Annotated in this window: 50 protein-coding genes (2 of these 50 only partly in view); 21 read left to right on the top strand and 29 right to left on the bottom strand. The window is 75.2% G+C overall.

The window, feature by feature from the left end; genetic code table 11:
- Positions 1-512 carry the 5' end (the start) of a phosphoenolpyruvate carboxylase gene (ppc, locus tag ACI79D_RS04530; RefSeq protein ID WP_456917121.1) on the bottom strand. The gene continues 2,287 nt to the left of window position 1, outside the view, so only the first 512 of its 2,799 coding nucleotides appear in the window; its start codon is at positions 510-512; the stop codon falls past the left edge of the window.
- A gap of 55 nt (positions 513-567) precedes the next feature.
- Between ppc and ACI79D_RS04525 the strand changes: the two genes are divergently transcribed.
- The gene (locus ACI79D_RS04525) at positions 568-1,491 is read left to right on the top strand and encodes an SMP-30/gluconolactonase/LRE family protein (RefSeq protein ID WP_456917120.1); all 924 of its coding nucleotides are present in this window, start codon (positions 568-570) and stop codon (positions 1,489-1,491) included.
- 87 nt (positions 1,492-1,578) lie between these two features.
- Here ACI79D_RS04525 and ACI79D_RS04520 read toward each other — a convergent pair whose 3' ends face one another.
- The 7 genes from ACI79D_RS04520 to ACI79D_RS04490 all read right to left on the bottom strand — a co-directional run bounded on the left by ACI79D_RS04520 (position 1,579) and on the right by ACI79D_RS04490 (position 10,418).
- Positions 1,579-2,448 (bottom strand): tetratricopeptide repeat protein, encoded by an 870-nt coding sequence (locus ACI79D_RS04520; RefSeq protein ID WP_456917119.1) that lies wholly within the window; start codon positions 2,446-2,448, stop codon positions 1,579-1,581.
- 68 nt (positions 2,449-2,516) lie between these two features.
- Positions 2,517-3,494: an LLM class F420-dependent oxidoreductase gene (locus ACI79D_RS04515; RefSeq protein WP_456917118.1), complete on the bottom strand. Its 978-nt coding sequence runs from the start codon at positions 3,492-3,494 to the stop codon at positions 2,517-2,519.
- Between the two features lie 93 nt (positions 3,495-3,587).
- Entirely contained in the window at positions 3,588-4,772 is a 1,185-nt protein-coding gene (locus ACI79D_RS04510; RefSeq protein ID WP_456917117.1) for an ABC transporter permease, read from the bottom strand.
- Positions 4,769-5,689: an ABC transporter ATP-binding protein gene (locus ACI79D_RS04505; RefSeq protein WP_456917116.1), complete on the bottom strand. Its 921-nt coding sequence runs from the start codon at positions 5,687-5,689 to the stop codon at positions 4,769-4,771. The genes ACI79D_RS04510 and ACI79D_RS04505 overlap by 4 nt, the downstream gene beginning before the upstream one ends.
- A 73-nt stretch (positions 5,690-5,762) precedes the next feature.
- Complete coding sequence (locus ACI79D_RS04500) at positions 5,763-6,389, bottom strand: FMN-dependent NADH-azoreductase (protein WP_456917115.1); 627 nt, start codon at positions 6,387-6,389, stop codon at positions 5,763-5,765.
- Between the two features lie 103 nt (positions 6,390-6,492).
- Positions 6,493-9,480, bottom strand: a complete 2,988-nt coding sequence (locus ACI79D_RS04495) for a BTAD domain-containing putative transcriptional regulator (protein ID WP_456917114.1) — start codon at positions 9,478-9,480, stop codon at positions 6,493-6,495.
- Between the two features lie 254 nt (positions 9,481-9,734).
- A complete protein-coding gene (locus ACI79D_RS04490) occupies positions 9,735-10,418 on the bottom strand; it encodes a hypothetical protein (protein ID WP_456917113.1) in 684 nt (227 codons plus the stop codon).
- A gap of 167 nt (positions 10,419-10,585) precedes the next feature.
- Here ACI79D_RS04490 and ACI79D_RS04485 point away from each other — a divergent pair, with 167 nt between their 5' ends.
- Positions 10,586-11,263 carry a UdgX family uracil-DNA binding protein gene (locus ACI79D_RS04485; protein WP_456917112.1) on the top strand — a complete coding sequence of 226 codons (678 nt, stop codon included), beginning with the start codon at positions 10,586-10,588 and terminating at the stop codon, positions 11,261-11,263.
- Positions 11,264-11,296: 33 nt separating this feature from the next.
- On the opposite strand, the gene ACI79D_RS04480 is transcribed toward ACI79D_RS04485, so the two are convergent.
- Positions 11,297-12,718: an MFS transporter gene (locus tag ACI79D_RS04480; RefSeq protein WP_456917111.1), complete on the bottom strand. Its 1,422-nt coding sequence runs from the start codon at positions 12,716-12,718 to the stop codon at positions 11,297-11,299.
- Positions 12,719-12,761: 43 nt separating this feature from the next.
- Entirely contained in the window at positions 12,762-13,418 is a 657-nt protein-coding gene (gene pdxH, locus ACI79D_RS04475) for a pyridoxamine 5'-phosphate oxidase (RefSeq protein ID WP_456917110.1), read from the bottom strand.
- 158 nt (positions 13,419-13,576) lie between these two features.
- Here pdxH and ACI79D_RS04470 point away from each other — a divergent pair, with 158 nt between their 5' ends.
- The 4 genes from ACI79D_RS04470 to ACI79D_RS04455 all read left to right on the top strand — a co-directional run bounded on the left by ACI79D_RS04470 (position 13,577) and on the right by ACI79D_RS04455 (position 17,560).
- On the top strand, positions 13,577-14,707 hold the full coding sequence (locus ACI79D_RS04470; RefSeq protein WP_456917109.1) for a citrate synthase 2: 1,131 nt from the start codon (positions 13,577-13,579) through the stop codon (positions 14,705-14,707).
- A gap of 93 nt (positions 14,708-14,800) precedes the next feature.
- Positions 14,801-15,913 carry a phosphoserine transaminase gene (serC, locus tag ACI79D_RS04465; protein WP_456917108.1) on the top strand — a complete coding sequence of 371 codons (1,113 nt, stop codon included), beginning with the start codon at positions 14,801-14,803 and terminating at the stop codon, positions 15,911-15,913.
- Positions 15,914-16,099: 186 nt separating this feature from the next.
- On the top strand, positions 16,100-17,029 hold the full coding sequence (gene sepH / locus ACI79D_RS04460) for a septation protein SepH (protein WP_456917107.1): 930 nt from the start codon (positions 16,100-16,102) through the stop codon (positions 17,027-17,029).
- Between the two features lie 57 nt (positions 17,030-17,086).
- On the top strand, positions 17,087-17,560 hold the full coding sequence (locus ACI79D_RS04455; RefSeq protein ID WP_456917106.1) for a general stress protein: 474 nt from the start codon (positions 17,087-17,089) through the stop codon (positions 17,558-17,560).
- 61 nt (positions 17,561-17,621) lie between these two features.
- Here the strand turns inward: ACI79D_RS04455 and ACI79D_RS04450 are convergent, their stop codons facing one another.
- Both ACI79D_RS04450 and ACI79D_RS04445 read right to left on the bottom strand, forming a co-directional pair.
- Complete coding sequence (locus tag ACI79D_RS04450; RefSeq protein WP_456917105.1) at positions 17,622-18,431, bottom strand: TrmH family RNA methyltransferase; 810 nt, start codon at positions 18,429-18,431, stop codon at positions 17,622-17,624.
- Positions 18,432-18,462: 31 nt separating this feature from the next.
- Complete coding sequence (locus ACI79D_RS04445) at positions 18,463-19,287, bottom strand: thioesterase family protein (RefSeq protein WP_456917104.1); 825 nt, start codon at positions 19,285-19,287, stop codon at positions 18,463-18,465.
- 28 nt (positions 19,288-19,315) lie between these two features.
- Between ACI79D_RS04445 and ACI79D_RS04440 the strand changes: the two genes are divergently transcribed.
- Positions 19,316-20,278 carry an aldo/keto reductase gene (locus ACI79D_RS04440; protein WP_456917103.1) on the top strand — a complete coding sequence of 321 codons (963 nt, stop codon included), beginning with the start codon at positions 19,316-19,318 and terminating at the stop codon, positions 20,276-20,278.
- A gap of 46 nt (positions 20,279-20,324) precedes the next feature.
- On the opposite strand, the gene thpR is transcribed toward ACI79D_RS04440, so the two are convergent.
- From thpR to ACI79D_RS04415, 5 genes are all read right to left on the bottom strand, one after another.
- A complete protein-coding gene (gene thpR / locus ACI79D_RS04435) occupies positions 20,325-20,870 on the bottom strand; it encodes an RNA 2',3'-cyclic phosphodiesterase (protein ID WP_456917218.1) in 546 nt (181 codons plus the stop codon).
- 32 nt (positions 20,871-20,902) lie between these two features.
- Entirely contained in the window at positions 20,903-21,298 is a 396-nt protein-coding gene (locus tag ACI79D_RS04430) for a hypothetical protein (protein WP_456917102.1), read from the bottom strand.
- A gap of 62 nt (positions 21,299-21,360) precedes the next feature.
- Positions 21,361-22,734, bottom strand: a complete 1,374-nt coding sequence (locus ACI79D_RS04425; protein ID WP_456917101.1) for an MFS transporter — start codon at positions 22,732-22,734, stop codon at positions 21,361-21,363.
- Positions 22,731-23,171, bottom strand: a complete 441-nt coding sequence (locus ACI79D_RS04420; protein ID WP_456917100.1) for a MarR family winged helix-turn-helix transcriptional regulator — start codon at positions 23,169-23,171, stop codon at positions 22,731-22,733. Before ACI79D_RS04420 ends, ACI79D_RS04425 begins: the two co-directional genes overlap by 4 nt.
- 63 nt (positions 23,172-23,234) lie before the next feature.
- Complete coding sequence (locus ACI79D_RS04415; RefSeq protein ID WP_456917099.1) at positions 23,235-24,785, bottom strand: NCS2 family permease; 1,551 nt, start codon at positions 24,783-24,785, stop codon at positions 23,235-23,237.
- 152 nt (positions 24,786-24,937) lie between these two features.
- On the opposite strand from ACI79D_RS04415, the gene ACI79D_RS04410 reads away from it, so the two are divergent.
- Positions 24,938-25,159: a DUF2530 domain-containing protein gene (locus ACI79D_RS04410; RefSeq protein WP_456917098.1), complete on the top strand. Its 222-nt coding sequence runs from the start codon at positions 24,938-24,940 to the stop codon at positions 25,157-25,159.
- A gap of 212 nt (positions 25,160-25,371) precedes the next feature.
- Here the strand turns inward: ACI79D_RS04410 and ACI79D_RS04405 are convergent, their stop codons facing one another.
- Positions 25,372-26,166: a DUF3027 domain-containing protein gene (locus ACI79D_RS04405; RefSeq protein ID WP_456917097.1), complete on the bottom strand. Its 795-nt coding sequence runs from the start codon at positions 26,164-26,166 to the stop codon at positions 25,372-25,374.
- A 90-nt stretch (positions 26,167-26,256) separates the two neighbouring features.
- On the opposite strand from ACI79D_RS04405, the gene ACI79D_RS04400 reads away from it, so the two are divergent.
- Together ACI79D_RS04400 and ACI79D_RS04395 are read left to right on the top strand one after the other, a co-directional pair.
- On the top strand, positions 26,257-27,843 hold the full coding sequence (locus ACI79D_RS04400; RefSeq protein ID WP_456917096.1) for an MFS transporter: 1,587 nt from the start codon (positions 26,257-26,259) through the stop codon (positions 27,841-27,843).
- On the top strand, positions 27,840-28,325 hold the full coding sequence (locus ACI79D_RS04395; RefSeq protein ID WP_456917095.1) for a DUF2771 family protein: 486 nt from the start codon (positions 27,840-27,842) through the stop codon (positions 28,323-28,325). The genes ACI79D_RS04400 and ACI79D_RS04395 overlap by 4 nt, the downstream gene beginning before the upstream one ends.
- A 79-nt stretch (positions 28,326-28,404) precedes the next feature.
- Here ACI79D_RS04395 and ACI79D_RS04390 read toward each other — a convergent pair whose 3' ends face one another.
- Both ACI79D_RS04390 and ACI79D_RS04385 read right to left on the bottom strand, forming a co-directional pair.
- The gene (locus tag ACI79D_RS04390) at positions 28,405-28,800 is read right to left on the bottom strand and encodes a cold-shock protein (protein WP_456917094.1); all 396 of its coding nucleotides are present in this window, start codon (positions 28,798-28,800) and stop codon (positions 28,405-28,407) included.
- Between the two features lie 155 nt (positions 28,801-28,955).
- Entirely contained in the window at positions 28,956-29,525 is a 570-nt protein-coding gene (locus tag ACI79D_RS04385) for a nucleotidyltransferase family protein (RefSeq protein WP_456917093.1), read from the bottom strand.
- A gap of 75 nt (positions 29,526-29,600) precedes the next feature.
- On the opposite strand from ACI79D_RS04385, the gene ACI79D_RS04380 reads away from it, so the two are divergent.
- A complete protein-coding gene (locus ACI79D_RS04380; protein WP_456917092.1) occupies positions 29,601-30,371 on the top strand; it encodes an endonuclease/exonuclease/phosphatase family protein in 771 nt (256 codons plus the stop codon).
- 59 nt (positions 30,372-30,430) lie between these two features.
- Here the strand turns inward: ACI79D_RS04380 and ACI79D_RS04375 are convergent, their stop codons facing one another.
- The 3 genes from ACI79D_RS04375 to ACI79D_RS04365 are packed head-to-tail and all read right to left on the bottom strand — an operon-like array spanning position 30,431 to position 32,959.
- On the bottom strand, positions 30,431-32,086 hold the full coding sequence (locus ACI79D_RS04375; RefSeq protein WP_456917091.1) for an AMP-binding protein: 1,656 nt from the start codon (positions 32,084-32,086) through the stop codon (positions 30,431-30,433).
- On the bottom strand, positions 32,083-32,358 hold the full coding sequence (locus ACI79D_RS04370) for a hypothetical protein (RefSeq protein ID WP_456917090.1): 276 nt from the start codon (positions 32,356-32,358) through the stop codon (positions 32,083-32,085). Before ACI79D_RS04370 ends, ACI79D_RS04375 begins: the two co-directional genes overlap by 4 nt.
- A gap of 31 nt (positions 32,359-32,389) precedes the next feature.
- Positions 32,390-32,959: a hypothetical protein gene (locus ACI79D_RS04365; RefSeq protein ID WP_456917089.1), complete on the bottom strand. Its 570-nt coding sequence runs from the start codon at positions 32,957-32,959 to the stop codon at positions 32,390-32,392.
- Positions 32,960-33,062: 103 nt separating this feature from the next.
- Here ACI79D_RS04365 and ACI79D_RS04360 point away from each other — a divergent pair, with 103 nt between their 5' ends.
- From ACI79D_RS04360 to ACI79D_RS04345, 4 genes are all read left to right on the top strand, one after another.
- Positions 33,063-35,321, top strand: a complete 2,259-nt coding sequence (locus tag ACI79D_RS04360; protein WP_456917088.1) for a helicase-associated domain-containing protein — start codon at positions 33,063-33,065, stop codon at positions 35,319-35,321.
- Positions 35,322-35,374: 53 nt separating this feature from the next.
- Positions 35,375-36,658, top strand: coding sequence for a class I SAM-dependent methyltransferase (locus tag ACI79D_RS04355; RefSeq protein ID WP_456917087.1), 1,284 nt, complete (start codon positions 35,375-35,377; stop codon positions 36,656-36,658).
- A 183-nt stretch (positions 36,659-36,841) separates the two neighbouring features.
- Positions 36,842-38,527, top strand: coding sequence for a DNA repair helicase XPB (locus ACI79D_RS04350; RefSeq protein WP_456917086.1), 1,686 nt, complete (start codon positions 36,842-36,844; stop codon positions 38,525-38,527).
- A gap of 265 nt (positions 38,528-38,792) precedes the next feature.
- On the top strand, positions 38,793-40,592 hold the full coding sequence (locus ACI79D_RS04345) for a DEAD/DEAH box helicase (protein ID WP_456917085.1): 1,800 nt from the start codon (positions 38,793-38,795) through the stop codon (positions 40,590-40,592).
- 96 nt (positions 40,593-40,688) lie between these two features.
- On the opposite strand, the gene ACI79D_RS04340 is transcribed toward ACI79D_RS04345, so the two are convergent.
- A complete protein-coding gene (locus ACI79D_RS04340; RefSeq protein WP_456917084.1) occupies positions 40,689-41,696 on the bottom strand; it encodes an Lrp/AsnC family transcriptional regulator in 1,008 nt (335 codons plus the stop codon).
- Between the two features lie 29 nt (positions 41,697-41,725).
- A complete protein-coding gene (locus ACI79D_RS04335; RefSeq protein ID WP_456917083.1) occupies positions 41,726-43,384 on the bottom strand; it encodes an amidohydrolase in 1,659 nt (552 codons plus the stop codon).
- 330 nt (positions 43,385-43,714) lie between these two features.
- On the opposite strand from ACI79D_RS04335, the gene ACI79D_RS04330 reads away from it, so the two are divergent.
- From ACI79D_RS04330 to ACI79D_RS04310, 5 genes are all read left to right on the top strand, one after another.
- On the top strand, positions 43,715-44,854 hold the full coding sequence (locus tag ACI79D_RS04330) for an FAD-dependent oxidoreductase (RefSeq protein WP_456917082.1): 1,140 nt from the start codon (positions 43,715-43,717) through the stop codon (positions 44,852-44,854).
- Positions 44,855-44,938: 84 nt separating this feature from the next.
- On the top strand, positions 44,939-46,150 hold the full coding sequence (gene torT / locus ACI79D_RS04325; RefSeq protein ID WP_456917081.1) for a TMAO reductase system periplasmic protein TorT: 1,212 nt from the start codon (positions 44,939-44,941) through the stop codon (positions 46,148-46,150).
- Between the two features lie 25 nt (positions 46,151-46,175).
- Positions 46,176-47,738: a sugar ABC transporter ATP-binding protein gene (locus ACI79D_RS04320; RefSeq protein WP_456917080.1), complete on the top strand. Its 1,563-nt coding sequence runs from the start codon at positions 46,176-46,178 to the stop codon at positions 47,736-47,738.
- Positions 47,735-48,766 (top strand): ABC transporter permease, encoded by a 1,032-nt coding sequence (locus tag ACI79D_RS04315; RefSeq protein WP_456917079.1) that lies wholly within the window; start codon positions 47,735-47,737, stop codon positions 48,764-48,766. The genes ACI79D_RS04320 and ACI79D_RS04315 overlap by 4 nt, the downstream gene beginning before the upstream one ends.
- Complete coding sequence (locus ACI79D_RS04310; protein ID WP_456917078.1) at positions 48,763-50,241, top strand: NAD-dependent succinate-semialdehyde dehydrogenase; 1,479 nt, start codon at positions 48,763-48,765, stop codon at positions 50,239-50,241. Before ACI79D_RS04315 ends, ACI79D_RS04310 begins: the two co-directional genes overlap by 4 nt.
- Positions 50,242-50,347: 106 nt before the next feature.
- On the opposite strand, the gene ACI79D_RS04305 is transcribed toward ACI79D_RS04310, so the two are convergent.
- From ACI79D_RS04305 to ACI79D_RS04290, 4 genes are all read right to left on the bottom strand, one after another.
- Positions 50,348-53,344, bottom strand: a complete 2,997-nt coding sequence (locus ACI79D_RS04305) for a helix-turn-helix transcriptional regulator (RefSeq protein ID WP_456917077.1) — start codon at positions 53,342-53,344, stop codon at positions 50,348-50,350.
- A 104-nt stretch (positions 53,345-53,448) separates the two neighbouring features.
- Positions 53,449-53,574, bottom strand: a complete 126-nt coding sequence (locus ACI79D_RS04300; protein ID WP_456917076.1) for a hypothetical protein — start codon at positions 53,572-53,574, stop codon at positions 53,449-53,451.
- A gap of 123 nt (positions 53,575-53,697) precedes the next feature.
- Entirely contained in the window at positions 53,698-55,005 is a 1,308-nt protein-coding gene (locus ACI79D_RS04295; protein ID WP_456917075.1) for an MFS transporter, read from the bottom strand.
- A gap of 263 nt (positions 55,006-55,268) precedes the next feature.
- Positions 55,269-56,048, bottom strand: a complete 780-nt coding sequence (locus ACI79D_RS04290) for a phospholipid scramblase-related protein (protein ID WP_456917074.1) — start codon at positions 56,046-56,048, stop codon at positions 55,269-55,271.
- A 62-nt stretch (positions 56,049-56,110) separates the two neighbouring features.
- Here ACI79D_RS04290 and ACI79D_RS04285 point away from each other — a divergent pair, with 62 nt between their 5' ends.
- Positions 56,111-57,230 carry the 5' portion of an ArgE/DapE family deacylase gene (locus ACI79D_RS04285; RefSeq protein WP_456917073.1) on the top strand. It continues 152 nt past the right edge of the window, so 1,120 of the gene's 1,272 nt are visible here — the first part of the coding sequence; it begins with the start codon at positions 56,111-56,113; its stop codon lies beyond the right edge, outside the window.

The following is a 57,230-nucleotide window of genomic DNA, read 5'->3' as shown; positions in this document are numbered from 1 at the left end:
ACGCGGAAGACCGTGCGCCGCCGCACCTCGGTCGGGTGCGCGGTGACCACCGGGCAGACCAGCGCGCCGGCGAGCTCCCGGGCCACGACGTCGGGGTCGAGCCCGGCGGCGTCGAGCAGGTCGAAGGTCGCGGCCAGGCTGCCCTCCTGCGGCGGGGAGCCCTCCCGGCGGTGGAAGCGCCGGCGCCGCTCGTGGTGGAGGTCCTCGGCGAGGTTGGCCAGCAGGGAGAAGTGGCTGAACGCGCGGATCACGTGGTTGGCCGAGCGGATGTCGAGGTCGCCCAGCCGGTCGGCGAGCTCGGCGCGGTCGACCTCCGAGCGGCGCACCCGGAAGGCCTCCACCCGGGTGGCCTCGACCAGCTCCAGGACGTCGTCCCCGGACTGCTCGCCGATCACCTCGCCGAGGACCCGGCCCAGCAACCGGATGTCCTCACGCAGCGGGGCGTCGGCGTCGTCCCCCGACTCTCCCCCGTGGTGGCGCAGGTCGGCGACGTCGACGGTGGCTTCCGACACCGGTGCAGTATCGACCGCCCGTGTGACGGGCGCGTGTCCTGGGGACCTCCCCCCCGTGCAGCGCCTCACCGCCTCCCCCGCCGCCCCGCCCGCCGCCGAGCACGGGGAGGGCCCCACCTGGGACGCCGTCCGCGGCGAGCTGCTGTGGGTGGACATCACCGCCGGGGCGGTCCGCCGCGCCGCGGTCTCGGCCGACGGCGCGCTCACCGAGACCGCCGTCGCCCGGGGCGGGAGCACCGTGGGCGCCGTCGTCCCGGCGGCCGACGGCGGTTGGCTGCTCGCCGCGGACGGCGGGTTCACCCACCTGGCCCAGGACGGCACCGCTCGCCCGCTGATCGCGCTCGCCGGCGAGGGTGGCACCCCCGAGGACGGCGGCACCCGGATGAACGACGCGAAGTGCGACCGGGCCGGACGGTTCTTCGCCGGGACGATGGCCTTCGACCAGCGGCCCGGCGCCGGCACCCTGTACCGCCTCGACCGCGACGGGACCGTCACCACGGTGCTCGACGGGCTCACCGTCTCCAACGGCATCGGCTGGTCGCCCGACGACTCGGTCGTGTACCTCGCCGACTCCGGGCCAGGCCTCGTGCACGCCTTCGACTACGACCCGGCCGACGCGTCGTTCCGCCACGGCCGGGTGCTGCTGGACCTCTCCGGGGACGACGGCGTGGCCGACGGGCTGACCGTCGACGACGAGGGGTGCCTCTGGACAGCGCTGTGGGGCGCCGGACAGGTGCGCCGGTGGTCGCCGACGGGCGACCTGCTCGCGGTCGTCGACGTGCCGGTGGCCCAGACGTCGAGCTGCGCGTTCGCAGGGCCGGGGCGGGACCTGCTGGTCATCAGCACGTCCGCCGAGGGGATGGACGACGCCGCGCGGGCGGCCCAGCCCGACGCGGGGCGGCTGTTCACGGCCCGCCCCGGGGTGACCGGCCCGCCGGCGTCCCCCTACCGCGGTCCGCTCGGCAACCTGCGCCAATAGGAGGACCCCTTCCCCACCACTCGCAGGCTCGCGGCGGGCCCCTGCAGGGGGCCGGGCGCGGGACGAACGGTGAGGGGGCGTCCTCCTTCAGCCGTCGAGGTCGCGCAACGCCTGGGCGGCCAGGTCGTCGCCGTCGGCGGCCCCGAGCCGCAGGTGCTCCACCGCGCCGTCGAGGTCGCCGCGCTGGGCCAGCAGCACCGCCAGGTTGTGGTGGCAGTAGGTGTCCCCGGCCGCGATGCCCGCCCGGTAGGCCTCCTCGGCCGCCTCCTCGTCGTGCAGCTCGTCGGCGTACAGGTTGCCCAGCGGCAGCCAGGCCTGCGCCTCCCCGAGCTTCGCCCCCCGCTCCAGGACGAACCGCGCCTCCGCGGGCCGGCCGGTCTCCCGCAGCAGGGCGGCCAGCGCCACGCGGGTGCCGGGGAAGTGCCCCTGCCCGGCCCGCAGGTCCGCCTCCAGGGCCGGGTCCTGGGTCTCCCGCCACCGCCAGCCGGCGACCACCGCGGCGGCCATCGGGTCCCCGGTCCCGGCCACCTCGCCGGCGACGGTCAGCGCCTGCTCCCGCTCGCCCTGCTCGTGGAGGAGGAAGGCCAGCTGCAGCGCCCCCTGGGGATCCCCGGCCGCACCGGCGCCCCGGTAGGCCTCCATCGCGCCGGCGAGGTCTCCGAGCTCCTCGAGCACCAGCCCGAGGTTCACCCAGGCGTCGCGCTCACCGCCGGCCAGCGCGCGCTCGTAGGCGTCGACGGCCTCCTCGACCTGGCCACGGGCGGCCAGGGTGTTGCCCAGGTTGAACCAGCCCAGCGAGGCGCCGAGCTCGGCCGCGCGGCGGAAGCAGTGTTCGGCGTCCCGGTCGCGCCCGGCCTCGGCCAGGTCGCAGCCCAGCTCGATGATCACGTCGGCGTCCCGGCAGGCGCGCAGCCGCCGGAGGCGCCCGTCGAGGTCCCTCCCCATGGCGGTGATCATCGGGTCACCGGGACCGCCGCGTCGTCCCCCGACGGTGGCGTCTCACCCCTCGGAGGCGGTGCGCCGCCTCACCCGCCGAACGCCTCCCGCCAGGCCGGCATCAGCGTCCGCCGGCTCCACTCGAGGAACGGGGCCTGCTGGTCCCCGCCGATCTGCACCAGGGCGAGGTGGGTGAAGCCCGCGTCGGCGTACTCCTTGGCGGCGGTGATCACCGCGTCGACGTCGTCCCCGCAGGGGATGCTCCCGGCGACGTCCTCCTCGCGGACGAACTGGCTGGCCGAGTCGAAGGCCTGGGTCCCGGGCAGCTCGGCGTTGACCTTCCAGCCCAGGCCGAACCAGCGGAACAGCGTGTGCGCGCGGGTGACCGCGGCGGCCCGGTCGGTGTCGTAGCAGATCGGCATCTGCCCGATCCGCGGCTTGCCGGCCCCACCGGCCGCGTCGAACTGCTCGCCGAGCTCGGCGTTCGGCTCGACGGCGATCATCGCGTCGGCCAGCTCGCCGGCGATCCGGCAGGACTGCGGCCCGGAGACGGCGATGCCGATGGGCACCCGCTTCTCGGGCAGGTCCCAGAGCTTGGCCGACTCGACCTCGAAGTGCTCGCCCCGGAAGTTGCAGTACCCGCCGTCGAACAGGTCGCGGATGACGTGCACGGCCTCGACCAGCATCTCCTGCCGGACGTCGGCCGGCGGCCAGCCCGTGCCGACGACGTGCTCGTTGAGGTTCTCCCCCGCGCCGAGGCCGAGGGTGAACCGCCCGTCGGAGAGCAGCTGGAGGGTCGCCGCCTTCTGCGCGACGACGGCGGGGTGGTACCGGAAGGTCGGGCAGGTGACGTAGGTCGTCAGCGGGATGCGGCTGGTCGCCTGGGCGGCCGCGCCGAGCACCGTCCAGGCGTGCGGCGCGTGACCCATCTCGTCGAGCCACGGGAAGTAGTGGTCGCTGCAGACCGAGAAGTCGAAACCCGCCTCCTCGGCCCCCACCACGTGACCGACCAGGTCCTTCGGCCCGGCCTGCTCGGTCATCATCGTGTAGCCCAGCTGCATCGCCATGCCGCCGGGCTACCCGCAGTGGGCGGGACGCAACCGACTCGCGTACCGCCCACCGCGGCCCCGCCCAGGGCTTCGCTGCGGCGGGGTCCTTCTTCAGGCGCCCTCGGCCCGCAGCGCCTCCCGGATCTTCGTCCGGCCGCTGGTGCGCAGCAGCGCGCCGGCGTACACCCGTCCGCCGAGGCGCACGATCAGCGCGATCGCCACCAGCATGAGGACGACGGCCAGCGCCACCTCCCAGGCCGCGGCCTCCCCCGCCGCCTGCCGCACCGGCATGACCAGCGGCGAGAGGCCCGGCACGTAGGAGGTCACCGTGGCCAGCGTGCTGGTCGGGTCGCCCGCGGCCTGGATCGCGACGATGAACCCGACCACCAGCAGGATCGTCGTCGGCGTGAGCACGCTGCCGAGGTCCTCCTGCCGGCTGACCAGGGACGCCGCCACGGCGAACACCGACGCGTAGAACGCGTAGCCGAGGACGAACCAGGCGACCACGGTGAGCACGGTGCTGATCAGCTCGCCGGGCACCGCGACGACGTCGAAGGCCAGGGCCCCGCCGACCCCCACGACCCCGATGACGATGATCTGCCCGAGGCCGAGGACGCCCAGGCCGATGATCTTGCCCGCGAGCAGCTGCCAGGGCCGCATGGTCGCCAGCAGGAGCTCCACCACCCGGCTGGACTTCTCCTCCACCACCCCCTGCGCGACGAACTGGGCGAAGAGGATCAGCAGCCCGTAGAGGACCGCCACGCCGATGACGGCCACGACCACGCGCTGGCCGTCATCAGCCGCGCCGTCCAGCGGCGTGACCGCGACCTCCGGCAGGGACTGCAGGTCCACGCCGGCCTCCAGCAGCCGGTCGGAGATGGCCACGCTGCTGACCGCGCCGCCGACGACGGCCTCCATCGTCGCGTCGCGCTCCTCCACCAGCAGCTCCGGGGCGGTGCCGGTGCCGTCGAGCAGCGCCCCGTCGACCTCGCCGTCCTCGACGGCGGACCGGGCGGCGGCCCCGTCGGGGTAGGTGATGATCTCGACGTCCACGCCGACGGCCTCGCCCTGCGCCTGGATCGCGGGCCCCAGCTGGGCGGTGTCGCCCACGATGCCGAGCCGCCCCTCGGCGCCGCCGGAGTTGACGACCACCTGGAACGCCATCACGCCGATCAGCAGCAGGATGATCACGACCGAGCTGATGATGAAGTTCTTGTCGCGGATGCGGCTGCTGATCTCGCGGCCGGCGACCAGCCGCACCAGGGCGGCACTCGACGGGGTGCGCGGCTCGGTCACGCCGCCACCTCCTCACGCTCGGGAGCCGGATCGGCCACGGCCTCGCGGAACAGCTCGACGAGGGTGGGCTCCCGCCAGGCGAAGTGGGTGACCCGGCCGGTGCGCAGCGCCGCGGCCAGCACGGCCTGGTCGTCGCTGCCGCCGTCCAGCTCGAGCAGGGTGTCCCCGGCCTGCTGGGAGACCACCCGCACGCCGGGCAGCGCGGCCGCCCAGCCCTGCGGCGCGTCGGGGACGACCACCCGCAGCAGGCGGCCGGCCTCCCGCCGGCGCAGCTCGGCGACCGTGCCGGAGGCGACCATGTGCCCGCGGGCGAGGATCCCGACCGAGTCGCACAGCCGCTCGACCAGGTCCAGCTGGTGGCTGGAGAAGACGACCGGGACGCCGTCGCGGACCTGCTCGAGCAGCGCCTCGGCGAGGGCGTCGACGCCGACCGGGTCCAGGCCGGAGAAGGGCTCGTCGAGGATGAGCACCTCGGGCCGGCTGACCAGCGCCGCGGCCAGCTGGACGCGCTGCTGGTTGCCCAGCGACAGCTTCTCCACCTGGTCACGGCGGCGCGGGCCCAGCCCCAGCCGCTCGGCCCAGTGCTCCGCGGCGCGGGTGGCGGCCGCGGCGTCCAGGCCGTGCAGCCGGGCGAAGTAGGCCAGCTGCTCACCGACCCGCATCTTCGGGTACAGGCCGCGCTCCTCGGGCATGTAGCCGATCCGGCGGCGCACCGCCTGGTCCAGCGGCCGGCCCTGCCAGCGGACCTCGCCGGCGTCGGCGCGGGCCAGGCCCATGGCGATCCGCATCGTGGTGGTCTTGCCCGCGCCGTTGGCCCCGCAGAACCCGAACATGGAGCCCGGTGCGACGGAGAACGACACCCCCTCGAGCACCCGGTGCGACCCGTAGGTCTTGACCAGACCGTCGAACTCCAGCACCGCACTCCCCAGGACGTCGTCTACCGGTGGTCACCGAAACTATCGGCTGGACCGCGGCGGACCTGGAGTCGGCTCAGAAGGCCTTCGCCAGTTCCCGCGCCTCGGCATGGGCTGCCTGCCGGCCCGTGTCGGCGTCGGCCGTGGCGAGGTCCGGCCGGAAGTGCACCTCCGCGACGTCGCCGATGCCGGCCCACTGCAGCCAGTCGCGCAGGTAGGGCGCCTGGAAGTCGGCGCCGAAGGCGGGCCCGCGGCCGGGGCCGTAGACCCCGCTGGTGTAGACCACGGCGGCCTTCTTGCCGGTGAGCAGGCCGGTGTACCCGGCCTCCGGGTCGAAGGAGAAGACCATGCCGGGCTGGCTGACCACGTCGATGAACTGCTTGAGCACGTAGGGGATCCCGGCGTTCCACATCGGCACGCTGAACAGGTACCGGTCGGCGGAGGCGAACCGCGCGAAGGTCGCCCGGGCCGCCGACCAGGCGCGGCCCTGCTCCCCCGTGGGCGTGTCCCCGGCGAACACGGTCATCTTGGCGCCGGCGGCGGCCGGCCCGAACTCCGGCAGGGTGCCGTCCCACAGGTCGAAGGTGTCGACGACGGCGTCCGGGTGGACCTCCCGGTAGGTGGCGAGGAACGTGCGGGCGATGGCGAGGGACTCCGAGCGCTCGCCGCGGGGCGAGGACGAGATGTGCAGCAGGCGGGTCATTCCGGACTCCTGGGACGTCGGGACCGCGGCGGGGTGCCGCGACGTCCCGGACCCTCCGCACCCGGCTGTCACGCGGCTGTCGGGCCCGTGACAGCCGGCCGGCTCAGGGCAGCAGGGCCAGCAGCTCGGGGACCGGCCGGTCGCGTCCGGCCGATGCCAGCCGGTCGAACGCCCCGTCCAGGGCGGCGCGGACCGCGGCCTCGGTCGCGCCGACCAGGCGCTGCTGGAGCGGGAGGAGGGGCAGCGCGTACCGGGCCCGCTGCGCTGCCGCGGCGCCGAGCAGGCGGGCGGCGTCCTGCGGCCGGTCCTCGGCGCGCGCGGTGTCGGCCAGCAGCTCGAGCCCCTCGGCGACGGCCGCCCGGTGGCACAGCTCCAGCGCCCGCCGGACGCCCTGCCGGTAGCGGGCCCGCGCGCCCGTGACGTCCCCGCGGCCGGCCCGCACCCGCCCCTGGGTGAGCAGGGCCGCCACGACCCCCTCGGGGTAGCCGAGCCGCTCGAACAGTCGGTGGCCGGCGAGGCCGAGCCGTTCGGCCTCGTCCAGGTCGCCGACGAACAGCGCGCAGCGGGCCGACTGCTCCAGCGCCAGGGCGGTGAGGTGCTCGTCGCCGGCCCGCGCGAGCACGTCCTCGGCGGCGCCCAGCCACGTCCGCGCGCCCTGCGGGTCGCCCGCCTCGAGCGCCGTGCGGGCCCGCAGCACGAGGGCCAGCGCCGCGCCGCCGTCGTCGGCAGCCGAGCGGAACAGCGCGATCGAGTGGTCCTGCGCCGCGGCCGCGCCGGGCAGGTCGCCGAGGGCCCAGCGGGCGGTGCCGACGTGCAGCAGGCTCTCCGCCTCGTTGCGGGCGTCCCCCAGGTCGGCGAAGACCTCCGCCGCCGCGGCGGCCTCCCGCTCGGCGACGGCGAGCCGGCCGAGCGACTCCGCGTGCGTGCCCGCGGCCAGCCGCAGCAGCGCCGTCGTCCGGACCTCGTGCGGGCCGGCGGCCAGTGCCGCGGCGATCCACTCGGCCGCCTCGGCGAACCGGCCGTCGAAGGACCACGCCCACGACAGCGAGCAGACCAGCGCGGCGCCGGTGGCGGGGTCGGCCGCGGGCGGCGTGAGGCAGGCCGTCAGGGCGGCGCGCAGGTCCGGCGCGGCCAGGCGCAGCTCGGCCAGCCACCCCTCCTGGTCGGCGCCATGGATGTTCCGGTCGGCGTCCCGGGCGAGGTCGGCGTACCAGCGGGCGTGCCGGGCCCGCGCGTCCCGGCCCTCCGCGGGCCCCCGCGCGGCCAGCCGCTCGGCGGCGTACGCCCGGACGGTGTCGAGCAGCCGGAACCGGTCCTCCCCCGCGACCGCGAGCAGGGAGTGCGCCACGAGCGCGAGCAGCGGCTCCAGCGCGTCGCCGGGAAGCCCGGCACCAGCCACCTCGACGGCGGCCTCGACCGGGAACGGCCCGGCGAACACCGACAGCCGGTCGAGGACGAGCGCCTCCTCGGCCGAGAGCAGCTCGTAGCTCCAGTCGATGGCCGCGCGCAGCCCCGCGTGCCGCCCGGACCGGCCCCGCCCGCCCCCGACCAGCCGCAGCCGGTCGGTGAGCAGCGCGGCGATCGTCCGGGGGCTGAGCGCCCCGGCGGCACCGGCGGCGAGCTCGAGCGCCAGCGGCAGGCCGTCCAGGAGCCGGCAGACGGCGGCGACGTCCGCGGCGTTGCGGGCGTCGAGCGCGAAGCCCGGCCGCACCGCGGCGGCCCGCTCGCAGAACAGCGCGACGGCGGCCGACCGCGCGACCGCAGCCGGGTCGCGCTCACCCTCCCCGGGCAGCGCGAGCGGCGGGACCGGGTGCACCCGCTCGCCCCGCACACCGAGCGGACGGCGGCTGGTGGCCAGCACCCGCAGACCCGGGCAGCCGGCGACCAGCCCGGTCACGAGGTCCGCCGCCGCGGCCAGCACGTGCTCGCAGGTGTCCAGGACCAGCAGCACCTGCCGGCTCCCGACCGCCCGCAGGAGCCCGTCCACCGGGTCGGTCCCGGGCGGGAGGGGCAGGCCCGCGGCGCCGGCCACGGCGGCCGCGACGCCGGCCGGATCGGCGCCGGCGCCGGTCAGCCCGCTGAGGTCGGTCCACCACGTCTCGCCCGCCCGGGAGCCGGCGAGCTCGACCGCGAGCCGGGTCTTCCCCGCCCCGCCTGGTCCGGTCAGCGTCAGCAGCCGGGACGCGGCCAGCGCCGCGCCGGCCGCGGCGAGGTCGTCGTCCCGGCCGAGCAGGGCCGTCAGCGGCACCGGCACCGGTGCGGGCGCGCGACCGGCCGGGCCGGCCGGCTCCTCGTCGGCGGTCGCGGGGGCCGGTCCGGTCGGCGGCGCGACGGCCGGCGCGGTCCCGACCGACGGCAGCAGCCCGGGGTCCTGGCGCAGCACCCGCTCGGCCAGCCGGCGCAGCTCGGGGCCGGGGTCGAGTCCGAGCTCCTCGGCGAACACCCTCCGGGTCCGGTCCAGGGCGGCGAGCGCCTCGGCCTGCCGGCCGGACCGGTAGAGCGCGAGGACCAGCTGCTCGGCGAAGTGCTCCCGGAACGGGTGCTCGCGCACCAGCTCGCCGAGGTCGGGCACCGCCTCGGCGTGCCGGCCCAGCGCCAGCAGGGCGTCGCCGCGCAGCTCGGCGGCAGTGAGCCGCAGCTCGCCGAGCCGGGCGATCTCACCCTGCGCGTAGTCGTCCTCGGCCGCCTCGCTGAGCGGGCGGCCGCGCCAGAGCGCGAGTGCCTCGCCGGCGAGCCGCAGCTGCTCCGGTGCCTCGGGAGCGGCCTGCGCGCCGCGGACCAGCTGCTCGAAGCGGAACGCGTCCACCCGGGCGGGGTCGACCAGCAGCCGGTAGCCGGCCGCGCTCCACTCCAGGCGCAGCTCGTCGCCGGCGAGCACGCGGCGCAGGTAGGACACGAGGACCTGCAGGGCGTTGTCCGCGTTGACCGGCGGCCGGGTTCCCCAGAGCTGGTCGACCAGCGTGGCCGGGGACACCGGCGTGCCCCGCTGCAGGAGCAGCGACAGCAGCAGCCGCCGGGGCCGGCCCCGGCGCACCGGCACCACGTCGCCGTCCCGCCGGACCTCCAGCGGACCGAGGACGAGGACGTTCACCGGCGCGCAGCGTACTGCGCCCGCGCGCGCCGGCGGGGCCGGGGGGGCGCGGCGGGGCCGCCACGCCCGGCCCCCGATCCACCCCCAACGGCCGCCCACCACGCGCGCCCCCGCCCCCACCCCCCGCCGCCCCCGCCCCCCCCGCCCCGGCGGCCCCGGCGCACCCCGCCGACCCCCCCCCCCCCCCCCCCCCCCCCCCCCCCCCCCCCCCCCCCCCCCCCCCCCCCCCGCGGCCACCACGGCCGGCGCACGGTTCAGCGCGCCGGGACCGCCTCGAGGGGAGCCGCCTCCGCCACCGGCGGCAGCCGCCGGGCCACCGCCACGGCCGCGACCGTGGCGACCACCGCCGCCAGCGGCTGGACGACGCTGCCCACGATGCCGGCGGGGTAGAAGACGACCAGCGCCGCGGCGAGGACGACGCCGGGGACCCGCAGGCCAGGGCCGCTGCGCCCGATCCCCGCCCCCAGCAGCACGGCGCCCACCGTCCAGGCGACCAACGCCACCGCGGCGGTGGCGAACAGCTCGGGGCCGTAGACGTCGGCGTCCACGGCCTCGATGCCCTCGACGCCGGCGCGGGCGGCCCGGCCGATGGCCGGCTGGGCGAACGCCGCGACACCGAACACGGCCGTGTTCAGCACGGTGGCCAGCACGGCCGCGGCGGCACCGGCGAGGGTCCGGCCGGGCCGGCCGCTCGGCCGCGCGGCCAGCAGGGCCACGCTCGCCGTCCCCACGATGCCCACCGCCGCGCCCAGGACGCTGGCGCCGAGGTGGCTGGCCAGGAACGTCGGCCCGGTGACGTACTCGGCATAGCCGGCGAAGTCGGCGCGCGGGTCGGGCTGGTGGGTCACGGTGCCCACGGCGAGCAGCGCGGTGGACACGGGCAGGCCCCAGATCCCGGCGGTGAGCGCCCGCCGGACCGGGTCGGTGCGGATGGACACGGGAGTTCCTCTCCAGGGGGCGCCCCGGGCGGGCGTCGGTGCCGGCCACCGTCCGCGGGGCGCTGTCACGCGGCTGTCACGGCCGCGCAGCCGGACGGCGCTGACCGCGCCGTCCCGCCGCGACCGCAGGCCCTGCGGTTCCGGCCCGCCTGCGGTGGAATCGGGCCATGAGCCAGGAGAACGTCCCCGCGCAGCCGCCGACCGGGGTCGGGCTGGACGGCCTGCGCTCGGCCGCCGCCGGGTGCACGGCGTGCGAGCTGTGGCAGGGCACCACGCAGACGGTCTTCGGCGAGGGCCCGGAGACCGCGCGCATCGTGTTCGTCGGCGAGCAGCCCGGCGACCAGGAGGACCGCAAGGGCGAGCCGTTCGTCGGCCCGGCCGGGCGGCTGCTGGACAAGGCCCTCGCCGAGGCCGGCATCGAGCGGCAGGACGCGTACGTCACCAATGCGGTCAAGCACTTCCGCTTCACGCAGAAGGGCAAACGCCGGATCCACCAGACGCCGGGGCCGGAGCACCTGCGGGCCTGCCGGCCGTGGCTGGAGGCGGAGTTCGAGGTGCTCAAGCCCGAGGTGGTCGTCTGCCTGGGCGCGACGGCGGCCAAGGCGCTCATCTCGCCGTCGTTCCGGATCACGAAGGACCGCGGCCAGCTCATCCCGTGGACCGCGCCGGGGGTGGCCGCCGCGGAGGGCGAACCGGCCGACGACGACGAGGACGCGCCGCACCAGACCTGGATGCTGGCCACCACGCACCCGTCGGCGATCCTGCGCACGCCCGACGAGTCCCGCGACGCCGCCTACGACGCCCTCGTCGCCGACCTCCGGGTGGTCGCCGGCGCGCTGGCCTGAGAGGGGCCCCCGGGCGGGACGGCGCGGGGCCGGTTAGGAAGGACCCGGTCCCGGCCGGTCGTCGCCACTCTCGGGGGCTGGTGAGGTCGGCCGGGACTCCCCTGCCCGCACGGTCGCCTGCGCCGAGCGCGAGGCCCGGAAGGTCCAGAAGGACGGCACGACCAGGGCCACCACGACCATCGCGACCACGATGACGATCCCGCCGGAGACCATCGCGGCGGTCACGCCGGCCGCGCTCGCGATCGCCCCGGCGCGGAGGTCGCCCAGCCGCGGGCCGCCGGTGACGACGACGATGAAGACGCCCTGCATCCGGCCGCGCATGTGCTCCGGGGCGGCCAGTTGCAGCATCGACGAGCGCAGCACGGCGCTGACCATGTCCCCCGCGCCGGCGACCGCCAGGCACAGCACCGCCAGCCACAGCGTCGGCGCGAAGCCGAAGCCGACGATCGCCACGCCCCAGACCGCGATCGCGACCAGCACCACAGCGCCCTGCCGGTCGACCCGCGACACCCACCCGGAGGTCAGCCCCATCAACAGCGCGCCGATGGACACGCCGGCGAACAGCCAGCCCAGGCTGTTGGGCGAGTCGGCGTAGCGGCCCTGCGACAGCTCCGGGAACACCGCCTGCGGCCAGGCGAAGAGCATCGCGATCACGTCGACGACGAAGGTCATCAGCAGCACCGGCTGGGTGCGCAGGAACGTGAAGCCCTCCCCCACCCCGCGCACGGCAGCGCCCAGCCGCAGCGGCCCGGCGTCGTGCCCCGGCGGCAGGGGCGGCAGCCCGCGCAGCAGCAGCACGGCGACGACGAAGCCGAGCGCGTCGACGGCGTAGGTGATCGGCAGGTCCCCGACCGCGATGAGGACGCCGGCGAGCAGCGGCCCCACGATGACCCCGACCTGGCGCACGGTCATCGACAGCGCGTTGGCCGCCGGCACGCCCTCGGGCCCCACGAGCGCCGGGATGACCGCGCTGCGGGTCGGCTGATTGACCGCGGTGAAGCCGGAGACGCACGCGGTCAGCACCCACAGCACGGCCAGGTTCCCGCCGCCGGGCAGCAGCGCCTGGACGGCGAGCAGGGCACTGGTCACCGCCGAGCCGACGCCGGTGACCAGCATCAGCCGCCGGCGGTCCATGGCGTCGGCGATCGCCCCGCCGAGCAGGCCGAAGGCGATCAGCGGCACGAGCGCGACGACGGAGGTCACGCCGACCAGCAGCGACGAGCCGGTGAGCTCGTAGACCTGGTACGGGACGGCGACCAGCGTCATCTGCTGGCCGAGCATCGTCGCCGCGACGCCCCAGAACAGGCGCCGGTAGTTCGCGTTGCGCAGCGGCGTGGTGTCGATCGCCCAGGCGCGGCGGCTCCTCGGCTCCGCCGGCACCGGCTCCTCCACCGGGCCGGCCCCCTCCACGGGGTCGACCGGCCACTGCTGGGGGTCGTCCCCGGACGCGCTCACGACGTCACCCGTCCACTCCCGCCCGGCGGGACGGCAGAGCCGCTCACGGCGCGAGCCGCTGGACCACCCAGCCGCCCCCCTCGGCGTCGTCGCGGACGAACCGGATGCGGTCGTGCAGCCGGTCGGCCCCGCCCTGCCAGAACTCCACCCGCTCGGGCACCACGCGGTAGCCACCCCAGGCCTCCGGCCGCGGCAGCGGGCCCTCCCCGGTGTCGGCGTCCAGCCGGCGCAGCCGCTCCTCGAGCTCCTCGCGGGAGTCGACGACGGTGGACTGGATCGAGGCGGCCGCGGCCAGCTGGGCGCCGCGCGGACGCGGGTCCCACAGGTCGTCGGAGGCCGCGCCGCCGACGCGCTCCACCCGGCCGGCGACCCGCACCTGCCGCTGCAGCGCGTGCCAGGGGAAGACCAGCGCCGCCCGCGGGTTCACCGCCAGCTGGGCGCCCTTCGCCGACGCGTAGCTGGTGCCGAAGACGAAGCCGTACTCGTCGTAGCCCTTGACCAGCACGATCCGCGCGTCGGGGGCGCCGTCGGCGTCCGCGGTCGCCACCACGACGGCGTTGGGCTCGGGCAGCTCGGCGGCCACCGCGTCGGCGAACCACCGGTCGAACTGCTCGACCCACGTGGGAGCCAGGTCGGACTCGCGCAGACCCTGCGTCTCGTAGTCCCTGCGCATGCGGGAGAGGTCGGGCACGGGACTCATGCTGTCACCGGCGGTTCCGGCAGGCGCGCACACCGAGTCGGCCCTGCCCACCCCCCGCCCCGGCTGCCCCGGGCGTGTCCGGACGGCCTAGGGTCTGGTCGCAGTCGTGTGCCCGCCCCGAGTGGGTCACGAGTCCCGCGCGCAGAGGAGCATGCGAGATGGCCGACGACTTCAAGCCGGGGCTGGAGGGCGTCATCGCCTTCGAGACCGAGATCGCCGAACCGGACAAGGACGGCGGCGCGCTGCGCTACCGGGGCGTCGACATCGAGGACCTCGTGGGCAAGGTCACCTTCGGCAACGTCTGGGCGCTGCTGGTCGACGGCAAGTTCGGCCCCGGGCTCCCCCCGGCCGAGCCGTTCCCGATCCCGGTGCACACCGGCGACGTCCGCGTCGACGTGCAGGCCGCCCTCGCCATGCTCGCCCCGGTCTGGGGCTACCAGCCGCTGCTGGACATCAGCGCCGAGGAGGCCCGCGAGGAGCTGGCCCGCGCCGCGGTGATGGCGCTGTCCTACGTCGCGCAGTCCGCCCGCGGCATCGGCGTCCCCGCCGTTCCGCAGAAGCGCATCGACGAGGCCGCGACCATCGTCGAGCGGTTCATGGTCCGCTGGCGCGGCGAGCCCGACCCCCGCCACGTCGCCGCCGTCGACGCCTACTGGACGTCGGCCGCCGAGCACGGCATGAACGCCTCCACCTTCACCGCCCGGGTCATCGCCTCCACCGGGGCCGACGTCGCCGCCGCTCTCTCCGGCGCGATCGGGGCCATGTCCGGCCCGCTGCACGGCGGCGCCCCCTCGCGCGTGCTGCACATGCTCGACGGCGTGGAGAAGGAGGGGGACGCCGACAAGTACGTCAAGGCCCTCCTGGACCGCGGCGAGCGGCTGATGGGCTTCGGCCACCGCGTCTACCGCGCCGAGGACCCCCGCGCCCGCGTGCTGCGCAAGGCCGCCCAGCAGCTGGGCGCGCCCCGCTTCGACGCCGCCCTGGCGCTGGAGCAGGCCGCGCTCAGGGAGCTGCGCGAGCGCCGCCCGGACCGGCCGATCGAGACCAACGTGGAGTTCTGGGCGGCGATCGTCCTGGACTTCGCCGAGGTGCCCGCGCACATGTTCACGTCGATGTTCACCTGCGCCCGCACCGCCGGCTGGTGCGCGCACATCCTCGAGCAGAAGAACACCGGCCGCCTGGTGCGCCCGTCGGCGCGCTACGTCGGCCCGGCGCCGCGCCGTCCCGAGGAGGTCGAGGGCTGGGACACCATCCAGACCAAGGCCGTCGACGAGGCCACGCCGGCCTGAACAAGTAGAAGGACCCCGTCCCTCTCCCCCCTCGCAAGCTCGGGGCGAGCCTCCGGACGGGGCCAACCGACCCCCGAGAGGCAGTTCCCCCGGATGAGCATCAGCATCCCCGCCGACCTCCTGCCCGCTGACGGCCGCTTCGGCTGCGGCCCGTCGAAGGTCCGTCCCGAGGCGCTGCAGGCGCTCGCCGACAGCGGCGCCACCCTCATGGGGACCTCGCACCGCCAGGCCCCGGTCAAGGGCCTGGTCCGCCAGGTGCGCGAGGGGCTGACCGAGCTGTTCGACCTGCCCGACGGCTACGAGGTGGTGCTCGGCAACGGCGGGACGACGGCGTTCTGGGACGCGGCGATCATCGGCCTGATCCGCGAGCGCAGCGCCCACGGCACCTACGGCGAGTTCTCCGCGAAGTTCGCCTCCGGTGTGGCCGAGGCCCCGTTCCTCGCCGACCCGGTCGTCGCCAAGGCCGAGCCCGGCTCGCTGGCGCTGCCGAAGGCCACCGACGGCGTCGACGTCTACGCCTGGGCGCACAACGAGACCTCCACCGGGGTGATGGCCCCGGTGCAGCGCCCGGCCGGCACCGACGACGCCCTCGTGCTCATCGACGCGACCAGCGCCGCGGGCGGCCTGCCGGTCGACGTCTCGCAGACCGACGTCTACTACTTCGCCCCGCAGAAGAACTTCGGCGGGGACGGCGGGCTGTGGATCGCCCTGATGTCCGGCGACGCGCTGGCTCGGGTCAGCGAGATCAAGGCCTCCGGCCGCTGGGTCCCCGGCTTCCTCGACCTGTCGATCGCGGTCGACAACTCCGGCAAGGACCAGACCTACAACACGCCCGCGGTCGCGACGCTGTTCCTGCTGGCCGACCAGATCCGCTGGCTGCTGTCCCTCGGCGGCCTCTCCGGGGCCGTGGCCCGCACCCAGGAGTCCTCCCGCCGGCTCTACGGCTGGGCCGAGCAGTCCGAGTACGCCACGCCGTTCGTGACCGACCCCGACCACCGCTCCCTCGTCGTCGGGACGATCGACTTCGCCGAGTCGGTCGACGCGGCGCAGGTGGCGAAGGTGCTGCGGGCCAACGGGGTCGTCGACGTCGAGCCCTACCGGAAGCTGGGCCGCAACCAGCTGCGGGTGGGCATGTTCCCGGCCGTCGACCCCGACGACGTCAGCGCACTGACCGCCTGCATCGACTTCGTCGTCGGCAAGCTGTAGGAGCGCCACAGCGGAGTGTGAGAGGGCGGGTTTCCTGCACTCCCACACTCCGCTGGCGGCCCCGTAGTCGCGCCACGCCGGGCGAGCCTGCCCCCTCGCCCGGCCCCGCGCGGATAGCCTCGGGACCCGGAGCCGTCTCTGCCGAGCCGGCCGCCCCGACCCGTGCAGACCACCAGGAGGCCGCCCATGCGCACGCTGCGGCTCGTGGCGCTCTCCGACGACGGGAAGAGCCTGGTGCTGGCCCTCGACGGCGCCGAGCCCGGCGAGGAGGGCGAGCGGTTCGAGCTGCCCATCGACGAGCGGGTCCGCGCCGCCGCCCGTGGCGACGCCCGCCGGCTGGGTCAGATCGACGTCGAGATCGGCGTCAGCCTGCCCCCGCGGGTCATCCAGGCCCGCATCCGCGCCGGGGAGACCCCCGAGCAGGTCGCCCAGGCCTCCGGCATCCGGGTCGAGCGGATCATGCGCTTCGCCCACCCGGTGCTGCAGGAGCGGGAGCGGGTGGCCGAGCAGGCCCGCGAGGCCCGCGTCCGGCTCTCCGACGGCACGCCGGCGGTCCCGCTCCAGCAGTTCATGTCCGAGCGGCTGCGGCTGCTCGGCGCCGACCTGGACGCCGTCCGCTGGGACGCGTTCCGGGCCGCCGACGGCACCTGGCAGGTCACCGCCGCCTGGCAGGCCGGCGCCAAGTCCGGCGTGACACGCTGGGCCTACGACATCCCGGCCCGCACCGTCACGCCGGTCGACGCCGCGACCACCGACTTCGCCGAGGGCACCCGCCTGGTCCGGGTCGTCCCGCACGTGCCGGCCGAGCGGCCCGCACCGGTGCACCGCGGCCGGCCGGTCGCCGTCGTCCCCGACGACGACGGCGTCGCCGCCCCCGCGTCCTCCTCGCGGCTGGCCTCGGACGAGGACGCCGACGACGAGCACGTGCGCCCGGTCCTGCCGCAGGACGTGCGCACGGGTGAGCGGCGCACCGATGCGTCGTTCGACGACGACATCGCCGAGCACGACACCGTCGTCCTGGGCCGCCCGGGCGGCGACGGGGACGACGACGAGGACCCGCGCGCCCGCATCCCGGCCTGGGAGGACATCGTCTTCGGGGTCCGCCGGCACCGCTGACCCGCCGCGGAACAGGGCCGACGCGTCCCCCGTTCCAGCAGAGACAGGAGGTGGGCCATGTCAGCTTCGGTGTCCATGCCGCTCGGTGGCGTGCAGGTGGGGTCCTACGACAGCTACGAGCAGGCTCAGGCTGCCGTCGACTACCTGGCCGACGAGAAGTTCGCGGTCGAGAACGTCACGATCATCGGCTCGGACCTCAAGCAGGTCGAGCGCGTGACGGGTCGGCTGACCTGGGGCCGGGCGATCGCTGCCGGCGCCGCAGCCGGGGCGTGGTGGGGCCTGTTCGTCGGCCTGCTGCTGGGCATCTTCGCGCCCAGCGGCAGCAACTGGGTGGGCTCGGTCCTGCTCGGCCTGCTCATCGGCCTGGTCTTCGGCGCGCTGTTCGGCGCGATGGGCTACGCGGCCACCCGCGGACGGCGGGACTTCACCAGCACCAGCGCGATCGTCGCCGGCCGCTACGACGTGATGTGCAACCCGGCCCGGGCCGAGGACGCCCGCGCCCTGCTCGCCCGCTTCTCCCTCCGGGGTTGAGGAAGGACCCCGTCCTCCTCACCGCTCGCAGGCTCGCGGCGAGCCTCTGGACGGGGCCAGCTCAGCGGAGGGTGGCGAAGGCGACCGCGGCCGCGGCGGCCACGCCGAGGGAGTCCACGCCGGCCCGCATCGGGATCCGCGCTCGCACCCGCGCGGCCCGCTGCGCCTCCTCGGTCAGCCCCGGGCCCTCCGCTCCCAGCAGCACCGCGGTGCGGGGGTGGGCGCGGGGGTCGACCGCGGCGAGGTCCACGGCGTCGGGCGCCGGGGTGAGCGCGACGGTCAGGTAGCCCGCCTCGTGCAGCCGCTCGAGCCCGCCCGGCCAGTCCGGCAGGACGGCGAACGGCAGCGCGAGCACGTGCCCCATGGAGACCCGCACGGAGCGCCGGTACAGCGGGTCGGCGCAGCGCGGGTCCAGCAGCAGCCCGTCCACCCCGAGGGCGACCGCCGACCGCGCGATGGAGCCCAGGTTCTCCGCGTCGTTGAGCGCCTCGAGCACGGCCAGGCGCCGCGGTGCGGCCGGGTCGGGGCCGGTCAGCAGCGCGTCGAGGTCGTCCGGTGGACGGCGGTCGGCCGAGGCGAGCACGCCGCGGGTCAGCCGGAAGCCGATCACCTCCGACAGCACCCACTTGTCCGCCTCGTAGGCCGGGACGCCCTCCGGGAGGTCCAGCGCGGCCACCCGTCCGGGCACGCCGAACACCGCCCGCACGCGGTACGGCGAGGCCAGCAGCCGCTCCACCGCCGGGACGCCCTCGACGATCACCGGCCCGGTCCCCCGCTCGGTGCCCGGCCGCCGGTCACCGGACTTGAGGTCGCGGAAGTCGGCCACCCGCTCGTCGGCGGGGTCGGTGATCAGCGCGGGGACGGCGGGCACGACGTCGATCCTCCCAAGCGGCCCAGGGCACCTAGCGCGGCAGGCGGGCCAGCTGACGGCTCTGCGCGACCAGTCGGCCGGTGGAGTCCCAGATGCGGTAGTCCTCGTCGAGCCAGCCGCCGGCGACCTCGCCCGCCCGCGCCTCGACCAGGCACCAGCCCGGCGCCGGCAGCGCGCGCACCAGCACCTGCAGCTGCACCGTCGGCGCCCACCCGAACCGGCCGACCGCCCAGCTGGTCGGCGGAAGCACGTCGGCGAACAGCAGCAGCGCGAGCGGGTCGGGCTCGCGGCCGTCGGCCAGGCGCACCCAGCCCCGCACCAGGGGCTCGTCGCCGGGGCGGCCCGTGGCCCAGCCGGCGGTGACCGGGTCCAGCCGGGTGTGCACCCGCGTCCGCAGCCCTACGTCCGGCAGCGGCACGGCCGACGGACCGTCGTCCACGGCCGGGAGGCAGTCCTCCACGGGCGTCGCACCCGGCGGCGGGGCTGCGGAGTACGCCGGCGGCTCGTCGGGCAGCGTCGCCGTCGTCGCCTGGACCGCGAGCGTGGGGCCGTCGGCGCCGGCGAGGACGACCGAGGAGTGCGCCAGCGTCCGGCCCGCCGGCCCCGGGGTGACGTCGAGCGAGACGCGGCCGGGTGCGGTGGGCCGCAGGAAGCTCGCCGACAGCGCCACCGGGTGCGGGTGCGGGCCGGCGGCCAGCGCCGCCCGGGCGACCACGGCGAGCAGGTAGCCCCCGTTGAGGACGCCGCCGCCGACGTCCCACCCGGGGTCGAGGTCGGCGGCCAGGCCCCCGCCCTCGGTGCGGGTCACCGCGGTGGCGGCGTCGAACTGGAACGGCCCGGGGTCGGTCTGCGGCACGGCCCCGAGACTGCCAGGGTGGTCCCCCGTGGAGCACACGCACCTGGGGCGCAGCGGCCTGTCGGTCTCCCGCCTCTGCCTGGGGACCATGAACTTCGGCTGGAAGACCGCCGAGCCCGACGCGCACGCGATCATGGACCGCGCGCACGACGCCGGCGTCAACTTCTTCGACACCGCCAACACCTACGGCTTCGACGCCGGCAAGGGGCGCACCGAGGAGGTCCTCGGCACCTGGTTCGCCCAGGGCGGCCGGCGGCGCGAGAAGACCGTCCTGGCCACCAAGGTGTACGGCTCGATGACCGACTGGCCGAACGACACCTTCCTCTCCGCCCGCAACCTCGTGCGCTCCTGCGAGGCCTCGCTGCGGCGGATGCAGACCGACTGGATCGACCTCTACCAGTTCCACCACGTCGACCTGGCCACGCCGTGGGAGGAGATCTGGCAGGCCTGCGAGACCCTCGTCGCCCAGGGCAAGGTGCTCTACGTCGGCTCCTCCAACCACGCCGCCTGGCAGATCGCGGCCGCCAACGAGGCGGCGGCGCGGCGGCACTTCGTCGGCCTGGTCAGCGAGCAGTCCCACTACAACCTGCTCACCCGGCACGTCGAGCTCGAGGTGCTGCCGGCGGCCCAGCACTACGGCGTCGGGGTCATCCCGTGGAGCCCGCTGGCCGGCGGCCTGCTGGCCGGCGTGCTCGCCCAGGAGGGCGGCGACCGCCGGCGGTCCCGCGAGGAGCGCATCGAGCGGCACCGGCCCGCGCTGCAGGCCTACGAGGACGCCTGCCGGGAGTGGGGCCTGGCGCCGGCGGACGTCGGCGTCGGCTGGCTGCTGCACCGGCCTGGGGTCACCGCGCCGATCGTCGGGCCCCGCACGATGGAGCAGTTCGAGGGGTCCCTGGCGGCGCTCGACGTCTCCCTGGACGAGGCGCAGCTGGCCCGCCTCGACGAGATCTTCCCCGGGTACCGGCCGGCGCCGATGGAGTACGCCTGGTGACGGACCCCGCTCCCCCCACTCGCAGGCTCACCGCGGAGCCGGTCCATCACCTCTCCACCGGCCAGACCGCCCGGCGGTCGTAGCGGGGCATGGGGCCCAGGTGGCTCTCCCACAGCTCGACCTCGGTCACCGGCCAGCTCGGCCCGCGGTAGTCGGCCAGCCGGTCGGGCAGGTCGCCGTCGCCGGGGTGGCCGGGACGCCAGCGGCCGAGGGTCAGGTGCGCCCGGAACGGCCGGTCCTCCACCGGCAGCCGCAGCGAGCGCGCCACGCGGGCCAGCCGCGCGGCCAGGGCCCCGAGCACCTCGCCGTCCCCCGCGACGCCCGCCCAGCACACCGAGGGCCGCCGTCGCGAGCCGAACCGGCCGCCGCCGGCCAGTCGCAGCGTGAGCGGTGGCGTGGCCGCGACCGCCGGGCCGGCCGCCTCGACCAGGGGCGCCACGGTCTCGCCGGGGACCTGGCCGAGGAACAGCAGGGTCAGGTGCCAGCGCTCCGGAACGGTCCAGCGGGGGCCGCCCGGGGACGCGCGCAGCGGCTCGAGGACACGGTCCAGGTCGGCGCGCGCCGCAGCCGGCGGCGTGACGGCGAAGAACAGCCGGTGGCCCCGCGGGCCGGCGTCGGACGGGCTCAGCGGCCGACCACCAGTCCGGCGTCGGCCAGCGCGGACTGCAGGCGCAGCCGCTCCGCGTCGCGGGCGCTCCCGGAAGGCCGATCGGTCAGGGTGTGCGGCACCTCGAGGATGCGCGCGGCCTCGAGCAGGACGTCGTCGTAGGCCGCCTGCAGACCGCGCCGCCGGGCCATCGGGGCCCCGGCGGGCACCCGGGCCAGCTGACCGGAGAGCCGGCGCAGGTCGGCGGCCACCAGCTCGATCGGCCGGGACGACGGCGTCGCCTGGACCCGCGGCGTGCGGCGCACCGGCAGCCGTGCCGACCCGAACACCAGCCGAGCGAGCCAGCCCAGCAGGCCCACGGCCCCGACCACGCCGACGACGATCGACCCGAGGTGGAGCAGCTGTGCAGCCATGCCGCCTCCGCGGAGGACTCGACGGGCGCGTGGCGACACCGTACGACGGCGCGCCGCGGCGGTCACGCCGATCGGCGGTCGGCCGCCTCCTGGCCGGGGGCCTGCGCGTCGGCCGCCTCCTCCGCCGTCCGCACCGCCACCGACGGCACGGCCGCCCGGGGGCCCACGTGCAGCTGCAGCCGCGGCGGGGACACGTGTGCCTCGAGGCGCACCCGCCGTCCGCGGGCGAGCCAGGCGGCCGCGCCGAGCGCGGCCAGCACCGCGACGGCCCCGCCGAGGATCAGCCCCCAGGGGGCGCCCAGGTGCTCGGAGACCCAGCCGATGACCGGCGCGCCCAGCGGGGTGCCCCCCATGAAGCACATGAAGTACAGCGCCATCACCCGGCCGCGCATCTGCGGGTCGACCCCGAGCTGCACGAAGCTGTTGTTGGCCACGCTGAACACCAGCCCGGCCGCGCCGGTCGGCACCAGCAGCACCGCGAAGGCCCAGTACCCGGGCACCAGGCCGCAGGCCATGGTGAGCAGCCCGAAGACGATGGCCGCGCCGACCAGGAACCGCTGCCGGGGCCGCGCGCTGCGACGGGTGGACAGCAGCGCCCCGGACAGCGACCCGACGGCGAAGCAGGTGGAGAGCAGCCCGAAGGCCTCCGCGCCCAGGTCGAACACCTCACGGGCCATCAGCGCGATGGTGACCTGGTAGTTGAACGCGAAGGTGCCCAGGACGAACGCCAGGCCCATCGCCAGCACCAGGTCGGGGTGGGCCCAGGTGTAGCGCAGCCCCTCCCGGAGCTGCCCCTTGCCGCGCGCGACCGGCGGGCTCGGGTGCAGCTCGTCGGGCCGCATGGACAGCAGCGCGCCGATGGTGAAGGCGAAGCTCGCGGCGTTGACCAGGAACGCCGGCGCGGTGTCGCCGGACGCCGCGCCGATGACCAGCCCGGCGACGGACGGGCCGACCAGCCGGGCACCGTTGAAGATCGTCGAGTTGAGGCTGACGGCGTTGGCCAGGTACTCGGGCCCGACCATCTCCGACACGAAGGACTGCCGCACCGGCGCGTCGATCGCCGACACCGCGCCCAGCGCCCCGGCCAGCACGAACACGTGCCACAGCGCGATGCCGTCCGCGGCGACCAGCAGACCGAGCACCAGGGCCAGCAGCCCCATCAGCGCCTGGGTGACGACCAGGACCCGGCGCTTGGCGTACCGGTCGGCGAGCACCCCGCCGTACATGCTCAGGAACAGGGTCGGGCCGAACTGCAGCGCCGTGATCAGGCCCAGGGCCACGCCGCTGTCACCGGAGAGCTGCAGCACCAGCCAGTCCTGGCCGATCCGCTGCATCCACGTGCCGGTGAGGCTCACCAGGTTGGCCGAGGCGTAGATCCGGTAGTTGCGCACCCGCAACGACCGGAACATCCCGGAGCGGTCAGCTCGGGCGCTCACCCACTCGCCAGCTTGTCCATGATCGCCGACGCCTCGCGCAGCACCGCCCGCTCCTCCGCCGTCAGTTCCTGCAGCCGGCCGGCCAGCCACGCCTCCCGCGCCCGCGCCTCGACGGCGAGCAGTTCCTCCGCCGCCGGGGTGAGCTCGATGACCACCTGCCGGCCGTCGGTCGGGTGCGGGCTCCGGGTGACCAGGCCCATCCCCTCGAGCGCGACGACCACGCGGGTCATCGACGGCGGCTGCACCCGCTCGTGCGTCGCCAGCTCCCCCGGGCTCAACCGGCCGTGCCGCTGCAGGGTCGAGAGGGCGGCGAGGTGCGTGAGGGTGACCGACTGGTCCACCCGCTGGTTGCGCAGCCGGCGGGAGAACCGCATGACCGCCAGCCGCAGGTCGTGGGCCAGCGCCGCGGTGTCCAGCGTCGTCCGGCTCACGACCATTAGCCTAGCTCACGAAGGTCCCGGGGCGGCCCCGTGCAGGATCCCGCCGCCGGGGGTCCTCCCTCAGAACAGCTGCTGCAGGGGCTCCAGGGCGAAGTAGACGACGAAGAGCACCGTGATGACCCACATCAGCGGGTGGACCTGGCGCACCCGTCCGGTCGCCGCGCGCAGCAGCACGTAGCTGACCACGCCGGCGCCGATGCCGTTGGTGATCGAGTAGGTGAACGGCATGAGCGCGATGGTGAGGAAGGCCGGGATCACCAGGGACATGTCGTCCCACTCCAGGTGCCGGATCTGGCTGATCATCAGCGCCCCGACGATCACCAGCGCCGGCGCGGCCGCCTCCGAGGGGACGACCTGGACCAGCGGGGTGAAGAACATCGCCAGGAGGAACAGGACGCCGGTGCCGACGCTGGCCAGGCCGGTGCGGGCGCCGTCGGCGACACCGGAGGCGCTCTCGATGTAAGTGGTGTTGGACGAGACGCTGCCCGCACCGCCGGCCGCCGCGGCGAGGGAGTCGACGAGCAGGACCGGCTGCGACCGGGGCAGGTTGCGCTTCTCGTCGAGCAGGCCGCCCTCGGCGCCGACCGCGGTGACCGTGCCGACGGTGTCGAAGAAGTCGGCGATCATGATCGAGAAGACGATGAGCAGCGCGGCGATGACGCCGATCCGCTCGAAGCCGCCGAACAGCGAGAAGTTGCCCACCAGCGACAGGTCGGGTGCGCTCACCACGTCGTCGGGCAGGGTCGGCACCTGCAGCGCCCAGCCCCGCGGGTTCTCCGCGCCGTCGGCACCGATGCGCGGACCGATCTGGGCGACGGCCTCGATGAGGATCGCCAGCAGCGTGGAGACGACGATGCCGATGAGCAGCGCGCCCTTGACCTTGCGCACCACCAGGACGCTGGTCAGCAGCAGGCCGACGACGAAGACCAGCAGCGGCCAGCCGGCCAGCTGACCGTTGATGCCGAAGCTGATCAGCGGGTTGCCGGGGCGGATGACGCCGGCGTCGGCCAGCCCGATGATCGTGAGGAAGAAGCCGATGCCGACCGCGATCGCCGTCTTCAGCTGCGGCGGGATGGCCTCGAAGACCGCCTTGCGGAAGCCGGTCAGCACCAGGACGGTGATCAGCAGGCCCTCGAGCACGACCAGGCCCATGATCTCGGGCCAGGCCAGCTGGGTGGCCGCGTAGACGGCGACGATCGCGTTGATGCCCAGCCCGGTGGCCAGCGCGAAGGGGTACCGGCCGACGATCCCCATGACGATCGTCATCACGCCGGCGATCAGCGCGGTGACCGCGGCGACCGAGGCGAAGGGCAGCGAGGCCCCGGTGAGGTCGGCGCCGGACAGGATGATCGGGTTGAGCACCACGATGTAGGCCATCGTGAAGAACGTCGTCAGGCCGCCGCGCAGCTCGCGGGCGACCGTGGAGCGGCGGGCGCTGATGCCGAAGTAGCGGTCCACGCCGTTCTTCGGCCGCACCCGCGGCCCCTCGCTGCGGCGGGGCGTCCGGGCCGCGGCGACGTCGGCCGGCGTACCGCCGTCCGCCGCGGTGACGCTGTTGCCGTCCCCCGCGGTCGTGTTGCTGCCCCCGGAGGGGCGGGACTTCTCGGTCATGAGGGACTCCACGAGCGGGTGGCGGGCAGGCGGGCGCGGGGGAAGCGCGCGACGGCCGACCGGTGCGGCTGGCAACGAGCGGCGACAGCGTGCCACACACACGTTTCCACCATGTGCACGACCAGCGGGCGCCGGGGGCCTAGGGTCGGGGCGTGCCCGCTCCGACCAGACAGGCCCCGCCGCCGCTGCGGGTCGACACCGTCCGCGTGGTCCTGATCGGGACGGCGCTGTGGGCCGTGGCCCTGGTCGTCCTGCTCCTGCTCGGCGACCGCGTCGACCGGGTGTGGACCTGGACCTGCGTCGCGGGCATCGCGCTGGCCGGCGTCGGCCTGGCGGTCATGCGCCGACAGGGCCAACTCGACCGCAAGGACTGAAGGAGCACCTCCTCCCCGCGGTGGCCGTGAGGAGCGGGGCCCGGAGGGTCCCCGACGAAGGGCCGGGTGGGCTCAGCGCAGGTCGGGGACGGCACCTGACCGCGGTGGCCGTGAGGAGCGGGGCCCGGAGGGTCCCCGACGAGCCGCCGGGTGGGCTCAGCGCAGGTCGGGGACGGCACCTGACCGCGGTCGTCGTCCGGAGGACGACAGTGTCACAGCACGTCGAACGCGCCGGTGTCGTAGCGCGCCGACGTCACGACCTCGGTCGCCTCGTCGACCACCAGCGTGGCCTGGCTGTGCGCCCCGCAGCCGTAGTCGACGGCGACCACGCGCCCGTCGGCCGGGGCGTAGACGTTGCCGCAGGCACCGAAGGCCCGCCGCAGCGAGCCGGCCAGCGGGAGGAAGAAGCCGCAGGTGCCGCACGGGCCGGGTGCGTGGCGGGCCATCGACGAGCGCGGCCCGTACTCGCCGGCGTTCCACCGGGCCGCCGCCTCGCCGCGCCCCTGCTGCGACATGACCCGCTCGCGGCCGAGCCCGACCTCCCGGGCGACGACGGCGCCCTGCGGGTCGTCGTCCGCGTCGTCGTCGGTGGTGTAGGCCGGGACCAGCCGCGGGTCGTCCTCGGTGGAGGGCAGCACGTCACCGACCGACAGGTCGCCCGGCCGCAGCCTCTCGTGCCACGGGACCCAGGCCGGCGCCAGCAGCGCCTGCTCCCCCGGCAGCAGGACCACCTCGTCGACGGTGACGACGTCCTCGCCGGGGACGTGGGCCAGGGTGACCGCCCAGTGCCAGCCGGCGTACCCGGGCACCCCGCTGGCGAAGGTGTGGGTGGCGACCTCGCCGAGCACCGCCGGGTCGCCGGACGCCGGGACCTCGGGCGAGACCCCCAGGTGCTCGCCGACCAGGTCGGGGGACCCCGCGGTCTCGACCGCCGCCGCCCGCGCCTGGTCGACCGCCGCGGACAGCACGTCGCTCCCCGCGCCTGCGGGGTGGAGGAAGTCGGCCACGACGCCATTGTCCCTGACGCCGCCGCACCCCGGACGGCGCGGGGGCACGTGCGCGACCGCGCGTCCAGACTGGTGCGGCACGATGGGCGGGTGCCCAGCTCCCGTCCGTTCGGTGCCCGCCGGGGCGGCCCCCGCCGGCACCCGCTGCCTCCCGGCGCGGACGGCATGGACACCACGCCCATCGACGTCGGCCGGCCGGCCACCCGCCCGCAGCCGGCGGCGCCACCACCGTGGACCGGGGCCGCTCCTCCCGGCGGCGCCCAGCCGCCGACCGCCGTCCTCCCGCCCGGCGGCTCGCAGCAGCCGGGGGCCGCTCCCCGGCCGGCACCGACGACGCCCCGGAAGATGACGGTCACCCGGGTGGCCGCCGCCCGCTCGCGCGAGCTGACCGGTGCGGCGGTGCGCCGGGTGCGCACGGCCAGCCGCGCCGACGGCGCCGGGGACAGCGGGCTGACCCACCTGCTGTGGGTCAACGCCCTGCACATGGCCGGCGACGCGATGATCGCGGTCTCGCTGGCCGGGACGCTGTTCTTCGCCGCCACCACCGACGCCCAGCGCAGCAACGTCGCGCTCTACCTGCTGGTGACGATGGCGCCGTTCGCCGTCGTCGCACCGGTCATCGGGCCACTGCTGGACAAGCTGCAGCGCGGCCGCCGCTGGGCGATGGCGGCCAGCCTGCTGGGCCGGGCCGTCCTCGCCCTCGTCATGGCCGCGCACTACGACGACCTGGTGCTCTACCCCGCGGCGCTCGGGGTCCTGGTGCTCTCCAAGGCGCACAACGTGCTGCGCGCCGCCGTGGTCCCGCGGGTGCTGCCCAGCGCGATGTCGCTGACCTCCGCGAACGCGCGGACGTCGGTCTTCGGGCTGCTCACCGCGGCGGTGTTCGGCGGCCTCGGGGGCGGGCTGGCCTGGGCGTTCGGGTTCCCGCCGGAGCTGTGGGTCACCGCGGTGGTGTTCGCCGCGGGCGCGGTCCTCGCGGTGCGGCTGCCCGGCCACGTCGACGTCCCGACCGGCGAGCTTCCTGCCGACGTGTTCACCACCGCGCCGGTGCCGGTGGTGGTCCCCGGGCGGCGGCGCCGGCCGGTCAACCCCCGGGTGGTGCTGGCGCTGCGGGCCAACGCCGCGCTGCGCGGCCTCGGCGGCTTCCTCACCATCTTCTCGGCGTTCCTGGTCCAGGCGACCGTCGACGACGGCTGGCAGGCGACCGCCGCCCTGGGCGCGATCGCCGCGGCTGCCGGGGTCGGCAGTGTGGCGGGCACCGCGGTCGGCTCCCGGCTGCACCGCGTCGCCCCGGACCCGGTCGTGCTCTGGTCGGCGGGCGCGGCGGCGGCGGTGACCGTCCTCGCCGCGGTCTTCTTCAGCCTCCCGATGGCCGCGCTGGTCGCCGGAGTGGCGGCGGTGGCCAACGCCCTGGGCAAGGTGTCCCTCGACGCGATCATCCAGCGGGAGGTGCCCGAGAGCCTGCGCGCGTCGGCGTTCGCCCGCTCCGAGACCGCGCTGCAGCTGGCCTGGGTGGTCGGCGGCGGGCTGGGCATCGCCCTGCCGCCGACCGGCTGGCTGGGCTTCACCGTGGCGGCCGGGCTGCTGGTCCTGGCCATGGCGCTGGTGCTGTGGGGCCCGCGCCGCCGGTCCGCGCCGTCCCCCGCCGTGGTCGCGGACCCGGTGGGACCGGCGTGAGGCGCGGGGGCGTCCCGGCCGCGCTCGTGCTCCTGGCCGGCGTGGCCGGCTGCGGGTCCGGCGAGCCGGAGGGCCCGCCGGACGTCGTCGTCCAGGCCGGCACGCAGCAGGTCGACGTCGCCCCGACGCAGTACTGCCTGGACGGCGACGGGCAGCGCTACGAGCGGGAGCCGCCGATCGTGGAGGTCCCCGCCGACACGACCATCCGCATCACCGTGCCGCAGGCGGTGGCCGAACAGGGCTGGAGCGTCCAGGTCTTCGACGACGGGCTCCAGGAGCAGCTCGGGGAGGTCGAGGTCGAGCAGGGCGCGGCCGTCCTCGACGAGATCAACTCCGACGACGTCGTCCCGGCCGCCTTCTACCTGGTGGTCGTGCAGGACGCCGGCGAGGCGTGCGAGGGCTTCAGCGGCGCGTGGCCGGTGGGCTTCCTGCGCAGCGGCGGCTCCGAGGGCGGCACGGCCTCCGCGACGCCCGCCGCCTGACCGCCTCGTGAGGTGCTGGAACGGCCTCGTCCCGGGTCCTGCCCCGAGCGGAGCGAGGGGTGGGGAGGACGAGGTCCTTTCAGTGCTCCAGGTCGGTGGCGACGGCGCGCAGCACCGAGGCGACCTTGCGGGCCACCTGCCGGTCGGGGTGGCGGCCCCGCCGCAGGCCGTTGGAGACGTCGTCGAGCAGCTTGATGAGGTCCTCGATGATCGGGACCAGCTCGTCGGGCTTCTTGCGGGTCCGCTCCGCGTGTGCGGCCGCGACAGACGGCAGCGGGTCGAGGATGCGAACCTGCAGCGCCTGGTCGCCGCGCCGTCCGGCGACGATGCCGAACTCCACCCGCTGACCGGGCTTGAGCTCACTGGTGCCGGCCGGCAGCGCGTCCTTGTGCACGAAGACGTCGGGACCGTCCTCGCGGGAGAGGAAGCCGAAACCCTTCTCCGGGTTGAACCACTTGACTCTGCCGGTGGGCACGTTGATCCCTCAGTCGGTCGCGGACGGACCCGGCACGGGCCGGGAGGACGGTGGCGCCGCGGGCGGCCGCCGGTGCCCAGGTTAGTCGTCGCTCGCGCCGTCCAGCGCCCCCTTTCCGACCGCGCCCCGGGAGGCCGCTGCGCAGGTCACGACGCTCAGTCGGCGGCCATGGGCTGCTCCACGACCCCCAGCCGGTCGAGCAGGACGAGGAAGACCGCGGCGAAGTCGTTGTCCGCGACGTCGCGGCGCACGCGGTCCCAGTCGACCTGCTCGCGCAGCGCCCGGGCGACCGGCAGCAACCGCGAGTAGTCGCAGTAGTGCTCGTCGAGGGCCATGAGCTTGGTGACGAGGATGTCGGTCGCCTCGAGGACGGGCATGTGCACCGAGAGCACGGGGAGCTCCTCGGCGCGCTCGATGAGGTCGAGCTCGACCGGGGTGCCGCAGGTGCGCCACAGGACGTCGACGAACGAGTTGCCCTGGACGACCTTGGTGAGCCAGTCCTCGGCGGGGTCGACGACCTCGAGGCCGGCCTCGGCCATGACCTTGGCCGCCCGCTCGGACTCGGCCGCCGGCACCAGGAAGTCGGCGTCGTGGTCCGGCTCGGGGGCGCCGCGGACCCACGCCGCGTACCCGCCGCAGAGCGCGAAGGGCACGTCGCCCTGCTTCAGCGCCACGGCGACGCGCTTGAGGAGGTCACGGATCTCGTCCCGGTCCGAGGGCTGCACGCCGTCCCTGCTACCCGGCGGTGCGTCGTCGGAACGTGACGGTGTGGACGGCGGCGTCCGGGGCACAGGAACGGCGTGCGGATCGCCACGTTCAACATCCTCCACGGCCGCTCCCCCGCCGACGACAAGGTCGACGTGGAACGGCTCGCCGCGGCGGTGAAGTCCCTGGACGCGGACGTCCTCGGCCTCCAGGAGGTCGACCGCGACCAGCCGCGGTCGATGGGCGCGGACCTCACCGCGGTCGCCGCAGAGGCCATGGGCGCGGTCGGCTCCCAGTTCGTGGCGGCGCTGCACGGCACCCCCGGGGGCACCTGGATGGCCGCCACCGGTGACGAGCAGCCCGGGTCGGCGACCTACGGGATCGCCCTGCTGTCGCGGTACCCGGTGGTGTCCTGGCGGGTGGTGCGGCTGCCGGCGCTGCGCAGCCGGGTGCCGGTGTGGTTCCGAGGAGCCCCGCGGCCGAAGTTGGTGGGTGACGAGCCGAGGGTCGCCGTCGCCGCCGTCCTCGAGGGGCCGGCGGGCCAGTTCACCGTGTGCAACACGCACCTGTCGTTCGTCCCCGGCTGGGGCGCGCTGCAGCTGTCGAAGCTGGTGCGGTCGCTCACCGGCACCCGGGAGCCGCTGGTCCTCATGGGGGACCTCAACATGCAGGCGCCCCAGGCGGTGCGGGTGAGCGGACTGCGGCCGCTGGGGACGGCTGCGCCGACCTTCCCCGTGGACACGCCGACCCGCCAGCTCGACCACGTGCTCGCCCGCGGCCCGATCACCGCGACCGGGCGGGCCGAGGCGGTGCGCCTGCCGCTGTCGGACCACCGGGCCCTCGTCGTCCCCTGCGCCCCCACCTGACGGCGCCGTCCCGGGTCCCGCCCTGAGCTTGCGAAGGGTGGGGAGGACGGGGTCCTTCTTCAGGCGTTCTGGACGGCGGCGGCGGACTGGAGGCCGAGTTCCTCGATCGAGACCTCCCGCATCTCGACCTTGCGGACCTTGCCGGTGACGGTCATCGGGAAGCCGTCGACGATCTTGACGTAGCGCGGGATCTTGTAGTGGGCCAGCTTGCCGGTGCAGAACTCGCGCAGCGACTCCACGGTCATCGCCCCGGCGCCCTCGCGCACCCGCACCCAGGCCATGAGCTCCTCGCCGAACCGCTCGTCGGGGACGCCGATGACCTGCGCCTCGATGATGTCCGGGTGGGTGAAGAGGAACTCCTCGACCTCCCGCGGGTACACGTTCTCCCCGCCGCGGATGACCATGTCCTTGATGCGCCCGACGATGTTGAGGTAGCCCTCGTCGTCCATCACCGCGAGGTCACCGGTGTGCATCCAGCGGGCCACGTCGATGACCTCGGCGGTCTTCTCGGGCTGGTTCCAGTAGCCGAGCATCACCGAGTAGCCGCGGGTGCAGAACTCGCCGGGGGTGCCGCGGGGCACGGTCAGCCCGGTCTCGGGGTCGATGACCTTGACCTCCAGGTGCGGGTGCACCCGGCCCACGGTGGAGGTGCGCCGGTCGAGGTCGTCGTCGGCGCCGGTCTGGGTGGAGACCGGCGAGGTCTCGGTCATGCCGTAGCAGATGGTCACCTCGGTCATGCCCATCTCGGCGACCACCCGCTTCATCACCTCGACCGGGCACGGCGAGCCGGCCATGATCCCGGTCCGCAGGCTGGACAGGTCGTAGGTGGCGAAGTCGGGCAGCGCCAGCTCGGCGATGAACATCGTCGGGACGCCGTACAGCGAGGTGCACCGCTCCTCCTGCACCGCCCGGAGGGTCAGCGCGGGGTCGAAGCCGGGTGCCGGGATCACCATCGTCGCGCCGTGGCTGGTGGCCGCGAGGTTGCCCATGCCCATGCCGAAGCAGTGGTAGTAGGGCACCGGGATGCAGATGCGGTCGGCCTCGGTGTATCCGCAGCCCTCGCCCACGAAGAACCCGTTGTTGAGCAGGTTGTGGTGGGTGAGCGTGGCGCCCTTCGGGAAGCCGGTGGTGCCCGAGGTGTACTGGATGTTGATCGGGTCGTCGGCCGACAGCTGGGCCTCCCGCTCGGCGAGCAGGCCGTGGTCGCCCTCCCGGCCGGTGGCCACGAGCTGGTCCCACTCGGCCGAGCCGAGGAAGACGACGTCGCGCAGGTCGGCGCAGGAGTCGCGGACCTCGGCGACCATCGCCCGGTAGTCGCTGGACTTGAACTCCGGCGCGCTGACCAGCAGCGAGATGCCCGCCTGCTGCAGCACGTAGGCCAGCTCGTGGGTCCGGTAGGCCGGGTTGATGTTGACCAGGATCGCGCCGAGCTTCGCCGTGGCGAACTGGACGAAGGCCCACTCCGCGCAGTTGGGCGCCCAGATGCCGACCCGGTCGCCCTTGGCCACGCCCAGCGCGTCCAGCCCCAGGGCGACCGCGTCGACCTCCGCGACGAACTGCGGATAGGTGAAGCGGCGACCGGTGGCGCACTCGACGAGCGCCTCGTGGTCACCCACCCGCGCTGCCGTCCGGTCGAGGTTGGCCCCGATGGTGTCTCCGAGCAGGGGGACCGTGGAGGTCCCGCTGCTGTAGGACGGCAGCGCGGGCGCCGTCACCGCTGGACCACCTGCACGCCGGCGCGGTTGGGCTTGTCGGTGGGGTGCGCGTAGCGGAGGCGGTTGACCGGCAGCGGGAAGTCGTGGTCCTCACCGAAGGGTGACAGGGGGCCGGCCGGCTCGGCGGTGAACTCGGTCAGGGGCGGGCCACCGTCCACCGACTGCCCCCAGGTGGGCTCCACCAGGTGCGCGTGCTTGGTCTTCCGCTTGGCCATCTCGCCACTGCCTCCGTAGTTCGGTACGGGCACCGCCTGGTGCGCGTCGGTGGACATCTTCTCGGACGCGGTACCCCGAACGCACGCACTAGGCCTCATCGGGGGAGCCGGGCCGCGTGCGGCCGGTCACGCGGGCGCCGTAGACGGTCGGCAGCCCGTCGGCGGTGAGCACCCACTCCCGCGGCCCGACCGGGGCGGCGCGGACCACCGCGTCGCGCAGCTGCTGCACCGCGCGGGTCCGCCACACCGCGGTGCTGACCAGGCGCAGCCGCACCGGGGAGGCGTAGGGGTCGGTCTCGTCGTAGCCCTCCGGCTCGAACGCCAGCACCGCCGGGCCGGCGATGCGCAGCACGCCCGTCTGCCAGGGCACCCGCCGCAGCGCCCGCTGCCAGCGCTGGTGCCGGACCAGCGCGCCGGCGCCGGCGACGGCGGCCACGGTGCCGACGACGACGAGGACGACGACGAGCAGCCCCGCGCCGGGGACCCGCCGGCCGGAGTCCTCGAAGATGCCCACCGCGGCGGCGCCGAGCAGCACGCCGAGCACCACGGCGATCACCCCGCCGGCCAGCCAGCGCCACGCACCGGCCTGGTAGCCGGTCAGCGCCGCCTGGGTCTGGGGGTCCTCGGCCGCCGGGTGCACCCCGTCATGCTGGCGCACCCGCGGACGACACCGGCAGGACCCGGCCGCGGAGGGCAATGCAGGACCCGGCCACGGGCGACACCACAGGACCCGGCCACGCGGACGTCGTAGCGTGGTCCGGATGCCTGCCGAACGCCCCGCCACGCTGTCGGCCTGGCTGCGCACCCGCAGCGACGAGCAGCTCGCCGCGCTCCTCGCCGCCCGCCCCGACGTCGCCCGGCCCGCGCCCTCCGACGTGGTGGCCCTGGCCAGCCGGCTGGCGGTGCCGGTGTCGGTGGACCGGGCCCTCGACGAGCTCGACGCCGCCACGCTGCAGGTGCTCGACGTGGTGCTGCTGGCCGAGACCGACGGGGTGGAGGCCGCCGAGCTGCCCGGCGCCCTGCCCGAGGTGCCCGACGACGTGCTCGCCGCCGCGCTCGACCGGCTGACCGGCCGGGCGCTGCTCTGGGGCGACGACGTCCTGCACGCCCCCGACCCGGTGCGCCGCGCCGTCCGGTACCCCGCGGGGCTGGGCCGACGGGCGGCGGAGCTGCGGCTGAGCCTGCCGGCCGACCTGCCCGCCGCGCTCGGGGAGCTGGCCGCGGAGGAGCGTGAGGTCCTCGAGCGGCTGGCCGGGGACCGCCCGGTCGGCCACCTGCCCGACAGCCCCGGCACCGCCTCCTCCCCCGCCCGGCGGCTGCTGCAGCGCGGGCTGCTCGCCCGGATCGACGCGCTCAACGTGGAGCTGCCGCGGGAGGTGGGGCTCGCGCTGCGGGGCGGCCGCCCCTACGGCCCGCCCCGGCTGCGCCCGGAGCCCGCGACGGTCTCGCGCGACCCGGCCGTGGTGGACCGGCAGGCCGCCGGCGCGGCGCTGGAGACCATCGGCCGGGTCGGCGAGCTGCTGGTGCTGCTCGAGGAGGAGCCGGCCGGACTGCTGCGCAGCGGCGGGATCGGCGTCCGCGACCAGAAGCGGGTGGCCCGCGCGCTGCACGTCCCCGAGCCGGAGGCCGGCTGGCTGCTGGAGCTGGCCCACGTCGCCGGCCTGCTCGACGTCGGCGGCCCGCACCGCGACGAGTGGCTGCCCACCCGGGCCTACGACCTGTGGCGCGAGCAGGACCTCCCCGACCGGTGGGCAACGCTCGCCGCCGGGTGGCTGGACGCCGTCCGGCTGCCCTCGCTGGCCGGTCAGCGGGACGTGGCGGGCAAGGCGGTCAACGCCCTCTCCCCCGACCTGGTGCGGCACACCGCCCCGGCGATCCGCCGCTCGGCGCTGGCCGCCCTCGCCGAGTACCGGCCGGGCACGGGCCTGGCCGCGGACGACCTGGTGGCGCTGCTGCGCTGGCGGACCCCGCGGCGGGCCGACCGGCTGGCCCCGGTGCCCGACCTGCTCGCCGAGGCCGCCCGGCTCGGTGTGCTGGTCGGCGGGGTGCTCTCCGCCGGCGGCCGCGGCCTGCTCGCCGGCGGGGAGGACGGCGCGGCCGACGGCGTGCGCGGCCTGCTGCCCCAGCCGGTCGACCACGTGCTGGCTCAGCCCGACCTGTCCCTGATCGCCCCGGGACCGCTGGTCGCCGAGCTCGCCGACACCCTCGCCGTCGTCGCCGACGTCGAGTCCTCCGGCGGGGCGACGGTGTTCCGGGTGTCGGAGGGCAGCGTCCGGCGGGCACTGGACTCCGGGTGGTCGGCCACCGACCTGCACGAGTTCTTCGCCCGCGCCTCCCGGACGCCGGTCCCCCAGGCGCTGGACTACCTGGTGGACGACGTCGCCCGCCAGCACGGCCGGCTGCGGGTCGGCGCGATCGAGAGCTACGTGCGCTCCGACGACCACGGGCTGCTCTCCCAGGTGCTCAACGACCGGCGGACGGCGGACGCCGAGCTGCGCCGCCTGGCGCCCGGGGTGCTGGTCAGCGCACTCGGCGCCGACGAGGTGCTCACCGTGCTGCGCGCCGCCGGGTACGCGCCGGCCGGCGAGTCCCCCGGCGGCGCCGTCCTCACCCGGCCCCCGGCCCGCCCGCGCGCCGCCGGACGCCGGCCCGGCGCGGCCGCCCCGCAGGCGCCGCGGCCGCTGACCGGCGAGGAGGTGGCCGCGACGGTCCGCGAGATCCGCGCCGGCGACGCCGCCCTGGCCGCCCGCCGCGGCGAGGCGGTGCGCCAGGTCCCCGGGGTGACCACCGCCGGCACGCTGGAGCTGCTGTCCCGCGCCGTCCGCGAGGGCGTGCCGGTGTGGCTGGGGTACGTGGACGCGCAGGGCAGCGGCAGCCAGCGGGTGGTGCAGCCGGTGTCCCTGGCCGGCGGGTACCTGCAGGGGTACGACGAGCGCCGCGGGGAGAGCCGCACCTTCGCCGTCCACCGGATCACGTCGGTGGCCCTCGTCGAGGACGGGGAGTCCGCCGCGTCCGGGTGATCCGTGCCGCAACCGCTTGTCCCACGCAACGGCTCGCACGACCCTGCCAGGCCATGGGGACTGAGCAGACCGTCGCGGCCCGGCTCGTCGGAGCCGTGCAGGGGGTCCTGGGTGTCGACCAGCTGCCCGTCCGGCTGCGGGCGTGGGACGGGTCCGTGGCCGGGCCCGAAGGAGCACCGGTGGTCGCCGTCCGCTCCCGGCGGGCGCTGCGGCGGCTGGTGTGGTCGCCCGGGGAGCTCGGGCTGGGCCGCGCCTACGTCGCCGGGGAGCTCGACCTCGAGGGCGACGTGTTCGACACGCTGGCGGCGCTGTCCGCGTCCGGGCGGCTGGCCTCCGACGACGTGCCGGCGCCGACGCTCGCGGAGCGGCTGGCGCTGGTGCGCACCGCGGTCTCCCTCGGTGCCCTCGGTCCCGAGCCGGCCCCGCCGCCGGAGGAGGTTCGGCTGCGGCGGTTCGGACGGCGGCACTCGAAGGCCCGGGACGCCGCCGCGATCTCGCACCACTACGACTTGAGCAACGACTTCTACGCGATGGTCCTCGGCCCCTCGATGGTCTACTCGTGCGCCGTCTGGGAGTCGCCGGCCACCGGGCTGGAGGCGGCCCAGGAGGCCAAGCTCGACCTCGTCTGCCGCAAGCTCGCCCTGGCCCCGGGGGCCCGGCTGCTCGACGTGGGCTGCGGGTGGGGCAGCCTGGCGCTGCACGCCGCCGAGCGGTACGGCGCGCAGGTCGTCGGGATCACGCTGTCCACCGCGCAGGCCGACCTCGCCCGGGCGCGGGTGGCCGAGGCCGGGCTGGCCGACCGGGTGGAGATCCGGGTGCAGGACTACCGGGACGTCGCCGACGGCCCGTTCGACGCGATCAGCTCCATCGGGATGGCCGAGCACGTGGGCGCCGCCGGCATGGCCGGGTACGCCCGCGCGCTGCACGACCTGCTGCGCCCCGGCGGCCGGCTGCTCAACCACGCGATCTCGTGGAACGCCGGCGCGGCCGACTGGGACAACGACACGTTCATCACCCGGTTCGTCTTCCCCGACGGCGAGCTGCTCAGCCTGGCCGGCACGGTGGCCGCGTTCGAGGGCCAGGGGCTGGAGGTGCTCGACGTCGAGGCGCTCCGCCGGCACTACGCGCTGACCCTGCGGGCGTGGGTCGAGCGGCTCGAGAAGCGCTGGGACGCCGCGGTCGCGCTCACCACGCCGGGCCGGGCGCGGGTGTGGCGGCTGTACATGGCCGCCTGCGCGCTGGCCTTCGAGAACGGGCGGATGGGCGTCAACCAGGTGCTGCTGCGGCGGCCGGGCGGGGAGGAGGAGGCCCCGCTGCGGCTGCGGGAGTGGATCTGACACCCGTCGACGGGACCCGACGCCGCCCGTCGGGATCGCGTGATCTCGCACGGTTGGCGAGTGTGACGTGCGCGATCACGGGATCTCGACCCGCTCGGGCGGGAAGGCCCTGTCGGTCCCCGTGGTTACCGTGTCGGAGGCCCTGCGTGGCCGCCGTCCCCCCACGCCTGCCGAAAGGTCACCGTGAACGACGGACCCCTCATCGTCCAGTCGGACAAGACCCTGCTGCTCGAGGTCGACCACCCGCTGGCCCGCGAGTGCCGGGCCGCGATCGCGCCCTTCGCCGAGCTGGAGCGCTCCCCCGAGCACGTGCACACCTACCGGGTCACCCCGCTGGCGCTGTGGAACGCCCGCGCCGCGGGGCACGACGCCGAGCAGGTCGTCGACGCGCTGGTGCGGTACTCCCGCTACCCGGTTCCGCACGCGCTGCTGGTCGACGTCGCCGACACCATGGACCGGTTCGGCCGGCTCACCCTGGTCAACAACCCGGTGCACGGGCTGGTGCTGACCAGCTCCGACCGGGCGGTGCTCGAGGAGGTCGTCCGCTCCAAGCGGGTCGCCCCGATGCTGGGCGCCCGGATCGACGACGACACCATCGTCGTCCACCCGTCGGAGCGCGGGCGGCTCAAGCAGGCGCTGCTCAAGGTCGGCTGGCCGGCCGAGGACCTCGCCGGTTACGTCGACGGCCAGGCCCACCCCATCGAGCTGCAGCAGGACGGCTGGCACCTGCGCGACTACCAGCAGGAGGCCGTGGAGGGCTTCTGGTCCGGCGGCTCGGGAGTCGTCGTCCTGCCCTGCGGAGCGGGCAAGACGCTGGTGGGGGCCGCGGCGATGGCCGAGGCCAAGGCCACCACGCTGATCCTGGTCACCAACACCGTGGCCGGCCGGCAGTGGAAGCGCGAGCTGATCGCCCGCACCTCGCTGACCGAGGAGGAGATCGGCGAGTACTCGGGCGAGCGCAAGGAGATCCGCCCGGTCACCATCGCGACCTACCAGGTGATCACCACCCGCCGGAAGGGCGAGTACCGGCACCTGGACCTGTTCGACGCCCAGGACTGGGGCCTGATCGTCTACGACGAGGTGCACCTGCTGCCCGCGCCGATCTTCCGGCTGACCGCCGACCTGCAGTCCCGCCGGCGGCTGGGCCTCACCGCCACCCTCGTGCGCGAGGACGGCCGGGAGGACGACGTCTTCTCCCTCATCGGCCCGAAGCGCTACGACGCCCCGTGGCGCGACATCGAGGCCCAGGGCTACATCGCGCCGGCCGAGTGCATCGAGGTCCGGGTGTCGCTCGACGACGAGGAGCGGATGACCTACGCGGTCGCCGAGCCCGAGGAGCGGTACCGCATCGCGGCCACGGCGTCGTCCAAGCTGCCGGTGATCCGCCGCGTGCTCGACCGGCACCCCGACGAGCAGAAGCTGGTCATCGGCGCCTACCTCGACCAGCTCGAGGAGCTCGGGCAGGCGCTGGACGCCCCGGTCATCCAGGGCTCGACCACCAACCGCGAGCGGGAAAAGCTGTTCGACGCCTTCCGCGCCGGGGAGATCCGCACGCTGGTCGTGTCGAAGGTGGCGAACTTCTCGATCGACCTGCCGGAGGCGGCCGTCGCCGTCCAGGTGTCGGGCACCTTCGGCTCGCGGCAGGAGGAGGCCCAGCGCCTCGGCCGGGTGCTGCGGCCCAAGGCCGACGGCCGGCAGGCGCACTTCTACACGGTCGTCAGCCGCGACACCCTGGACGCCGAGTACGCCGCCCACCGGCAGCGCTTCCTGGCCGAGCAGGGCTACGCGTACACGATCGTCGACGCCGACGACCTGGCCGGCCCCGGCGAGGTCAACGGCCCCGACTGGGTGGACGAGCCCGCCGACTGAAGAAGGACCCCCTGCCCCCACCGCTCGCAAGCTCGCGGCGGGACCCTGCAGGGAGCCGCCGGTCGTGGGCTGCGGGGCAGCTGGGGCCGCCGTGACGGAACGACCCGTCCCGCAGCCCGAGACGATCGCCACACCTCCGCGCGGCTGCGCGCATCCGTGCAGGTCAGCGGGCCACCGGCAGGCCCCATACGTCGGACGGACCGTGGCGCGCGGGAGGCGGCCGGTTGGGCGTGTTGCCGTTCCCGCAGGCAGGATGGCCGACGACATGGGGAGTGCAACACGCGCGGAGGCGGTCGCCCCGCAGAGGACCAGCCGACCGCTCCGGGCCTGGCAGCAGGCCGCTCTGGAGAAGTACGAGCAGGAGTCACCGAAGGACTTCCTCGTCACCGCGACCCCGGGCGCGGGCAAGACGACCTTCGCCCTCACCCTGGCCGCCCGGCTGCTGCAGCGCCGCGAGGTGGCCCGCGTCATCGTGGTGTGCCCGACCGACCACCTGCGGCTGCAGTGGGCCGACGCGGCTGACCGGATGGGCATCGTCCTCGACCCGGGGCTGACCAACGCCGTCGGTCCGGTGCGCGCCGGCACCCAGGGCTACGTGACGACGTACGCGCAGGTCGCCGGCAAGCCGATGCTGCACGCCGCGCGCGCCACCGCGGTCAAGACGCTGGTCATCCTCGACGAGGTCCACCACGCCGGCGACGGCCTCTCCTGGGGTGAGGCCGTCGAGGAGGCCTACGGCTTCGCCGCCCGCCGGCTGTGCCTCACCGGGACGCCCTTCCGCACCAAGGCCGACGAGCGCATCCCCTTCGTCCGCTACGAGGAGGACGGGTTCGAGGGGGACGACGGCGAGGGCGGCATGGGCCTGGTCAGCCGCGCCGACTACACCTACGGCTACAAGGAGGCCCTGGCCGACAACGTCGTCCGCCCGGTCGTCTTCGCCGCGTACACCGGCACGTCTCGCTGGCGGAACTCCGCCGGCGAGGTGGTGGCGGCGTCGCTCTCGGAGGCCGGCACCCGCTCGGTCGAGATGCAGGCGTGGCGGACGGCGCTGGACCCCAAGGGCCAGTGGGTGCCGCACGTGATCGCGGCGATGGACGACCGGATCACCCACCTGCGCGAGGCGGGCGGCATGCCCGACGCGGCGGGGCTGATCCTCGCCAGCGACCAGGACGACGCCCGCGCCTACGCCCGCATCGTCAGGCGGGTCACCGGGAAGGCGCCCGAGCTCATCCTCTCCGACGACCCGAAGGCCTCGAAGAAGATCGAGCGGTTCGCGACCGGGTCGGCCCGCATCGCGGTCTGCGTGCGGATGATCTCCGAGGGGGTCGACGTCCCGCGGGCCGCCGTCCTGGCGTGGATGACCTCCTACCGGACGCCGCTGTTCTTCGCCCAGGCCGTCGGCCGCGTGGTCCGCTCCCGGGCCGCGCACGAGTCGGCCACCGTGTTCCTCCCCGCCGTCCGGCCGCTGCTCGGCCTGGCGGCGTCCATGGAGAAGGAACGCAACCACGTCATGCCGCCGCCCAAGGCCAAGGACCCCGAGGAGCTCGACCTCGACCCCCTGCCGCCCAAGGAGCGGGAGGTGCCCGACGGCGTCAAGCAGTTCGAGGCGCTGGAGGCCGACGCGCGCTTCGCCCACGTGCTGCACGGCGGCACCGCGCACACCGGTGAGGGCCGGCCGGCGACCGTGTCGCTGGGCGCCGAGGAGGAGGAGTTCCTCGGCATCCCCGGTCTGCTCACCGCCGAGCAGACCGCGTCGCTGCTCGCCAAGCGGGACGACGAACTGCGTGCCCGCATCGCCGAGCGCGCCCACCACGACGACGAGGACGGCGGCCTCTTCCCGGTCGAGGACCACCCCGAGGAGGACGACGCCGGCCGCTCCTGGCGCGACGCCGCCGAGCTGCGGCGGGAGATCAACCGGCTGGTGAGCCGCGTGTCGGCCAAGACGTCCACGCCGCACGCGGTGGTGCACACCCAGCTGCGCAAGTCGGTGCCCGGGCCGCCCTCGGCCTCGGCGTCGGTCGAGGTGCTCCGCGCCCGCCGGGAGCGCCTGCGCACCATGCTCTGACATCGTCGCCCGAGGGCGTCCTCGTGCCGCCCGCAGCCCGTCCGCGTGGCGTGCAGCCTCCGGTGGGGCACCGCCCCGCTGGCTGAGCAGCAGCTCTCAGGCGGTGGGCTGGACCGGACGGTAGTAGAGGTCGAGGCAGATGAGCAGCTCTGTGTGACTGACTCCCGACAGGCTCCGCACCTCGAGGTCGACCAGGCGCATGAGCTCGTGCGCGTCCCGGCACACCACCTCGGCGAACAGGTCGAACCGCCCCGCCGTGGCGACGACGTAGGCGATCGAGGGGAGCCGGGTCAAGGCGTCGGCCAGCTCCTCCACCCGGTGGCCCGGGCGCACGCCGATCGCCACCCACGCCTGGACGCCGAACCCGAGACTCCGCGGGTCAGCGAGCGCCGTGATGCGCACGACCCCGCTCTCGACCAGACGGTTCACCCGCTTGCGGACCTGCGACTCCGACATGCCCAGCTCGTTGCCGATCGTGGCGAAGGCGACCCGGCCGTCTGCGTTGAGCCCGCTGACGATCTGCTTGTCCACGTCACCGAGCAGCTCGCGCGGCTGGGCCGGCGGGTTGTCCGGCTTGCTGCGCGTCGCGTGCCAGGCGGGCTCCTGGTAGTGCAGCCGCAAGTAGGGGAAGACCTCCGCACGGTGGACGCCGGGAGCCTGGACGAAGGACTCGTCCAGCACGGCCAGCAGCTCCACCGAGTCCCGGCACAGCACCTCGACCAGCGCGTCGTAGCGGCCGGTGGTGATCACCGCGTAGTCCACGCAGTCGAGCTCGGCGAGCGAGGCCACCAGCGCGCGCAGGCTACGCCGGCCGTCGACCTGCACGCCGACGAGCGCACCGACGGTCAGGCCCAGGACGGCGGGGTCGGCGACCGTGGTGATGCGGATGACCCGGCTGTCGATGAGCTCCTGCACGCGGCGCCGCACGGTCTTCTCGGGCAGGGACAGCTCCCGGGCGATGGCCGCGAAGGACCGACGCCCGTCGGCCTGCAGGATCTGCACCAGCGCCCGGTCGGTCTCCGACAGCAGCACGACGTCGTCGGAGTGCGGCGGCCGCACATCCCCGTGGAGGAACCCCGGGACGATGTTCGGCGCGCCTGGCATGAGCGACAACATAGGTCGCGGCCTCGCCGTCATCGGCCAGGAGCGGCCCTCTGGTGGACGCGCCGCCCACCGAGGTAGACCTCGTCGACCAGCACCTCGAGCAGTTCGTCGTCGGCGCACGCCGTGGGGTCGCGGTCCAGAACGACGAGGTCGGCGTCCTTGCCCACCTCGATGCTGCCCCGCCGGTCGGCCTCCCCGAGGGTGGCCGCCGCGCTGGAGGTGTGCATCCGCAGCGCCTCGAGCACGGTGATCCGCTGGTCGGCGTCGATGGTGTCGCCGAAGAAGGACTGCCTGCGGAGGGTGTTCCAGATGCTGAAGAACGGGTTGGTCGCCCGGTCCTCCGAGCCGATCCAGACGTCGGAGCTCCCGGTGATGGGCCAGCCCTCGTCCAGCAGCCGCCGGAACGGGAAGCGGCCCTGCGACCCGTACTCGCCGAGGCGGGCGGGGAAGAAGTCGCCGAAGGTGTAGAGGAAGACCGGCTGCGGAACCGGGATGATGCCCGCCTCCCGCCAGGCCGCCGTGGTGACCTCCGGCTCGGGCAGGAAGTTGCCGGCGTGCTCGACGCGCGGCCGTGGCGCTCCGGCCGGCAGCGGTCCGGCGGCAGCGATCGCCGCGCACACCTCCTCCTGGGCCCGGTCACCGTTGGCGTGCACGGCGAGCTGCAGGCCGGCCTCGGCGGTGCGCCTCAGCGCTTCCCCGATCTGGACCGGGGACAGCGCGACGTGCCCGCAGAAGTCACCGTGGCCGACGTAGGGCTGCTTCACCGCCGCACTGGAGGCCGAGAAGCCTCCGTCGGAGAACATCTTGACGCCGTGGATGCGGACGAGGTCCTCGTCGCTGTCCAGGGGAACGACCTCCCGGTGCCGGCATGCGTCGTCAAGGGACACCGTGCCGGGCGCCCACAGGTAGACCCGCACGCGGGTGCCCAGCTCACCCGCCTGGTGCAACTCGTCGTAGAGCCGGATCCCCTCGAGGGTCTCGCTGATCTCGCCGACGGTCGTCACCCCGTACCGGGTGAAGAGGTCGTGGACGCCCTCCTTCAGCGCCGCTCGCAGCGCCTCCCCCGACAGCGCCGGCAGCGGGAGGAGGTTGTCCATCTCCTTGACCACGCCCGTCGGCTCGCCGGACTCGTCGCGCTCGACGGTCGGCAGCCCGGTGATGCTGTAGTCGGCCGCCGCGTAGTCGCGGCCGATGCCGGCGCGCTCCAGCGCGCGGCTGTTGAGGATGCTGACGTGCCCACCGGCGCGGATCACGATCGCCACGTCCTGGCTGACCGAGTCCAGCTCCGCCCGCGTGGGCAACCGCCGGTCGGCGAGCTTCTGGTCGTAGAACAGGTTCCCCTGTCCGACCAGCCACCCGTCCACGGCCTGGGGGAGCGCCGCCCGCAGCTCGGCCAGGACGTCGGCGACGCCGGCGCACCCGGGGGCGCGGACGTCGACCGTCTGGTAGGCCGTGCGCGCCGCGACCTCGACGTGGGCATGCACGTCGACGAAGCCCGGCATCACCGGCCGGCTGCCGGCGTCGACCACCTCGGTGGCGGGACCGACGTACCGCTCGGCCTCCTCGCGGGGCCCGGTGGCCACGATCCGGCCCCCGCCGACGGCGACGAAGCCGGCAGTGACCGGCTCCCCCGCGGTCATCCAGAGCACCCGGTCGGAGAGCAGGACGAGATCGGCGGGCGTGGTCATGCGGGACTGTCTCCTGACTGCGCGTGGCCGTGGTGACACTGGCGTTGCGACTGTATGCACCCCGTTGGACCCGAGTCAACGACGGTTTAGGCCCTTGGGACCGAGCGCGACGACGGATCACTACGAAGCCGAGCCACTGTGGGACGTGCAGACCGTTACAAGCCCGCCCTTCCGACGAAACACGTCCGACTGATGCTCTTGCTCGACGAATCACGCCCTTGACATGAATCACACCGACTGTTTGTGTCTGTGACCACGGTCGCGCTGGAGCAGCGAACGGCCGTTGGCACGCGAGGGTGCACCGCACCGGAGACACGGAGGTTCTGGCACGTGGGAACTCAGCAGCACGCCGAGATCGCAGGTGGAGGGCTGGCTGGGCTGACCGTCGCCACCGCCCTGGCACAGCGCGGATGGAGCGTCCGCCTGCACGAGCGCGGACGTGAGCTGCGCGAGATCGGCGCCGGCATCTTCATCTGGGAGAACGCCGTGCGCGTCCTCGAGCAGATCGGCGCGGCCGACCAGGCGCTCGCCCGGGCCGAGCGGGTCGACAGCTGGCGGCTCTACGACGAGCGAGGGCGCCTGCTCCAGGACGACTGGATGAAGGACAGCGAGACGCGACTGTTCACGGTGCTGCGGACGGACCTGCACCGGGCACTGGCCGACGCGGCGCGGGCTGCGGGCGTGGAGGTGCGCACCTCCTCCCTGGTGGTCGGCGCGACCCCGGAGGGGGAGCTGCTCCTCGACAGCGGGGAGCGCCTCTCCGCCGATCTGGTGGTCGGGGCGGACGGCGTCGGTTCGCCGGTTCGGGGCGCGGTCGGCCTGGACCTGGCCGTGCGGGACCTCCAGGACGGCTGCAGCCGGCACCTCATCCCGCGGCAGCCCAGCGACCCCGTCGGGAACACCCTGGAGTACTGGAACGGCGGCCGCCGAGTCGGCGTCGTCCCGGTCACCCCCGACCAGGTGTACATCTACACCTGCTGCCCGGCCAAGGACCTCGTCGGCCGGCAGAAGCCGCTGAACGTCGAGTCCTGGACCGAGTCCTTCCCCGAGCTGCGCAGCATCTTCGAGCGCATCCCCAACGAGTCACGCTGGGCCTCGTTCGGCGACGTCCAGTGCCACGGCTGGGTGAAGGGCCGGGTCGCCCTGGTCGGCGACGCGGCCAGCGCCATGGCACCCAACCTCGGCCAGGCCGCCTGCCTCGCCATGACCAACGGGTACACGCTGGCCTCGGTGCTCGAGCAGCACGACGACGTCCCGACCGCACTGGAGGTGTGGGAGGCGCGCCAGCGCCCGGTCACCGACGCCACCCAGAAGTACTCCCGGCTCTACGGCAAGGTCGGCACCCGCTGGCCCAGGCCGATCACCGACGTCCGCAGCGCCCTCGTCTGGGCCGCCGGCCGCTCCCGCCGCTGGCAGTCCAAGGTCAACGTGGCCGCACACGCCGGCGCCGAGCTCGTCTCGTCCCGCTAGTCCGCTCCCCGCCCCCTCGACCGCCCGGCCGGGCGGCCCTCCCCTCGACCGCCCGGCCGGGCGGCGACGACCCCAGGAGACGTCATGTCATCTCGCAAGATGCCCGCGCTCGGTCTGGCGGCGCTGACCGCCCTGTCGCTCACCGCCTGCGGCGGGGACGCCGAGGGCGGGACCGGAGGAGGTTGGGACACCTCCCAGCCGGTCCCCGGTTCCACCGAGGGCTCGCACGACGCCTCGGCCGACGAGATCGAGGCCGCCCTCGCGCAGGACGCGTGGTGGTACCCCGCGCAGTTCGTCGACTGCGCGGCCGAGGGCACCACGCCGGAAGGGTGCAGCGGCCCGTCCACCGACGGCGTCTACAACGCCATCCCGTCGGACATCACCACAGACACCTGGCAGGTCTGCGCGGTGCTCCCGCACGTGAAGGACCCGTACTGGGTGGCGACCGACTACGGCCTGGTCACCGAGGCCGAGCGGCTGGGCATCGAGCTGAACGTCTACGAGGCCGGCGGCTACACCGAGCTGGCCAACCAGCTCAACCAGATCGACGACTGCGTCGCCGCCGGTGCGCAGGCGATCATCATCGGCGCGATCAGCTTCGACGGGCTCGACGCCAAGGTCGACCAGCTGCGCGCCGACGGGATCGTCGTCGTCGATGGCCTCAACGGCATCTCCAACGAGGAGGTCGACGCGCGCGCCGTGCTCGCCTGGCGGGAGATGGGCGCGGCGGTCGGCGACTACCTGGCCGAGCGCGGCGCCCCGGACCAGGTGGCCTGGTTCCCCGGCCCGGCGGGCGCGGGCTGGGCAGAGGACGCCACCTCCGGCATCGAGACGGCGCTCGAGGGCAGCAGCGCCGAGATCGCCGACACCAAGTACGGGGACACCGACAAGAACGTCCAGCTGCGCCTGGTCGAGGACACCCTGCAGGCCAACCCCGACGTCACCGTCATCGCCGGCACGGCGGTCACCGCTGAGGCGGCCGCGACGCTGGGCGGTGCCGACGGCAAGGCCATCCTCGCCGACTACATGATCCCGTCGACCTTCGACCTGATCGAAGCCGGCAAGGTCACCTGCGGCGTCTCCGACCAGCCCGTCATCCAGGCCCGGATGACCGTCGACATGGCGGTGCGGCTGCTCGAGGGCATCCCGCTGGACGACGAGATGCAGCGGGCCTTCCCCGCCCCGGTCCGCGTCTGCGGCCCCGCGGCCGGTGAGGCCGAGAACCTCGCCGACTTCATCCCCGAGACCACGTTCGCGCCCGAGGGCTGGGATCCCCAGTTCTCCGTGTCCGCCTGACCGACTGCACGAGGGAGGACCGTCGATGAGCGCCGACACGGACGACGTCGTCCTGCGGGCCGAGGGGATCACGAAGCGGTACGGCGGCGTCGCTGCGATCGAGCGCGTCTCGTTCGAGCTGCGGCGCGGGGAGGTGCACGCCCTGCTCGGCGAGAACGGTGCCGGCAAGTCCACGCTGATCAAGGTCCTGTCGGGATCGGTCGCCCGGGACGAGGGGGACGTCGTCATCGGGGGGCGCGCGGTCGGCGACCTCACGCCCCCCGGAGCGGTCGCTCTCGGCGTCAGCACGGTGTTCCAGGAACTGGCGCTCGTGCGCACCCTGACCGTGGCCGACAACCTGTTCCTGGGGCGGGAGCTGCGGCGGGGTGGCGTGCGGGACAAGCGGCGAATGCACGCCGAAGCCCGCGAGGCGCTCGCCCGGATCGGCGTCGACCTCGACCCCCGCAGCACTCTGGAGGGCTTCTCCCGGGCCCAGCTGCAGCTGATCGAGATCGCTCGGGCGTTGCACCGGCGCTCGCCGGTCCTCATCCTCGACGAGCCCACGGCCTCACTCAGCGCCGGCGAGGCGCGGCGGCTGTTCGACGTCATCGGCCGGCTCAAGGCCGAGGGTGTCGGGATCGTCTACATCTCCCACCGGCTGGCCGAGGTCCGTGAGCTGGCCGATCGGGTCACGGTGCTCCGCGACGGCCGCTGGGCCGGGACGCGCACCGCGCGGGACGTCAGCGACGACCAGCTCGTCGAGCTGATGACCGGCCGCTCGCTCGACGAGCTCTTCCCCGAGGTGCCGCAGGACCTCGGCCCCGTGCGGCTGCGGATCCGGGACCTGTGCACCCCTGCCTTCCAGGAGGTCTCGCTCGAGGTCCGGGCCGGGGAGATCGTCGCCCTGGCCGGCCTGGTCGGGTCCGGCAAGTCGGAGATCGGGCGCGCCTGCTTCGGGCTGGAGCGGATCACCGGCGGACAGGTGGAGATCGACGGCGAGCCGGTCACCCCGCGCACCCCGCGGGCGGCGATTGACCGGGGACTCATCTACTACCCCGCCGACCGGCACCGTGAGGGCCTGGTGAAGACCGCCACGCTGGGCGAGAACGTCATCCTGTCGTCGCTGGTGGCCGGCACGGTGAACCGCTTCGGCGTCGTCAGCCGGCCCCGGCGCGCCGGCCGCGTGCAGGAGGTCGTGGAGCAGCTGAGCATCAAGCCGGCCCAGCCGCAGAAGAACGTGCTCGGCTTCTCCGGCGGCAACCAGCAGAAGGCCCTGCTCGCCCGGGCGTTCGCCCGCGACTTCGCCGTCCACGTGTTCGACGAGCCCACCGTCGGCATCGACGTCGGCGCCAAGCTCGACGTCTACCAGCACGTCAAGCGGCTGTGCGCCTCCGGTGGAGCCGTCCTGCTCATCTCCTCGGACACCGAGGAGATCCTCGGCCTGGCGCACCGGGTCTACGCGGTCCGCGAGGGCCGCGTGGTCGCCGACCTCCGCGGCCGTGACGTGACCGAGCACAACATCGTCACCGCCTTCTTCGGGTCCCCGACCTCCGGTACAGGGCCCTCCGACACCGAGCCGTCCCCCGCCCTATCAGGGAGTACGTCATGACACACGCGTCCCCCGTCCAGCAGCGGCCGGCCGGGACGACCGCGCCCGCCGCCACCCCGCCGCCCCCGGGGCGCGCCGAGGCCAAGCGCCGCCCGACCGATGCGCTGCTGCGCTTCGGCCTGCTCCCGGTGCTGCTCGTCGTCGCGGTCGCGACGTTCGCCGTGATCGAGCCGCGGTTCCTCTCCGCGGTGAACGGGACCAACATCTCGCGGCAGCTGTCGTTCCTGCTGCTGGTCACGATCGCCCAGATGCTCGTGCTGCTCACCGCCGAGATCGACATGTCGGTCGGCGCCACCATCGCCCTCACCAGCGTCGTCTCCAGCACGGTGATGGTGTCCACCGGCTCGGTCCCGCTCGGCGTGCTCGCCGGCATCGCCGTCGGCATCGTCATCGGCCTGGTGAACGGGCTGGTCGTGGCCAGGTTCAAGGTGCCGTCGTTCATCGTCACCATCGGCACCGCATCGGTGGCCACGGGTCTCGCCCTGCTCCTCTCCGCGGGCACGCCGATCACCGGTCTGCCCGACGGCTTCACCAGTGTCCTGGGCGCCTCGGACGTCGCCGGCATCCCGGTCTCGTTCCTCATCGCCGTCGTGGTCCTGGGCGCCGTCTGGTTCCTGCTCAGCTGGACCGTGCTCGGCCACTATCTCTTCGCCGTCGGCGGCGGCGAGGACGCGGCCCGGCTGGTCGGCGTCCCGGTCCTGCGCACCAAGGTGACCGCGTTCGTGATGTGCAGCGTGCTGACCTCGCTCGCCGGCGTGCTGCTGACCGCCCGCGTCTCCTCCGGCGAGCCGACGCTGGGCCAGGAGTACGTGATCCTCGCGATCGCCGCCGCAGTGCTCGGCGGGACGTCGTTCTTCGGGGGCGAGGGCCGACTCGGGCTCGTGGCCGTGGGCGCGCTGTTCCTCGTCGTCCTCTCCAACGGCATGAACCTCATCCGCGTCCCCAGCTACGTGCAGGAGGTGGTTCTCGGCGGACTCCTCGTCGCCGCGGTGATCATCGACCGGCTGCGCCGCCGGAGTGCCCGATGACCGCCGTCGTCGGGCTGCGCCCGCCCGAGACCGATGTCCTGGCGAGCGTGCCCACGCAGTTGCTCATCGGGGGGACGTGGCGACCGTCCGCCGGCGGCCGGACCTTCCCGGTCGAGGACCCGTCCACCGGTCAGGTCCTGGCCCACGTCGCCGACGCCGGCGTGGCCGACGGGGACGCCGCCCTGGCGGCGGCCACGGCAGCGCAGGCCTCGTGGGCGGCCACCCCGCCGCGCCACCGCGGTGAGGTCCTGCGCCGGGCCTACGAGGTGCTGGTGGCCGACGCCGACCGGTTCGCCCTGCTCATGACGCTGGAGATGGGCAAGTCGGTCGCGGAGTCGCGGGCCGAGGTCCTCTACGCGGCCGAGTTCCTGCGCTGGTTCGCGGAGGAGGCGGTGCGCATCAGCGGCCGCTTCTCGACCTCCCCGGACGGCCGCACCAGGCTGCTGACGACCAAGCGTCCGGTCGGACCGTGCCTGTTCATCACACCGTGGAACTTCCCCATGGCGATGGGCACCCGCAAGATCGGGCCGGCGGTCGCGGCCGGCTGCACGATGGTCGTCAAGCCGGCCGCGCAGACGCCGCTGAGCATGCTGGCGCTGGCGGAGGTGCTCATGGACGCCGGGCTCCCCGACGGGGTGCTCAACGTCGTCCCGACCTCCACCGCCGGGCAGGTCATGGAGCCGCTGATCCGGGACCCGCGGCTGCGCAAACTGTCCTTCACCGGGTCCACCGGCGTGGGGCAGCGGCTCGTCGAGCAGTCGGCCGAGCAGTTGCTCAGGACCTCGATGGAACTGGGCGGAAACGCCCCCTTCCTCGTCTTCGACGACGCCGACCTCGACCTCGCGGTGGAGGGCGCGATGGCGGCGAAGATGCGCAACGTGGGACAGGCCTGCACGGCCGCGAACCGATTCCACGTCCAGGCGGGGGTCGCCGAGGAGTTCACCCGCCGGCTGACCGAGCGGATGCGGGAGCTGGTCGTGGGCCGGGGCACTGACCCCGGCGTCGACGTCGGCCCGCTGGTCGACGAGGCCGGCCGCCGCAAGGTCGCCGAGCTGGTTGCCGACGCCGTCGAGCGGGGAGCCCAGGTCGCCACCGGCGGACACGCACTCGACGGGCCCGGCTGGTTCTACGCGCCGACGGTGCTGACCGGTGTCCCGGCGACGGCGCGGATCCTGCGGGAGGAGGTCTTCGGCCCGGTCGCGCCGGTGGCGACGTTCACCACGGAGGAGGAGGCCGTCGCCCGGGCCAACGCCACCGAGTTCGGGCTCGCGGCCTACGTCTTCACCCGGGACGTCGGCCGCGCCCTGCGGGTCTGCGAGTCGCTGGAGGCCGGGATGATCGGCCTGAACCAGGGGATCGTCAGCAACCCGGCGGCTCCCTTCGGCGGGCTCAAGGCCAGCGGCTTCGGTCGCGAAGGCGGCGTCGAGGGGATCGAGGAGTACCTCGAGACGCAGTACATCGGCATCGCGCCCTGAGACGCCTGCCCCGAGCTCCCCGGCCGGCACCGCGATCCGATGCCGGCCGGGCCGAGACCCGCGCCCGTCGACGACCATCGGCGGGCGCGGCCTCGGGCGGGCTCGCTCAGGGAGCTGATCCGGTCGCGCCGGTCGGTGCGGTCGCGACCGGCAGCAGGCCGCGGGCGGCGGCGATCGCCACCGCCTCCGTCCGGCCGCCGGCGCCGAGCTTCGCCAGGATGTTGCTGACGTGCACGCTGGCGGTCTTCTCGCTGATGTAGAGCTCCGCGCCGATCTGCCGATTGGTCCGCCCCTGCGCCAGCAACCGCAGCACCTCGGTCTCCCGCGGCGTGAACACCGCCGCCGGACCGGCGCTGCGACCCGCGCCCGGCAGGTCCAGCCGCCCGCGGCGGGCCAGCGCGGTCACCGCGCCCCGCAGCGGAGCGGCGCGCAGCCGCTCGGCCACCTCGGCGACCGCCCGCAGCTCCGCCGCCGCACCCGCCCGGTCGTCGGCGGCCAGCAGCGCCTCAGCCAGCCGGAACCGGGACCGCGCGGCCTCGTACACGTGGCCGTAGCCGAACGCGTCGACGGCCGCCCGCCACAGCTCCGGCTCGACCCGGCCGGCCAGCCGGGCGGCCTCGGCCTCCAGGCGGGCCAGCCACGCGGCCGCCTCCACCCCGTACTCACCCACACCGCGCAGGTGGTCCTCGACGGCCGAGCGCCCGAGTGCGGCCAGCTCCTCCCCCACCGGGACCCAGCGGCCCACGCCGGCGTCGTCGCCGAGCAGCCGGGCCGCGGCCGCCGCGTCGGCGACCGGTGCGAGCGCGGTGGCGACCAGCCGCACCACCGCCAGCCGGTCGTGGTTCCAGTACGCGTGCACCTGCTGCACCGCGGCGCGGGCCCGCTCGGCCGCGGTGCCGGCGTCCCCCGCCCACGCGGCGAGGTCGATCTCGGCGCCGGCGGTGGCCAGGAGCAGCAGCACGTGCGCGTCCAGCCGCGCGGCCAGGCCCCGGGCCCAGGCCAGGCGCTCCGCGGCGGCCGGGTCGCCACGGCCGACCTGCACGAGCAGCCCGGCGGCCCGCACGTGCGCCGACATCTCGGGCACGCGGGCCAGGCCCTCGGCGAGCTCCAGGCTGCCGTCCCAGTCCCCGGAGACGTAGCGGGCCACCACGCCCAGGTGGCGCAGCTCGGCCGGGTAGAACGCCCACTCCACGCCGAGCGCGCGGGCCCGCCCCAGCCCGGCGTCGATCCAGGTCAGCGCCTCGGCCACGGCGCCGTCCTCGTACGGGACGACGGCCAGGTTGAACAGCACCCGCATCTCGACGTCGGTGTCACCCGACCGGCGGGCCCGCGCCAGCGCCTCCTCCAGCCGGGCCCGCACCGCGGCCCGGTCGCCGAACCCGCGGACCCGTGCCAGCGACACCGCGGTGTCGGCCCACGCGCTGTCCAGACCCAGAGCGTCCGCGGCGGCGAGCGCCTCGTCGGCCGCCGCGTCCCCCTCCGCCCAGCGGCTGAGGTCGTAGCTGGTGCGCGCGTGCGTCGCCGCGGCCCAGGTCCGGACGACGGACGGCGGTGCGGCCGGGACCAGCTCTATCGCCCGGCTGCTCTCGCGATGCGCGGCCGCCTGGTCCTCGATCCGCCCGAGCGCCTGGGCGAGGGTGTAGTGCACCCGCGCCCGGGCTGCCGGGTCGCCGTCCTCGCCGAGCAGGTCCAGCGCCGAGCGCAGCAGCGCCACCGCCCGGTGCAGCTCCCCGCCCCGCCGAGCCGCCGCCGCGGTGTCGAGCAGCAGCGTGGGCTGGTCGCGCCCGGCGCGCGCGGCCGCGTCCGGCACCGCGGGCCACAGGGCGAGGGCCGCCTCGAGGTGCTGGAGCTGCTCCGCGGGCGCGCCGACCGCGCCGGCCTCCGCCGCCGCCTCCAGCGACGCCGAGAAGGCGCCCGCGAGGTCGTTGCTGCCCCGGGCGTGGTGGGCCAGCTCGGCGGCGGTGCCCGCGCCCGGCGTCGCGGCCAGGTGGGCGGCGAACGCGGCGTGCAGCCGCACCCGCTCCCCCGGCAGCAGGTCGGCCAGGACCGCCTCCCGCAGCAGCGCGTGCCGGAAGCGGTAGCGGCCGTCGTCGGAGACGACCAGCAGGTGGTGGTGCACGGCCTCGGCCAGCGCCGCCTCCAGCTCGGCCGGGGACAGGCCGCTGACGGCCGCGACCAGGTCGTGCCGCACCAGCCGGCCCGCGACCGCGGCCACGCGCAGCACCCGCTGGGCCGCCTCTCCGAGCTGCTCGACCCGGGCCAGGAGCACGTCGGTCAGCGCCAGCGGCAGGCTCTCCCCCGCCAGGCCCGCGGCCAGCAGCTCCTCGGCGTAGAAGGCGTTGCCCTCGGCGCGGGCCACGACGTCGTCGACGGTCCTCTCGGCGACGCCGGCGGCCAGCCCGCGGACCAGCTCGCCGACCGCCGCGTCGGGCAGCGGCCCGAGCTCCAGCCGCTCCACGCCGGGCAGCCGCACCAGCTCGGCGAGCAGCGGCCGCAGCGGGTGGCGTCGGTGCAGGTCGTCGGCGCGGTACGAGACGACCAGTGCGATCGGCTCGTCGGCCAGCCGGGCCAGCAGGTAGCGCAGCAGTTCGCGGCTGGAGCGGTCGGCCCAGTGCACGTCCTCCAGCACGACCAGCAGTGGGGTGGCGGCGGCCAGCTCGACCAGGAGCGCGGCGACCGACTCGAACAGCTGCAGCCGGCCGTCGTCCAGGCCCGCCCGGGGCGCCAGGCGGGGCAGCGGGCGACCGAGGTCGGCGGCGTCCCCCGCGGGCAGCTCGGCCATCCCGGCCGCTCCGCGTCCGGTGAGCAACCCGGTCAGACCCGCCGCGGCCGGGTCGCCGGCCACCGGGCGGAGCAGGTCCACGAACGGCAGGTAGGGCAGCCCGACGTCGCCGAGGTCCACGCAGTGGCCGGTGAGCACCCGGCACCCCCGCTCGGCCGCCCGCACGGCGAGCTCGTCGAGCAGGCGGGTCTTGCCGACCCCCGCGTCGCCGGCGACGAGCACCGCGCAGGTGCGCCCCTCGACGGCCCGGTCGACCGTGGCCAGCAGGCGGGCGAGCTCCTCGGCCCGGCCCACCAGCGGTCGGTCCTCCCACTGCGGCACGAGGCCGATCGTGTCAGAAGGACCCTCCTGCCCTCCGCCACTCGCAGGTTCGCGGCGGGTCCCTGCAGGAGGGCCGCCGCGAGGGGTGGGGAGGGGGTCCTCCGTCAGCTCGCCCGGCGGCGGCGGAACCAGGGTCCGCGCCGGGTGCGGGTGTTGCGGCCGATCTGCTGCAGCACCTCGCGCCGGTAGGCCAGCTCCGCCTCGAGCCCGGGGTTCGGGTAGGTCGCCATCGTCGTCTCCCGTCGTCGTCATCGGTTCCGACGACGACGGTCGTGCTGAGGCGGGCGCCCCGGCATCGGGCGGCCGGGCAGTGTCGCCCGGCCGACCGGCGCCTGAGGCCCCTCAGAGACCCCTCAGAGCAGCTCGGTGCCCTTGGTCTCGCGCAGGGTGAGGACGACGGAGAAGGTGATCACGGCGGCGATCGCCACGTACCAGAAGAACCACAGGGGGTGGCCGGCGTCGGACAGCGCGGTGATGACCAGCGGCGCCGTCCCCCCGAACGTGGCGACCGTGAGGTTGTACCAGGCGCCGATGCCGGTGGCCCGCAGCTCGGTGGGGAACAGCTCGCTCATGATCGCCGGCGCGATGGAGGCCATCAGCGCGTAGAGCCCGAGGCCGACGCAGAAGACCACGATCAGCGAGAGCAGGTTGTCCCTGACCAGGAACGACAGCGGCACGATCAGGATCGCCAGCGCGCCGGACCAGACCAGCAGCTGCGGTTTGCGCCCGAACCGGTCGGACAGGTTGCCGAACGGGTAGCACAACGCCACGAACAGCGCCGTCCCGATCGAGAGCGCCACGAAGACGTCGGTCTTGTCCGCGCCGCGGAAGCTGATCGCGAACGGCGTCAGGGCGCTGAAGAACGTGTAGTAGGACAGCGTGTTCAGCAGCGTGATGGCGATCAGCTGCAGCACGGCCTTGGGGTGGTGCTTGATCGTCTGCAGCAGCGGGTGCTTGGTCGCCCGGGCCTTCTCCGCGTTCTCCTCGAACTGCTCGGTCTCGACCAGCGACCGGCGCAGCCACATGCCGATCAGGCCGAGCAGGCCGCCGATGAAGAACGCGATCCGCCAGCCGTAGGACTCCAGCTGTTCGGTGCTGAGCACCCCGGTCAGCAGCACGCCGAGCAGCGAGGCGGCCAGCAGGGCCGACCCCGTGGAGATGTAGAAGAACGACGAGTAGCGCCCGCGGTGGTTCGGCGGGGCGATCTCGCCGAGGTAGGCCGACGCGTTGGACACCTCGCCGCCCAGCGACATGCCCTGGGCGATGCGGGCGAGGAGCAGCAGGATCGGCGCGAGCCAGCCGACCTGCTCGTAGGTGGGCAGGATCGCGATGACCATCGAGCCGCCGGCCATCAGCAGGATGGTGAGCAGCATCCCGGCCTTGCGGCCGCGCAGGTCGGCGAACCGGCCGAGCAGGATGCCGCCCAGCGGCCGGAAGAAGAAGGCCAGCGCGTACGTCGACGTCGCCCCGATCAGCGCCAGCGCCTCGTTGTCGGCCGGGAAGAACTGACCGGCGAAGAAGACGACGAACGTCGCGTAGACCGTCCAGTCGAACCACTCGACCGCGTTGCCGATGCTCGCCGAGACCAGCGTCTTGATCGGCAGCCGGTGCCGTTCGTCGACCGTCGTCCCGCCGTGCCCCTGCTGTACCGCGCCTGCCATGGGGACCTCCCGATGTCGCCCCGGTCACACCTGTGGACGACGGTAGGCGGGAGGTCCGGCGGCGGCACGTCGGAGTGTGGGGTCCGGACCGGATGACGGCCGCCTCGCGGCGAGAAGCACAACGCGGCTCCAGACCCCCGACCGGAGTCGGGGCGGTGGTCCGCGAAGGCGATAACCAATTGGCACCCGGGGGCACGATGCACCCGGCCCGGACGTCTTCGAGGCTACCCCCGGTCACGGCCGCTCACACGGCCCGGGCCGGATCAGTTGAAGCCGCGGTCGTCCTGCTTCAGGGCGGTGTCGACGGTCAGCGCCGAGGCGATGACCATGCTGGCCAGGGGCTCGGGCAGCCGGTAGTGCACCAGGACGACGTACCGGTCGGCGGTGGTGAACAGGGTCCGCCCCAGGCCCTCCCACTTCTTCGTGATCCTGGCCACCTCGGTGCCCGCGGCGTCGGTGATCGCGAAGTCCCAGGCCCGCCAGTTCTCCGCCTGGATGGCCCCCACCACCTGGCCGCCCACCACCAGGTCGAACCGGATCTTCCCGAACACGGTGGCCTGGACGATCTCGCCCAGCACCTCCCCCGTCGGCCGCTCGACGACCACCCGGGACCGCACCAGCTTGGCCGGCCGCGTCAGGACGAGCACCACCCCGGTGGCGTCGCGGACCTCCAGCCGGTGCGTGAGGAACTGGTCGAACTCGGTGAGGAACCGCAGGGCCTTCCTCAGCCCGCTCTGCCCGACCTCGACGACCGCCCCGATCTGCGTGCCGTTGCCGTCGAGCACCGCGTACTCGTTGGTCAGCTCCACCAGCTTGGTCTTCTGATTGACCAGCAGGACCGGCTGGTCGTAGAGCGAGGGCCCGTACTGCGCGGGCGCCTGCTGGGCCGGGGCCTGCTGCACCGGTGCCCGCTGCTCCGGTGCCTGCACCGCGCCCGGGGGCGCCTGCACGTGCTCGGTCCAGCCCTGCCCGTCCCACCACCGGGTGCCACCGCTCCCGGCGGGGTCGGGGTACCAGCCGGGCGGAGGGGGCGGTTGGGTCACGGCGGGGAACGCTACTGCCCGCGGCGCCGGACGCCCGGCAGGTCGCGTGCCAGACTCCGCCCGTGCCCGCCCTGACCGACGCCGAGGCCCGTGTCCTGGCCGCCGTGGACGAGCAGTGGGCCGTCGACCGGCTGCGTGCCCTGGTCGCCGTCCCGTCGGTGGGCGGGACCGCCGCCGAGTGCGAGGTGCAGCACCTCGTCGGCGACTGGCTGGAGGAGCTCGGCTGCGCCGTCGACCGGTGGGACGTCGACCTGGCCGAGGCCGCCGCCGCACCGGACGGGCCGGGTCAGGAGGTCCAGCGCACCGAGGCGTGGGGTGTCGTCGGGACCACGGCCGCCGCCGAGGACGGCGACCCCGCCCTGGTGTTCTCCGGCCACACCGACGTGGTCCCGCCCGGCGACCCGGACCTGTGGCCGGGGTCGCCGTTCGACCCGCGCGTCACCGGCGACGCCGTCCACGGCCGCGGCGCCTGCGACATGAAGGCCGGGGTGGTCGCCTCCCTGGCCGCGCTGGCGGCGGTGCGGACGGCGGGCGTGCGGCTGGCCCGGCCGCTCGCGGTGCACGCCGTCGTGGGCGAGGAGGACGGCGGTCTCGGGGCGTGGGCCACGCTGCGGCGCGGCCACCGCGGCGACCTGTGCGTCATCCCCGAGCCGACCGCCGGCGCCGTCGTGACCGCCTGCGCCGGGGCGCTCACCTTCCGCCTGGAGGTCTCCGGCCTGGCCGCGCACGCCGCCCACCGCGACCAGGGCGTGAGCGCGCTGGAGCTGTTCGAGGTGGTGCACGGCGCGCTGCGGGAGTTCGAGGCCGAGCGGCAGCGCGACGCCGACCCGCGGTTCGGCGGCGCCCGCTTCCCGTACGGCATCAACATCGGGCGGGTGCGGGCCGGCGACTGGGCCAGCTCGGTGCCCGACCGGCTGGTCGCCGAGGGCCGCTACGGCGTGCGGCTGGGCGAGCCGGTCGAGGCGGCGCGGGCGGCGTTCGCCGACCGGCTGGCGGCGGTCTGCGCGGGCCACCCGTGGCTGGCCGCGCACCCGGTCCGCCTGACCTGGACCGGCGGCGCGTTCGCCAGCGGCGCGCTGCCGGGCGGGCACCCGCTGCTCGCCGACGTCCAGCGGGCGGTCGACGACACCGGAGCCGGCGTCCCCCCGGAGCGCGCCCTCTCCGCCGGCACCGACCTGCGGC

The sequence above is a fragment of the Geodermatophilus sp. SYSU D00708 genome, assembly GCF_054050115.1.
Note: the sequence above shows the minus strand (reverse complement) of the source record. Positions and strands in the feature narration are given on the sequence as shown.

Bases quoted from the DNA above. Each gene is read 5' to 3' on its own strand.
- ACI79D_RS04520 (WP_456917119.1), bottom strand. From the start codon at position 2,448: ATGATCACCGCCATGGGGAGGGACCTCGACGGGCGCCTCCGGCGGCTG.
- ACI79D_RS04515 (WP_456917118.1), bottom strand. From the start codon at position 3,494: ATGGCGATGCAGCTGGGCTACACGATGATGACCGAGCAGGCCGGGCCG.
- ACI79D_RS04500 (WP_456917115.1), bottom strand. From the start codon at position 6,389: ATGACCCGCCTGCTGCACATCTCGTCCTCGCCCCGCGGCGAGCGCTCG.
- ACI79D_RS04485 (WP_456917112.1), top strand. From the start codon at position 10,586: ATGAGCCAGGAGAACGTCCCCGCGCAGCCGCCGACCGGGGTCGGGCTG.
- pdxH (WP_456917110.1), bottom strand. From the start codon at position 13,418: ATGAGTCCCGTGCCCGACCTCTCCCGCATGCGCAGGGACTACGAGACG.
- ACI79D_RS04470 (WP_456917109.1), top strand. From the start codon at position 13,577: ATGGCCGACGACTTCAAGCCGGGGCTGGAGGGCGTCATCGCCTTCGAG.
- serC (WP_456917108.1), top strand. From the start codon at position 14,801: ATGAGCATCAGCATCCCCGCCGACCTCCTGCCCGCTGACGGCCGCTTC.
- sepH (WP_456917107.1), top strand. From the start codon at position 16,100: ATGCGCACGCTGCGGCTCGTGGCGCTCTCCGACGACGGGAAGAGCCTG.
- ACI79D_RS04455 (WP_456917106.1), top strand. From the start codon at position 17,087: ATGTCAGCTTCGGTGTCCATGCCGCTCGGTGGCGTGCAGGTGGGGTCC.
- ACI79D_RS04430 (WP_456917102.1), bottom strand. From the start codon at position 21,298: ATGGCTGCACAGCTGCTCCACCTCGGGTCGATCGTCGTCGGCGTGGTC.
- ACI79D_RS04420 (WP_456917100.1), bottom strand. From the start codon at position 23,171: ATGGTCGTGAGCCGGACGACGCTGGACACCGCGGCGCTGGCCCACGAC.
- ACI79D_RS04415 (WP_456917099.1), bottom strand. From the start codon at position 24,785: ATGACCGAGAAGTCCCGCCCCTCCGGGGGCAGCAACACGACCGCGGGG.
- ACI79D_RS04370 (WP_456917090.1), bottom strand. From the start codon at position 32,358: ATGTCCACCGACGCGCACCAGGCGGTGCCCGTACCGAACTACGGAGGC.
- ACI79D_RS04360 (WP_456917088.1), top strand. From the start codon at position 33,063: ATGCCTGCCGAACGCCCCGCCACGCTGTCGGCCTGGCTGCGCACCCGC.
- ACI79D_RS04355 (WP_456917087.1), top strand. From the start codon at position 35,375: ATGGGGACTGAGCAGACCGTCGCGGCCCGGCTCGTCGGAGCCGTGCAG.
- ACI79D_RS04345 (WP_456917085.1), top strand. From the start codon at position 38,793: ATGGGGAGTGCAACACGCGCGGAGGCGGTCGCCCCGCAGAGGACCAGC.
- ACI79D_RS04340 (WP_456917084.1), bottom strand. From the start codon at position 41,696: ATGCCAGGCGCGCCGAACATCGTCCCGGGGTTCCTCCACGGGGATGTG.
- ACI79D_RS04335 (WP_456917083.1), bottom strand. From the start codon at position 43,384: ATGACCACGCCCGCCGATCTCGTCCTGCTCTCCGACCGGGTGCTCTGG.
- torT (WP_456917081.1), top strand. From the start codon at position 44,939: ATGTCATCTCGCAAGATGCCCGCGCTCGGTCTGGCGGCGCTGACCGCC.
- ACI79D_RS04320 (WP_456917080.1), top strand. From the start codon at position 46,176: ATGAGCGCCGACACGGACGACGTCGTCCTGCGGGCCGAGGGGATCACG.
- ACI79D_RS04315 (WP_456917079.1), top strand. From the start codon at position 47,735: ATGACACACGCGTCCCCCGTCCAGCAGCGGCCGGCCGGGACGACCGCG.
- ACI79D_RS04310 (WP_456917078.1), top strand. From the start codon at position 48,763: ATGACCGCCGTCGTCGGGCTGCGCCCGCCCGAGACCGATGTCCTGGCG.
- ACI79D_RS04300 (WP_456917076.1), bottom strand. From the start codon at position 53,574: ATGGCGACCTACCCGAACCCCGGGCTCGAGGCGGAGCTGGCCTACCGG.
- ACI79D_RS04295 (WP_456917075.1), bottom strand. From the start codon at position 55,005: ATGGCAGGCGCGGTACAGCAGGGGCACGGCGGGACGACGGTCGACGAA.